Origin of the sequence: Bradyrhizobium sp. (assembly GCF_030654605.1) — a bacterium.
Classification (GTDB): domain Bacteria; phylum Pseudomonadota; class Alphaproteobacteria; order Rhizobiales; family Xanthobacteraceae; genus Bradyrhizobium.
In genome coordinates this window covers 1-56362 of the sequence record NZ_JAURXB010000158.1, presented here as the reverse complement: position 1 = coordinate 56362, position 56362 = coordinate 1, and the positions used below count along the sequence as shown (strand labels likewise).

General features: G+C 64.4%; 51 protein-coding genes and 1 tRNA gene. 21 read left to right on the top strand and 31 right to left on the bottom strand.

Going from position 1 to position 56362, the window contains the following annotated elements; genetic code table 11:
- The first annotated feature begins 171 nt into the window (after positions 1-171).
- The 4 genes from Q7U29_RS15220 (at position 172) to Q7U29_RS15205 (ending at position 5057) form a co-directional block, all read left to right on the top strand.
- A complete protein-coding gene (locus Q7U29_RS15220; protein WP_304742799.1) occupies positions 172-432 on the top strand; it encodes a hypothetical protein in 261 nt (86 codons plus the stop codon).
- Between the two features lie 91 nt (positions 433-523).
- Positions 524-1411 (top strand): dihydrodipicolinate synthase family protein, encoded by an 888-nt coding sequence (locus tag Q7U29_RS15215; protein WP_304742797.1) that lies wholly within the window; start codon positions 524-526, stop codon positions 1409-1411.
- A 124-nt stretch (positions 1412-1535) separates the two neighbouring features.
- Positions 1536-2642: a S1C family serine protease gene (locus tag Q7U29_RS15210; protein ID WP_304742795.1), complete on the top strand. Its 1107-nt coding sequence runs from the start codon at positions 1536-1538 to the stop codon at positions 2640-2642.
- Between the two features lie 90 nt (positions 2643-2732).
- Complete coding sequence (locus Q7U29_RS15205; RefSeq protein ID WP_304742793.1) at positions 2733-5057, top strand: xanthine dehydrogenase family protein molybdopterin-binding subunit; 2325 nt, start codon at positions 2733-2735, stop codon at positions 5055-5057.
- Positions 5058-5245: 188 nt separating this feature from the next.
- On the opposite strand, the gene Q7U29_RS15200 is transcribed toward Q7U29_RS15205, so the two are convergent.
- The 3 genes from Q7U29_RS15200 to Q7U29_RS15190 are packed head-to-tail and all read right to left on the bottom strand — an operon-like array spanning position 5246 to position 8464.
- Complete coding sequence (locus Q7U29_RS15200) at positions 5246-6442, bottom strand: acyl-CoA dehydrogenase family protein (RefSeq protein ID WP_304742791.1); 1197 nt, start codon at positions 6440-6442, stop codon at positions 5246-5248.
- Between the two features lie 16 nt (positions 6443-6458).
- Positions 6459-7610, bottom strand: coding sequence for an acyl-CoA dehydrogenase family protein (locus tag Q7U29_RS15195; RefSeq protein ID WP_304742789.1), 1152 nt, complete (start codon positions 7608-7610; stop codon positions 6459-6461).
- 5 nt (positions 7611-7615) lie between these two features.
- On the bottom strand, positions 7616-8464 hold the full coding sequence (locus Q7U29_RS15190) for an enoyl-CoA hydratase (protein WP_304742787.1): 849 nt from the start codon (positions 8462-8464) through the stop codon (positions 7616-7618).
- Positions 8465-8682: 218 nt separating this feature from the next.
- Between Q7U29_RS15190 and Q7U29_RS15185 the strand changes: the two genes are divergently transcribed.
- The 3 genes from Q7U29_RS15185 to Q7U29_RS15175 are packed head-to-tail and all read left to right on the top strand — an operon-like array spanning position 8683 to position 10720.
- On the top strand, positions 8683-9300 hold the full coding sequence (locus tag Q7U29_RS15185; RefSeq protein WP_304742786.1) for a LemA family protein: 618 nt from the start codon (positions 8683-8685) through the stop codon (positions 9298-9300).
- A gap of 49 nt (positions 9301-9349) precedes the next feature.
- Complete coding sequence (locus Q7U29_RS15180) at positions 9350-10207, top strand: YgcG family protein (protein WP_304742784.1); 858 nt, start codon at positions 9350-9352, stop codon at positions 10205-10207.
- A 15-nt stretch (positions 10208-10222) separates the two neighbouring features.
- The gene (locus Q7U29_RS15175; RefSeq protein ID WP_304742783.1) at positions 10223-10720 is read left to right on the top strand and encodes a TPM domain-containing protein; all 498 of its coding nucleotides are present in this window, start codon (positions 10223-10225) and stop codon (positions 10718-10720) included.
- Positions 10721-10937: 217 nt separating this feature from the next.
- Here Q7U29_RS15175 and Q7U29_RS15170 read toward each other — a convergent pair whose 3' ends face one another.
- Positions 10938-11549 (bottom strand): glutathione S-transferase family protein, encoded by a 612-nt coding sequence (locus Q7U29_RS15170; RefSeq protein ID WP_304742781.1) that lies wholly within the window; start codon positions 11547-11549, stop codon positions 10938-10940.
- Between the two features lie 198 nt (positions 11550-11747).
- On the opposite strand from Q7U29_RS15170, the gene Q7U29_RS15165 reads away from it, so the two are divergent.
- The 4 genes from Q7U29_RS15165 (at position 11748) to Q7U29_RS15150 (ending at position 16698) form a co-directional block, all read left to right on the top strand.
- The gene (locus tag Q7U29_RS15165) at positions 11748-12779 is read left to right on the top strand and encodes a hypothetical protein (RefSeq protein ID WP_304742779.1); all 1032 of its coding nucleotides are present in this window, start codon (positions 11748-11750) and stop codon (positions 12777-12779) included.
- A 227-nt stretch (positions 12780-13006) separates the two neighbouring features.
- Complete coding sequence (locus Q7U29_RS15160; RefSeq protein ID WP_304742777.1) at positions 13007-14578, top strand: hypothetical protein; 1572 nt, start codon at positions 13007-13009, stop codon at positions 14576-14578.
- Positions 14579-15429: 851 nt separating this feature from the next.
- Complete coding sequence (locus Q7U29_RS15155; protein ID WP_304742775.1) at positions 15430-16299, top strand: phosphate ABC transporter ATP-binding protein; 870 nt, start codon at positions 15430-15432, stop codon at positions 16297-16299.
- Between the two features lie 213 nt (positions 16300-16512).
- Complete coding sequence (locus tag Q7U29_RS15150; RefSeq protein WP_304742773.1) at positions 16513-16698, top strand: hypothetical protein; 186 nt, start codon at positions 16513-16515, stop codon at positions 16696-16698.
- Between the two features lie 406 nt (positions 16699-17104).
- On the opposite strand, the gene Q7U29_RS15145 is transcribed toward Q7U29_RS15150, so the two are convergent.
- From Q7U29_RS15145 to putA, 4 genes are all read right to left on the bottom strand, one after another.
- A complete protein-coding gene (locus Q7U29_RS15145; protein WP_304742771.1) occupies positions 17105-17314 on the bottom strand; it encodes a hypothetical protein in 210 nt (69 codons plus the stop codon).
- A 157-nt stretch (positions 17315-17471) separates the two neighbouring features.
- On the bottom strand, positions 17472-18116 hold the full coding sequence (locus tag Q7U29_RS15140) for a glutathione S-transferase family protein (protein ID WP_304742769.1): 645 nt from the start codon (positions 18114-18116) through the stop codon (positions 17472-17474).
- Positions 18117-18122: 6 nt separating this feature from the next.
- Positions 18123-19328 carry a CaiB/BaiF CoA-transferase family protein gene (locus tag Q7U29_RS15135; protein ID WP_304742767.1) on the bottom strand — a complete coding sequence of 402 codons (1206 nt, stop codon included), beginning with the start codon at positions 19326-19328 and terminating at the stop codon, positions 18123-18125.
- 204 nt (positions 19329-19532) lie between these two features.
- Positions 19533-22538, bottom strand: coding sequence for a bifunctional proline dehydrogenase/L-glutamate gamma-semialdehyde dehydrogenase PutA (gene putA / locus Q7U29_RS15130; protein WP_304742765.1), 3006 nt, complete (start codon positions 22536-22538; stop codon positions 19533-19535).
- Between the two features lie 107 nt (positions 22539-22645).
- Between putA and Q7U29_RS15125 the strand changes: the two genes are divergently transcribed.
- Entirely contained in the window at positions 22646-23314 is a 669-nt protein-coding gene (locus Q7U29_RS15125; protein WP_304742763.1) for a hypothetical protein, read from the top strand.
- A 149-nt stretch (positions 23315-23463) separates the two neighbouring features.
- On the opposite strand, the gene Q7U29_RS15120 is transcribed toward Q7U29_RS15125, so the two are convergent.
- The 3 genes from Q7U29_RS15120 to Q7U29_RS15110 all read right to left on the bottom strand — a co-directional run bounded on the left by Q7U29_RS15120 (position 23464) and on the right by Q7U29_RS15110 (position 26112).
- Complete coding sequence (locus Q7U29_RS15120) at positions 23464-23664, bottom strand: cold-shock protein (RefSeq protein ID WP_029584170.1); 201 nt, start codon at positions 23662-23664, stop codon at positions 23464-23466.
- A 306-nt stretch (positions 23665-23970) separates the two neighbouring features.
- Positions 23971-24210 carry a hypothetical protein gene (locus tag Q7U29_RS15115; protein ID WP_304742762.1) on the bottom strand — a complete coding sequence of 80 codons (240 nt, stop codon included), beginning with the start codon at positions 24208-24210 and terminating at the stop codon, positions 23971-23973.
- Between the two features lie 141 nt (positions 24211-24351).
- Complete coding sequence (locus Q7U29_RS15110) at positions 24352-26112, bottom strand: adenylate/guanylate cyclase domain-containing protein (protein ID WP_304742760.1); 1761 nt, start codon at positions 26110-26112, stop codon at positions 24352-24354.
- A gap of 368 nt (positions 26113-26480) precedes the next feature.
- Between Q7U29_RS15110 and Q7U29_RS15105 the strand changes: the two genes are divergently transcribed.
- Entirely contained in the window at positions 26481-27986 is a 1506-nt protein-coding gene (locus Q7U29_RS15105; protein ID WP_304742813.1) for a glycosyltransferase family 39 protein, read from the top strand.
- A gap of 31 nt (positions 27987-28017) precedes the next feature.
- Here the strand turns inward: Q7U29_RS15105 and Q7U29_RS15100 are convergent, their stop codons facing one another.
- Both Q7U29_RS15100 and Q7U29_RS15095 read right to left on the bottom strand, forming a co-directional pair.
- Positions 28018-29049: a YcjF family protein gene (locus tag Q7U29_RS15100; RefSeq protein ID WP_304742758.1), complete on the bottom strand. Its 1032-nt coding sequence runs from the start codon at positions 29047-29049 to the stop codon at positions 28018-28020.
- On the bottom strand, positions 29046-30515 hold the full coding sequence (locus Q7U29_RS15095) for a YcjX family protein (RefSeq protein WP_304742756.1): 1470 nt from the start codon (positions 30513-30515) through the stop codon (positions 29046-29048). Before Q7U29_RS15095 ends, Q7U29_RS15100 begins: the two co-directional genes overlap by 4 nt.
- A 180-nt stretch (positions 30516-30695) precedes the next feature.
- Between Q7U29_RS15095 and Q7U29_RS15090 the strand changes: the two genes are divergently transcribed.
- Positions 30696-31388, top strand: a complete 693-nt coding sequence (locus Q7U29_RS15090; RefSeq protein ID WP_304742754.1) for a hemolysin III family protein — start codon at positions 30696-30698, stop codon at positions 31386-31388.
- Positions 31389-31416: 28 nt separating this feature from the next.
- Positions 31417-32214: an SDR family oxidoreductase gene (locus Q7U29_RS15085; protein ID WP_304742753.1), complete on the top strand. Its 798-nt coding sequence runs from the start codon at positions 31417-31419 to the stop codon at positions 32212-32214.
- A gap of 50 nt (positions 32215-32264) precedes the next feature.
- Here Q7U29_RS15085 and Q7U29_RS15080 read toward each other — a convergent pair whose 3' ends face one another.
- The 9 genes from Q7U29_RS15080 to Q7U29_RS15040 form a co-directional block, all read right to left on the bottom strand.
- On the bottom strand, positions 32265-34214 hold the full coding sequence (locus Q7U29_RS15080; RefSeq protein WP_304742751.1) for a hypothetical protein: 1950 nt from the start codon (positions 34212-34214) through the stop codon (positions 32265-32267).
- 41 nt (positions 34215-34255) lie between these two features.
- Positions 34256-36190 carry a hypothetical protein gene (locus Q7U29_RS15075; protein WP_304742749.1) on the bottom strand — a complete coding sequence of 645 codons (1935 nt, stop codon included), beginning with the start codon at positions 36188-36190 and terminating at the stop codon, positions 34256-34258.
- Between the two features lie 239 nt (positions 36191-36429).
- Positions 36430-38049 carry a benzoylformate decarboxylase gene (gene mdlC / locus Q7U29_RS15070; protein ID WP_304742748.1) on the bottom strand — a complete coding sequence of 540 codons (1620 nt, stop codon included), beginning with the start codon at positions 38047-38049 and terminating at the stop codon, positions 36430-36432.
- Positions 38050-38189: 140 nt separating this feature from the next.
- Entirely contained in the window at positions 38190-39044 is an 855-nt protein-coding gene (locus Q7U29_RS15065) for a MaoC family dehydratase N-terminal domain-containing protein (RefSeq protein WP_304742746.1), read from the bottom strand.
- Complete coding sequence (locus Q7U29_RS15060; RefSeq protein ID WP_304742745.1) at positions 39041-40171, bottom strand: CaiB/BaiF CoA-transferase family protein; 1131 nt, start codon at positions 40169-40171, stop codon at positions 39041-39043. Before Q7U29_RS15060 ends, Q7U29_RS15065 begins: the two co-directional genes overlap by 4 nt.
- Before the next feature lie 11 nt (positions 40172-40182).
- A complete protein-coding gene (locus Q7U29_RS15055) occupies positions 40183-41349 on the bottom strand; it encodes an acyl-CoA dehydrogenase family protein (protein WP_304742743.1) in 1167 nt (388 codons plus the stop codon).
- A complete protein-coding gene (locus Q7U29_RS15050; RefSeq protein WP_304742741.1) occupies positions 41346-41798 on the bottom strand; it encodes a PaaI family thioesterase in 453 nt (150 codons plus the stop codon). Before Q7U29_RS15050 ends, Q7U29_RS15055 begins: the two co-directional genes overlap by 4 nt.
- Before the next feature lie 29 nt (positions 41799-41827).
- Positions 41828-43102, bottom strand: coding sequence for a cytochrome P450 (locus Q7U29_RS15045; protein WP_304742739.1), 1275 nt, complete (start codon positions 43100-43102; stop codon positions 41828-41830).
- 30 nt (positions 43103-43132) lie between these two features.
- Positions 43133-44404: a cytochrome P450 gene (locus Q7U29_RS15040; protein ID WP_304742737.1), complete on the bottom strand. Its 1272-nt coding sequence runs from the start codon at positions 44402-44404 to the stop codon at positions 43133-43135.
- Positions 44405-44635: 231 nt separating this feature from the next.
- Between Q7U29_RS15040 and Q7U29_RS15035 the strand changes: the two genes are divergently transcribed.
- Positions 44636-45808, top strand: coding sequence for an isovaleryl-CoA dehydrogenase (locus Q7U29_RS15035; protein ID WP_304742735.1), 1173 nt, complete (start codon positions 44636-44638; stop codon positions 45806-45808).
- A 111-nt stretch (positions 45809-45919) separates the two neighbouring features.
- Here the strand turns inward: Q7U29_RS15035 and Q7U29_RS15030 are convergent, their stop codons facing one another.
- Together Q7U29_RS15030 and Q7U29_RS15025 are read right to left on the bottom strand one after the other, a co-directional pair.
- Positions 45920-46723, bottom strand: coding sequence for a DUF2927 domain-containing protein (locus tag Q7U29_RS15030; RefSeq protein ID WP_370691765.1), 804 nt, complete (start codon positions 46721-46723; stop codon positions 45920-45922).
- Positions 46724-46815: 92 nt separating this feature from the next.
- Entirely contained in the window at positions 46816-47391 is a 576-nt protein-coding gene (locus Q7U29_RS15025) for a L,D-transpeptidase (RefSeq protein WP_304742733.1), read from the bottom strand.
- 226 nt (positions 47392-47617) lie between these two features.
- Here Q7U29_RS15025 and Q7U29_RS15020 point away from each other — a divergent pair, with 226 nt between their 5' ends.
- A complete protein-coding gene (locus tag Q7U29_RS15020) occupies positions 47618-49171 on the top strand; it encodes an acetolactate synthase large subunit (protein WP_304742731.1) in 1554 nt (517 codons plus the stop codon).
- A 223-nt stretch (positions 49172-49394) separates the two neighbouring features.
- A complete protein-coding gene (locus Q7U29_RS15015) occupies positions 49395-49901 on the top strand; it encodes a hypothetical protein (protein WP_304742729.1) in 507 nt (168 codons plus the stop codon).
- A 154-nt stretch (positions 49902-50055) separates the two neighbouring features.
- Here the strand turns inward: Q7U29_RS15015 and Q7U29_RS15010 are convergent, their stop codons facing one another.
- Positions 50056-50238, bottom strand: coding sequence for a hypothetical protein (locus Q7U29_RS15010; RefSeq protein ID WP_304742727.1), 183 nt, complete (start codon positions 50236-50238; stop codon positions 50056-50058).
- 110 nt (positions 50239-50348) lie between these two features.
- Here Q7U29_RS15010 and Q7U29_RS15005 point away from each other — a divergent pair, with 110 nt between their 5' ends.
- The gene (locus tag Q7U29_RS15005; RefSeq protein ID WP_304742725.1) at positions 50349-51071 is read left to right on the top strand and encodes an HAD family hydrolase; all 723 of its coding nucleotides are present in this window, start codon (positions 50349-50351) and stop codon (positions 51069-51071) included.
- Between the two features lie 12 nt (positions 51072-51083).
- Here Q7U29_RS15005 and Q7U29_RS15000 read toward each other — a convergent pair whose 3' ends face one another.
- Positions 51084-51857: an endonuclease/exonuclease/phosphatase family protein gene (locus Q7U29_RS15000; RefSeq protein WP_304742723.1), complete on the bottom strand. Its 774-nt coding sequence runs from the start codon at positions 51855-51857 to the stop codon at positions 51084-51086.
- 355 nt (positions 51858-52212) lie between these two features.
- Between Q7U29_RS15000 and Q7U29_RS14995 the strand changes: the two genes are divergently transcribed.
- A complete protein-coding gene (locus Q7U29_RS14995; RefSeq protein ID WP_304742721.1) occupies positions 52213-52341 on the top strand; it encodes a hypothetical protein in 129 nt (42 codons plus the stop codon).
- A gap of 58 nt (positions 52342-52399) precedes the next feature.
- On the opposite strand, the gene Q7U29_RS14990 is transcribed toward Q7U29_RS14995, so the two are convergent.
- The 4 genes from Q7U29_RS14990 to Q7U29_RS14975 form a co-directional block, all read right to left on the bottom strand.
- A complete protein-coding gene (locus tag Q7U29_RS14990) occupies positions 52400-52630 on the bottom strand; it encodes a hypothetical protein (protein ID WP_304742720.1) in 231 nt (76 codons plus the stop codon).
- A gap of 63 nt (positions 52631-52693) precedes the next feature.
- Positions 52694-52768 (bottom strand) — tRNA-Val (locus Q7U29_RS14985).
- Positions 52769-52898: 130 nt separating this feature from the next.
- On the bottom strand, positions 52899-54176 hold the full coding sequence (locus Q7U29_RS14980) for a hypothetical protein (RefSeq protein WP_304742719.1): 1278 nt from the start codon (positions 54174-54176) through the stop codon (positions 52899-52901).
- A 144-nt stretch (positions 54177-54320) separates the two neighbouring features.
- On the bottom strand, positions 54321-54944 hold the full coding sequence (locus Q7U29_RS14975; RefSeq protein WP_304742717.1) for a DUF1134 domain-containing protein: 624 nt from the start codon (positions 54942-54944) through the stop codon (positions 54321-54323).
- Between the two features lie 110 nt (positions 54945-55054).
- Here Q7U29_RS14975 and Q7U29_RS14970 point away from each other — a divergent pair, with 110 nt between their 5' ends.
- On the top strand, positions 55055-55570 hold the full coding sequence (locus tag Q7U29_RS14970; protein WP_304742715.1) for a YHS domain-containing (seleno)protein: 516 nt from the start codon (positions 55055-55057) through the stop codon (positions 55568-55570).
- A 47-nt stretch (positions 55571-55617) separates the two neighbouring features.
- Here the strand turns inward: Q7U29_RS14970 and Q7U29_RS14965 are convergent.
- The coding region (locus tag Q7U29_RS14965) for a 3'(2'),5'-bisphosphate nucleotidase CysQ (RefSeq protein ID WP_304742714.1) at positions 55618-56362 on the bottom strand (745 nt) is incomplete at its 5' end.

Genomic DNA, 56362 nt, shown 5'->3' with positions numbered 1-56362 from the left:
AACGCCGATGTCGCACATTTGGCCCGCGATTGGCGCTCCGCCGAAGCGCGTGTGACGCCGCGCACATAAGTCGCCGCCGGTCCGGCCTAGGGTCTCGTTCAGGCGGACACAAAATCACGGATTTGCCAACCACACCCGTCTGTGGGGCATGATTGAAAAAGGGGATTTCGGATGAAAAAGTTTGCTTTGACCATTGCCACGGTTGCCGCCCTCGCTGCGGTCGCGACCGCGCCGGCGGAAGCACGTGGCGGACGCGTGGGTGCCGGCCTGGCCGCATTGGCGGCAGTGGCCACCGTCGCCATTGTGGCGGACACCGTCGTCAACAATCACGGCTATGGTTATGGTTATGGCCATGGCCATTACTACGGCGGACCGGCCTACTACAGCTACGGCACGCCGGTGTATGTCAGCCGCCACCGCGGTTGGCGCTGATGGTTTCGGCAACGGCCCGGAGGAAGCTCCGGGCCGTCAGCGTTTCTGCAGACATTTGACCCGGACGCTGCGCGGGCTCTAAAGTCGGTCCATGACCGATTTCCACGGCGTCTTCCCCTATCTCGTCTCCCCGATCGATCCCGCAGGCCAGATCCGCACCGATGTGCTCGGCCGTCTTTGCGACGATCTCATCAAGTCCGGCGTGCACGGACTGACGCCGCTCGGCTCGACCGGCGAGTTTGCCTATCTCGACAACGCGCAGCGTCAGGCCGTGGTGCAGACCACGATCGAGGTGGCAAGAGGCCGCGTGCCTGTGGTCGCCGGCGTCGCTTCGACCTCGACGGCGGATGCGGTGGCCCAGGCCAAAGCCTGCCAGAAGCTCGGCGCCGACGGCATTCTGGCGATCCTGGAAGCGTATTTTCCGCTCAGCGATCGCCAGGTCGAATCCTATTTTCGCGCCATCGCGGACGCGGTCGACATTCCCGTGGTGATCTACACCAATCCGCAATTCCAGCGCTCGGATCTCACGCTCGACGTCATCGCGCGGCTCGCGGCGCATCCCCGCATCGGCTACATCAAGGACGCCTCGACCAATACCGGGCGGCTGCTGTCGATCATGAATCGCTGCGGCGACAACATAAAGGTATTCTCGGCGTCGGCGCATATCCCGGCCGCGGTGATGCTGATCGGCGGGGTCGGCTGGATGGCGGGGCCGGCCTGCATCATCCCCGAGCAAAGCGTCGAACTCTACAACCTCTGCAAGGCCGCGCGCTGGGACGATGCGCTGAAGCTGCAGCGCCGGCTGTGGCGCATCAACGAGGCCTTCGCGCGCTACAACCTCGCCGCCTGCATCAAGGCCGGGCTGGCGATCCAGGGCTACGAGGTCGGCGACCCCGTGCCGCCGCAGGCCGCGCTGACGGCGGAGGAGCGCAAGGCCGTCGAGGCGGTGTTGCGGGAGGTGGCGGGCGCGGTTTCCTGACCGTTTGCCGCCGGGACTGCCAGAAACTTCTGGCCCGTTGAGACGTTCTTGCACCTGGCGCGGCTGGGTCCGGCAGCCAGCATATTACCCCGCAATGGGCTGAATTTGCTAACGAGGTGAAAGGATGGACCGTCGCACCACTCTGGCTCTGGCAGCCGTCGCGGCGCTGGTACTGGCGCTCATCGGCGGGAAATTCTGGCTCACCCCGTCGACAACCTCGGTGGCGCGAGCAGTCGAACAGCGCGGCGCGTTTTCAGAGGCCGAAAGGGGAGCGATTGAAATCTTCGAGCGGGTATCCCCGTCGGTGGTGCAGGTCGCGGCACGGTCCGGCGCCGACCTGATTTCCGAGGACGAAATGCCATCGTCGCCAGGCGGAGGCCCATCGTCATCCCGCACCGGCTTCATCTGGGATCACCAGGGCCATGTCGTCACCAACGACCACGTCGTCCAGGGTGCAAAGACCGTCGCGCTTCGCTTTGCCTCGGGTGAAGTGGCCGAGGCCGAGGTGATCGGCGTTGCGCCGAATTATGACCTTGCCGTGCTGCGGATCCGGAATGCGCGGCAGCCGCCGCCGCCCTTTGCGCTCGGAAGTTCGGCCGACCTGAAAGTCGGGCAAGCCGCCTTTGCGATCGGCAATCCGTTCGGGCTTGATCAATCGATGACCAGCGGCATCATCAGCGCGCTGAAGCGGCGGCTGCCGACCAGCAGCGGCCGCGAAATCGCCAACGTCATCCAGACCGATGCCGCGATCAATCCCGGCAACTCGGGTGGGCCGCTGCTGGACTCCGCGGGTCGGCTGATCGGCGTCACCACCGCGATCATTTCACCGTCGGGAACCAGCGCCGGAATCGGCTTCGCGGTACCGGTCGATATCGTCAACCGCGTCGTGCCCGAACTCATTCGAACCGGCCGCGTGCCCACCCCGGGGATCGGTATCGTGGCGGCGAACGAGGCGCTTGCGACCCGGCTCGGGATCGAAGGATTGATCGTCGTTCGCACGGTGCCCGCAGGTCCGGCGGAACGCGCGGGGATCCGTGGTGTCGACTTCCCCACCGGGGCGCTCGGGGATGTCATCACCGAGGTCAACGGCAAGGCCGTTCGGCGGCTTTCGGACCTCACCGACGAGATCGAGCAGATCGGCGCCGGCCGATCGGTGAAATTGACCGTGAAACGGGGCTCGCAGTCGCGCAGTCTTGACGTCGACGTCGTGGACATCGGCCGACCGTCATAGTGCTCAAATGTGAGGCTGGTTCGGTCAGTTGTTTCCATCGCAAAATCCGTTAAAACCCGCCTGCGAACAAGAGACTCGAAGGACCAACTGATGAACATTCTTCCCGGCAATCTGCGTTTCGGTGCGGGCAAGCCCGTCAAGCGTCTTGAAGACCAGCGACTGCTCACCGGGAAGGGGCAGTTCATCGACGACAAGCCGGAAGACGGCGCGCTGTGGTTGCACGTGCTGCGCTCGCCGCACGCCCATGCCAAAATTACCTCGATCGACAGCAAGACGGCCGCCGCGATGCCCGGCGTCGAGGCGGTCTACACCGGCGCCGACCTCGTCGCCGACGACATCGGCACCATCCCGACGCTGGCGGTGTTCATGCGGCCGGACGGCAAGCCGATGACGGTGCCGCCGCGCCGGCTGCTGGCCCATGAAATCGTGCGCTATGCCGGCGAGGCCGTGGCCGCCGTGGTGGCAACATCGCGGGTGGCGGCGCAGACCGCGGCGGAGGCGATCGCGATCGACTATGAAGTGTTGCCGTCGGTGGTCGATCCGGTTGAAGCGACAAAGCCCGGCGCGCCGGTGGTGTGGGCCGAGGCGCCGGACAACATCGTCGCCGCCATGAGCTATGGCGACGCCGCCAAGGTGGAAGCCGCGTTCGCCAGCGCTGCGCATAAGGTTTCGCTCGAGCTGGTCAGCCAGCGCCTCGTTCCGTCCGCGATGGAGCCGCGCTCGACCATTGCCGAGATCGAGAAGAAAACCGGACGACTGATCCTGCATGTGCAGTCGCAGACGCCGGGTTCGACCCGCGACCTCCTGGCGGATGCGGTCTTGAAGCGGCCGAAGGAGAGCATCCGCGTGCTGGTCGGCGATATCGGCGGTGGTTTTGGCCAGAAGACCAGCCTCTATCCGGAAGACGGCATCGTCGCCTATGCCGCGACCAAGCTGAACCGCAAGGTGCGCTGGCGCGGCGACCGCACCGATGAATTCGTCGGCGGCACCCATGGCCGCGATCTCACCTCGACCGGCGAGTTCGCGCTCGACGCCAGGGGCCGCGTGCTGGCCTATCGGGTGCGCTCGGTCGGCGGCACCGGCGCCTATAGCTCCGGCGCCGGCAATATCATCCCGCTGGTGCTCGGGCCGTTCGTGCAGTCTGGCGTCTACGACCTGCCGCTGGTGCATTATGAGGTCAAGTCCGTGATGACCCACACCGCACCGGTCGGCGCCTATCGTGGCGCGGGCCGCCCCGAAGGCGTCTTCATCGTCGAGCGGCTGATGGATGCCGCAGCAAGGCAGATCGGGATGGACCCGCGCGCCATCCGCAAGGTCAACTACATCAAGCCGGCGCAACTGCCCTACACCAACCCGGTCGGACAGGTCTATGATTCCGGCGCGTTCGCCCACATGCTGGAGCGCGCCTCGAAGCTTGCCGACTGGGACGGTTTTGCCGCGCGCAAAAAGGCGGCGAAGAAGAAGGGCCTGCTCTACGGCCGCGGCCTCACCAGCTATATCGAATGGACCGGCGGCCGCGCCCACACCGAAAAGGTCAGCCTGCACGCCACCGCGGAAGGCCGCATCATCCTGCATTCCGGCACCATGGCGATGGGGCAGGGCCTGCAGACCACCTTCACGCAGATGGCGTCGAACGCGCTCGGCATCTCCATGGACAAGATCGACATCGTGCAAGGCGATACGGATCTCGCCACCGGCTTCGGCAGCGTCGGCTCGCGCTCGCTGTTCGTCGGCGGCACTGCGCTGGCGGTATCCGCCGCCGACATGATCGCGAAGGCTCGCGAGAAGGCCTCGAATATTCTGGAGGCTTCCGTCGAGGACATCGAATACCGCGAGGGCATGCTGACCGTGGTCGGCACCGACAAGCGGATCGGCCTGTTCGAGATCGCGAAGAAGGAAAGCGGCGCGCGGCTCAGCGTCGACAGCGAGGGCGAGGTCGACGGCCCGAGCTGGCCGAACGGCACCCATATCTGCGAAGTCGAGATCGATCCCGAGACCGGCGTGACGAAAATCGTGCGCTACACCACGGTCGACGACGTCGGCGTGGCCGTCAATCCGATGCTGGTAACCGGCCAGATTCACGGCGGCGTCGCCCAGGGCATCGGCCAGGCGCTGTACGAGGGCGTCAGCTACGACCCCGAAGGCCAGTTGCTGACCGCGAGCTACCAGGACTATTGCCTGCCGCGCGCCGACGACATCCCGCCGATCGCGGTCGCGCTCGACGACTCAGCACCCTGCAAGACCAACCCGCTCGGCGCCAAGGGCTGCGGCGAATCCGGCACGATCGGCGGCACCCCCTGCCTCGTCAACGGCGTCATCGACGCGCTCAGCGAACTCGGCATCAAGAACCTCGCCACGCCGCTGACGCCGATGAAGGTCTGGCAGGCGATCCGGGACGCGAAAGCGGGGGTGTGATCTTCACCCTCCCCTGAAGGGGGAGGGTCGACGCGCCTCGGCGATGCGCAGCATCGTCCGAAGCGCGGCGGGGTGGGGTGACAGTCTTTCGTTTCGGGCGGTGCGCGAGTGGTGGGACCTTCACCCCACCCCGTCTCGCATCTTCGATGCGAGCCGACCCTCCCCCTCCAGGGGAGGGTAAGCGAGAACTACAGCCCCAGCACCATCTTCGCGACGATATCGCGCTGGATCTCCGAGGAGCCGCCGAAGATCGTGTAGGCGCGGCCGTTGAGATATTCCGGGACTATCGGCAGCATTTCTTCCGGGATTCCCGGCGCCTCGTTCAGCCGGTACAGCGGACGCATCGGCTCGACGTAGAGGCCGTCATTGCCGATCACCTCGACGCCCAGCCGCGTCACCGCCTGGCGGATTTCGCTGACTCTGAGCTTCAGCAGCGACGACACCGCGCCCGGGTTCTGCCCGGTCTGCAGCGCCGACAGCACCCGCAGCTCGGTCATCTCGAGCGTGTCGATGTCGACCTCGATCTCGGACATCCGAACCGCGATATCGGAATCGTCGATGGCGCGGCCGGTGGCGTCGGACTCCGCGAGGTCCGAAACGGTCTTCAGCGCGTCGCGCAATTTGGCCGAGGCGATGCCGGCGCCGCGTTCGAACTCGAGCAGGTACTTGCCATAGGTCCAGCCCTTGCCTTCCTCGCCGACGCGGTTGACGACGGGGACGCGAACGTCGTCGAAGAACACCTGGTTGACCTCGTGGTCGCCGCCGATGGTCAGGATCGGCCGCGTCGTGATGCCGGGGCTCTTCATGTCGATCAGGATGAAACTGATGCCGTCCTGCTTGCGCTCGGTGTCATTGGTGCGCACCAGCGCGAACATGCGGTTGGCGTGATGCGCATGGGTGGTCCAGATCTTGGTGCCGTTGATCACGTAGTCGTCGCCGTCGCGCACCGCGCGGGTCTTCAGCGAGGCGAGATCGGAGCCGGAGCCCGGCTCGGAATAGCCCTGGCACCAGTAATCCTCGCCCGAGAGGATTCGCGGCAGATAAAAATTCTTCTGCTCCGGCGAGCCGAACCCGATGATGACGGGGCCGACCATCTTGACGCCCATCACGTTGACGTTGGGCGTGCCGGCGCGGGCGCATTCGGCCTCGAAAATCCAGCGCTGCGCCGGCGTCCAGTCGGGTCCGCCAGCGTCCACCGGCCAGCCCGGCGCGCCCCAGCCCTTCCTGTGCAGCGCGCGCTGCCAGGCCATGCCGATATCGGGATCGGAAAATACCGATGGCGTCAACGCGGTGGCGCGCTTCATTTCCGGCGTGAGATTCTGCGCAATGAAGTCGCGGACTTCCTGCTCGAAGATGCGTTCTTCCGCGCTGAAGGTGAGGTCCATGCTGGCGCTCCGATGCTCAGGCGTGAGGGGGTGTTCGTCCGCCCAACGCGGCGTGACGGCGGTAATGATGGGCGCTGCCGCCGAACAGCGTGTCGAAGGCGAGCAGCCGCTTGAAGTAGGAGCCGATGTCGAGCTCTTCGGTGACGCCCATGGCGCCGTGCAGCTGCACCGACTGTTCGGCGACGAAGCGCGCGGATTTGCCGATTTTGGCCTTGGCGCCCGACGCGGCACGCCCGCGCGCGACGGGTTCGGCATCGGCCATCACGGCAGCACGCAGCGCGATCGACCGCGCCTCGTCGCAATGCATCGCCATGTCGGCGAGGCGGTGACGAATGACCTGGTTGGCGGACAGCGGCCGGCCGAACTGCTGGCGCACTTTGGTGTATTCCAGCGTCATGTCGAACATGATCTGCATGATGCCGACCGCCTCGGCGCCGAGTGCTGCCAGCGCGCGATCGACCACGGCCTCGATCTGCGGCAGCGCATCGCTGCCGTCGCCGAGCAGGGCGTCGGCGGCAAGGCTCACATTGGCGAGATCGAGGTTGCAGGCCCGGCCGCCGCCGAGCCGCGCGTAATCGCGCAAGGTGAGGCCGGGCGTGCCGGCGGGAACAAGGAACAGGGACAGTTTTCCGGCAGTGCCGTCGTCGCTGGCAACGCGGGCCGAAACGATGATCTGCCCCGCCGCATGGCCATCGATCACGGCGATCTTGTGCCCGTCGAGCCGCCAGCCGTCGGCCACCTTCATCGCCGCGGTCTCGACTTTTGCGAGATCGAAGCGCGCGGCTCGCTCCGAATGCGCGAAGGAAAGGCGCAGCGATCCGTCGGCGACCTTTGGCAGCATCGCCTGCTTCTGCGCCTCGCTGCCGCATTCGGCGATCAGGCCGGCGCCGATCACCACCGTCGACAGATAGGGCTCGGAAACCAGCCCGCGCCCAAAGGCCTCCATCACGATGCCGGTCTCGACCGCGCCCGCACCCAAGCCGCCATATTCCTCCGCAATCGGCAGCGCCAGCCAGCCGAGATCGGCGAATTGTTTCCAGATCGCCGGGCTGAAGCCCAGCGGATCGCCCGCGCTGCGGCGGCGGTGATCGGCATCATAGGTTTCCGCGATAAAGCGGTCGACACTTTCGCGCAGCAGGCGCTGTTCGTCGCTGAGGTTGAGGTCCATCTGATTTACTTCACCGCCGCCGTTTTTTTGACCGAGGGATGCAGTCCCGCCGGGTCCACCACCATGCCGAATTCCTGCAGATTATGCGCGTGACAGAGCTGATGCAGCGCGAAGGCCTGATCGATCGCCGCGGGCTGGCCCATGACATCGACCGAGCGGTTGACCGCCTCCTTTGTCATTTTAAGTGCGAACGACGGTTTGGCGGCGATCCGCTCGGCCAGCTTCATCACGAAGGAGGACAGCTCCGGCCGCGGCACCACATGATTGACCATGCCGAGCCGGTGCGCTTCGTCGGCGCTCCAGACGTCGGCGGTGAACAGCAATTCCTTGGCCTTGCGCGGGCCGAGTTCCCAGGGATGCACGAACCATTCGACGCCGCAGACGCCCATGGTCACCACGGGATCGCAGAACTCGGCGTCCTGGCTGGCGACGATCAGGTCACAGGCCCAGGCCAGCATCAGCCCGCCGGCGATGCACTTGCCATGGACTTCCGCGATCGTCGGTTTTGCCAGATTGCGCCAGCGCCGGGTGATCTGGAGATATATTTCCTGTTCGCGGGCGAAGCGGCCATGGGCGTTGGGTTCGGCAAACCCGCCCCAATTTCCGACCGGCGGAAAATCCACCCCGGCGGCGTTTTTGGCCCCGGGCCGCAGATCGTGCCCGGCCGAGAAATGCGGCCCGCTGCCCGCCAGGATGATGACCTTGACCGCATCGTCCTGTACCGCGGCGTCGAACGCGGCGTTGAGATCGTAGGTCATCTGCAGGTTCTGGGCGTTGCGCGCCTCGGGCCGGTTCATCACGATCCGCGCGATCCGCGGTTCCGGCCGTTCCACGATGATCGTCTCGTACTCCATGGCCTTCCCGATCCCTTTTATTATTATCCGGCCATGTTGCCTGTTTAGGCAAATGATAGGCAAGGGGCATCTCGCCGTTCCGGTCATTCCGGGGCGATGCAAAGCATCGAACCCGGAATCTCGAGATTCCGGGTTCGCGCCGGCGCGCGCCCCGGAATGACTGTGTGAACATGAGAGATTCTGCTACCCTGCGGAAAATTCCAACTGGAGAAATTACGATGCGCAGATTATGGACCGTGCTGGCGGCACTGGCGACGCTGAGCCTCACCAATTGCGGCTATAATGCGATCCAGACCACCGACGAGCAGGTCAAGGCCGGCTGGTCGGAGGTCGTCAACCAGTATCAGCGCCGCGCCGACCTCGTGCCCAATCTGGTCAATTCGGTGAAAGGCTTCGCGCAGCAGGAAAAGGACGTGCTGCTCGGCGTCACCAACGCCCGCGCCAAGGTCGGCAGCATCCAGGCCACGCCCGAGGTGCTCAACGACCCCGCCGCGTTCCAGAAATTCACCGCAGCCCAGGGTGAACTCTCCAGCGCGCTGTCGCGACTGCTGGTCGTGACCGAGAACTACCCGCAGCTCAAATCCGACGCGCTGTTCAAGGACCTGATGTCGCAGCTCGAAGGCACCGAGAACCGCATCGCGGTGGCGCGCAACCGCTACATCAAGGCGGTGCAGGAGTACAATGTCGGCATCCGCACCTTCCCGAACAATCTGACCGCGATGGTGTTCGGCTACAAGGAGAAGCCGAACTTCACCGTCGAGAACGAGAAGGCGATCTCGACCGCGCCGAAGGTGGATTTCAATCCGGCGCCGGCGCCGGCGGCACCTGCCAAGTAACCTGCCAAGTAACCTGACAGGTGATGCGACCATCAAGGGCCTGCCTGCGATGAACGCTGCAAGAGCCGCCTTCCTTGCGCTGCTGCTGTGCTTTTCCTGCGCAGCCGCGGCCGACGTCGCGGTGCCGCCGCTGTCGGGACGCGTGGTCGATCAGACCGGGACGTTGTCCAGCGGCGACGTCGCCGCACTGACGCAGACGCTGAAGGATCTGCAGACACGCAAGGGTAGCCAGATCGCGGTCCTGATCGTGCCGACCACCGATCAGGAATCCATCGAGCAGTTCTCGATCCGGGTCGCGGAGGCCTGGAAGATCGGCCGCAAGAAAATCGACGACGGCGCGCTGCTGGTCGTCGCCAAGAACGACCGGCGGCTTCGCATCGAGGTCGGCTACGGCCTCGAGGGCGCGCTCACCGACGCCACCGCCAGGCGCATCATCGACGAAGACATCACCCCGAAATTCAAGTCCGGCGATTTCGCCGGCGGCATTTCCGCGGGCGTCGACCGCATGATCCGGGTGATCGACGGCGAAAAGCTGCCGGCGCCGGAGCCGGAGCACTGGCGTGGCACGGGTCTCGAGAACTATATCGATCCCTTCAATCCCTTTGTCCTCGTCGCGGCATTCCTCATCAGCGGTCTGCTGCGGACCACGCTGGGTCGTCTGGTCGGCTCGGTTGCGACCGGCGGCCTTATCGGATTCGTGGCATGGCTGTTCGTCGGCTCCATTGTCGCCTCGGTCATTGTCGGGATCGCCGCCTTCATCTTCGCCATGTTCAGCGACATGGTCTCGACCGGTGGCGGACGAGGCGGCGGCGCTGGCTCCTGGTCGGGGGGCAGCAGTTCGGGCAGTTCGAGCAGCAGCGGCGGTGGCGGCAGTTTCGGCGGCGGCGGCGCGTCTGGAAGCTGGTAGAATCTGGAGCCGGTAATGGGCATCAAACGCATCGGCAGGCATCTCATCGCCCATCGCTGGCGGGTCCGGCGGATTTTTCCGCCTGACGTGATGGCGGTGATCGAACGCGCCATCAAGGCGGGCGAGGCGACGCATTCCGGCCAGCTCCGCTTCGTGGTGGAAGGCGCGCTCGACGGCGCGCCGCTGTTCCGCGACCAGCCGGCGCGCGAGCGCGCGCTGGATGTGTTCTCGCAACTGCGGATCTGGGACACCGCCGACAATAACGGCGTGCTGATCTACCTGCTGCTGGCCGACCGCGACGTCGAGATCGTCGCCGACCGCGGCATCGACGCAAAAGTCGGCGCCGCCGGCTGGGAAGAAATCTGCAAGGCGATGGAGACCGAGTTCCGGGCGGGGGATTTCGCGCGCGGCGCGATCAGGGGCATCGACGCGGTGTCGCGGCTGCTGGCTGCGCATTTTCCGAGACAGGGTGGCGGCAAGAACGAACTGCCGGATGCGCCGGTGGTGATGTAGATATTCGCTCTCTCAACGTCATTGCGAGCGAACGGACGGTGATCAACACAACCAACACTGTCGTCGCCCGGCGCAGACCGGGCGATCCAGTACGCCGCGGCTTCTCGGTGCTTGTGCTGCCGTCTCTGGAATACTGGGTCGCCCGGTCTGCGCCGGGCGATGACAGCGGATTCGGTGCGAGAGATGCACGTCATTCCCAAAGCCAGAAGTCCTACGCCTACGCCTTCGCCGAAGGCCGTTCACCGACCCGCGCGAACCATGCCGCGATGTTGGCGTTGGTGGTATCGAGCGGCTGGCCGACCTGGTTGCCGAAGTTGAGCCAGCCGTAGAGCAGGATGTCGGCGAGGGTAAAACGCTTGCCGCACAAATAGTCCTTGCCGGCGATCTGCCCGTCGAGCCATTTCAGGCGGTCTTGCGCGATCATCTTGAGGCCGGGGGAGGCTTCCGGCACGACGGGAATCCGCTTCTCGAAAAATTTCAGCGCCTCGCCGAAACGATAGCCGTTGGCGAGCGGCTCGCAAATGTTGAGGTCGACGCGGCGGGTCCACATCCGGCACTCGGCGCGCTCTTCCGGCGTCGAGCCGATCAGCGCGGGCGCGGGATGCTTCTCTTCGAGGTATTCGCAGATCGCGGTGATCTCCGACAGATAGCTGCCGTCGTCGAGCTCGAGCGTCGGCATCTGGCCGTGCGGGTTGCGCTTCAGATGCTCGGCTTCGCGATTTTCACCCTTGCGCAGGTCGACGGTCTGCCGGGGTATGTCGATGCCCTTTTCCGCCATGAACATGCGGACGATGTGCGGGTTCGGTCCGATCGAGTCGTAGAGTTTCATAGTTGTTTCCCCCATTGCGGCCTTGTTACCGCTTTTGAGCAGGCCGCCGGGGCATTTGTCAAACCGGCCGGTATCCGCGAGCGGCGTCAAGAACCGGCCGGAGCGAGTTGCTAAAATTTTGGTAAGGGCTCCGCCGGGTAACGATTTCGCAACGAATGAAAGTTACCAAATGGTGAACCTTTACTGGAGAATTCGAACGTGAGCGAACAGCAGGCCGAGCCGACCAGCAGCGAATCCGGATCCGTCAGCGCCGGGCCGGCCGTTTCCAACTCATCCGGCGCGGCAAGCCAGCCGGTGTCGGCACAGGAAGCCCCGAAAACCGTGGCCGAGGTCGAATCTCCCGATCTGGCCCCTGCACAGGGCGACGCTCCCAAGGATGCTCCCAAGGACGCAATCAAGGCGGACGCAACCAAGGTTGACGCTCCCAGGGTTGACGCCCCCAAAGCTGAAGCGGCCGATGCCGCCAGGGCCGACGCGCCGCGCGCGCCGGGCAAGATCCTGATCATGTCGTCCGGCGACCGCGGCTGGGACCACCAGGGTGTCGAGCCGGACGTGGAATCCGAGCAGGCGCAGGGCATGTTCGGCAAGCGGCGGTTGTCCGCGCTGGCGGCCGTGGTGGCGCTGGCGGCGATAACGGGCGCGCTCGGCGGCGCCCTGGCGACCGCGGGCGTGATGCATTTTGCCGGCGGAGCCTCGGCCACATCGAACAATCTCGTTCTCGAAGCCTCCGTGGCCCGGATCGACGCCGACATCCTGGCGCTGAAGGCCAGCGTCGAGCAAACCTCCAAGGTCGGTATCGTCAGGGACAACAAGGCCAGCGACCGTCTCGACAAGATCGAGAAGGCGCAAGCCGAGCCCGCCGCCAAACTCGCCAGGCTGAGCGAAGCCGTCGAGAAGCTCAAGGCCGCACAGGCAGCGCCCGTGCCGGTCGCGGCTGCTGCTGCGGCGGCGAAGGATGTCACCGGTTCGATCTCGCCTCCGGCAACGGCGGCGGTCACCGCACCGGTTCCACTGCCTGCACCAAAACCCGAAATGGCGCGGCTGCCGACGGTCGAGGGCTGGGTGCTGCGCGAGGTCGCCCATGGCGGTGCGCTGATCGAGGGACGCCAGGGAATCTATGAAGTCTATGCCGGCGATCCCGTCCCGGGCCTCGGCCGCGTCGACGCCATCCGCAAGCAGGACGGCCGCTGGGTGGTCGTGACCAGCAAGGGCCTGGTGGTGGCGCGCTAGGGATTTGGCAAGGCGCTTGCTGCCCATGCTTCGAGACGCTCGCGCCGCTCGCTCCTCAGCATGAGGTTGTTGTGTTTCAACACGTTCAACCTCATGCTGAGGAGCCGCGCCCTTGCGCGGCGTCTCGAAGGATGGACAGCAATTCCGCCCTTCGGTAATTTCCTGACCACTAGACCTTACCCGCAGAATGCCTGGAATGAGGGCTCCGGTGCGGTGTTTGTCAGGATATGGACCGCGCGTTGCCATTTATTTTCACCATCCTTGTTTTGCTGTGCGGCGCCATACCCGCGCGCGCCGCTGAAGGCCCGGCGCTGGAGCGTGGTGCGGCGATCACCGATCCCCTGGCGTTGCGCGAACTCGATCGCGGCCGGTTTGCCGTGGCGCGGGTCATGGCGCCGGAGAGATCCGTCGATATTCCCCTGACCAGCGGCCAGCTGTTCACCCTGCCGTCGATGGCGATGGTTCGCGCGGCACTCGATGCCGAGTTCGAACGGTACGTCGTCAGGCACAAGGCCGGTGTGCCGAACGAGACCATCGGCGTCGGAACCGGGCATGACTTTCAATTGTTCGATCGCGCCGTGTTGTATTCGGACGACGCGCGCTTCGTGCTGGCCGGCATCGTCAACCGGATGGACCGCGCCTTTGCCTCGCCGGAGAGCTGCGGCGAAGTCAGGTTGATCTACCGTCTGACGCGGACGCGGCCAGCCGGCGAGGACGGCGCGCCGCGGCGTCTGCCGATGACGCTGAATGTCGTGCTGAAGGCGAGGGGTGGCGGCATGACCGACGCCAGGGGCGCCGGGATCACTTGCGCCGGGATCGCCCGGCGTTGGCTCGATGCCGGCGAATCGACGCTCGCCGGTGCCGATCTCGCAGCCCGGCTGCTCGCGCCGGACGGCCCGCTCGACCTGATCCGGCCTGAAAACATCGATCGTATCGAAACCAACCTGCAGATCGTGCATGTGCCGAAATCGGCGGTACGCGAATTTCGCACCGATTATCTCTTGAAGGTGTTTCGCTTCGATTCCAGGGCGCGCGCGTTCGAGGAAGCGCCGATGGAAAACCAGATCGATCGCGAGCGAATTCTGGCGGACGCTGATCTTGGACGCGACTTCAAGGCCTGGCTGCTCGATCCCAGGCATCTCAATGAATTCGATCGCGGCACGGTCCTGATCCCCGAGCGGTTCCTGGCGAGAGCGGCGATCGCCGCGACGCCGGTCGGTTTCGATCCCTCCGGACTGCAGCCGGAATTCGGCCTGGTGCAGGGCGAGGGTGCGAACCCCGTGTTCAGCGAGAGCGACATCGTGACTGCACTCAGGAAGGCCGCCGACGTCGGCGTGACGCCCGCCAACATCCGCTCGGTCGCCGGCTTCAGGCGCCGGCTGAACGATGTCACCTGTTCGGGCTGTCATCAGACGCGCGGTATCGGCGGTTTCCATTTCCCGGGGGTGGACTGGATGGCGGCCAGGCCGTCCAATTCGACCGTCGTTCCGGCGTCGCCGCATTTCTTCGGCGACCAGATCCGGCGCCGCGATATTCTTGCCTCGATGAAATGGGGCAGCAGCCCGGATTATTCGCGCGGATTTTCCGAGCGTCCGCAATTGCGCACCAGGTCGGAATTTTTGGCGGAACTCAAGGGCACCGGCCACTATGACGGCTGGGGCGCGCATTGCTACCAGCCAAGCGCGAAGGCCGCCGACAACGACCCGAGTTTTCGTGACTGGACCTGCGCCGCGGGACTCGCCTGCGAGGCCGCCGGCAAGACCTCGCGGATCGGCATGTGTTTCGTCAAGAGCCGCTGATTTCAGTCGAAGCCGGTTGCGTGGCGACCCGACGGGCAAATCACTTCTGGTTATCGGAAACGATGTCAAGCCTCTCGCGAAAAAATATTTCTGTTTTACAGAAATAAAAACCGGGCTATATCGATAGCCATCCCGTCCCATTCAGAGGGGCGTTGCGCAAGGTCACCGATGCGGGACGGGGATGCGGTGGACGTGGATGGCGCTCCCGACCAGAGCGTCTGAAACGGACGGCGAAATCGTGTGGTCCTGACACCCCAAAGGCTGGTGTCAAGTTCGCAGCTCGAGGTGCTGCGGATGACGGTGGCAAAAGCGCAGGGCTCGCCGAGGAGATCACGTATAAGCCGTAAACCATTGCGCGGGGAGTGCCGGGTGATTCCGGTGTGACCTGACTAACGCGTGTGCCTTCTACCACTACCCATTGCACACGCGGCTATCGGGCGCATCGGGCGCCCGGCCTCCCCGCGCCCTCTGACTGGAGGGCAAGGAGATCTGATGGCAAAGCTCGGGCGCATGGCGCCGCGAGATCGCGAAAGCGTATTTGCTGTTTTTTAAATTTCAATCAAACTCCCGCAACGACGACTTCGCTGTTTGAAATCATCCGCAATCCGGGGCCGGCCTCACCGTCTGGACCTGCGCCGCGGGCCTCGCCTGCGAGGCCGCCGACAAGGCCTCGCGGATCGGCATGTGCTTCGTCAAGAGCCGTTGAAAATTTCTGGATGACAATGGAATGACTGTTTCGTGACGGGATGCCGGCGCTGGCTGGTGTTTCCAATCGGATCCATTGAGCTTGATCAAAGCGCCAATAGCTCGATCGGTTCTATTCTAAAAATGATCTTCTTAACGAGTTGAGCATGACGATGTCCGTAAGCGAGGCTTCTGGGAAAATCCGCACCGCCGCACCTTCCGCTGGGGCATTCGATCAACTAGCCAAAGTCATCCGGTCAAAGCCGGACCATGAACGTGTCAAAGAGAAAATCTCCGTTCGACACCTCAATTTCTACTATCAGGACGGCAATCACGCACTCAAGGACGTGTCGGTGCCGATCTATGCCAACCGGGTGACCGCATTCATCGGCCCCTCCGGTTGCGGCAAGTCGACCCTGCTGCGTGTCTTCAATCGCATCTACAGCCTCTATCCCGGTCAGCACGCTGACGGCGAAGTATTGTTGGATGGCGAGGACATTCTGTCCGGGAATCAGGACCTGGCCATCCTGCGAACCCGAATTGGCATGGTCTTTCAGAAGCCAACGCCGTTTCCGATGTCCATCTACGACAACATCGCCTTTGGCATTGGGCTCAATCGAGGTCTTGCCAGGGCGCAAATGGATACCGAAGTTGAAGTTGCATTGCGGCGCGTGGCGCTTTGGGATGAGGTGAAGGATAGCCTCTTGAAAAGTGGATTGGAGCTGTCAGGCGGTCAGCAGCAGCGCCTCAGCATTGCCCGCGCGATCGCAATCCGGCCAGAAGTCCTTCTTCTCGACGAGCCTTGCGCTTCCATCGATCCGATTTCTTCGGCAAAAATCGAGCAGACAATTGATGAGCTCAAGAACGACCACACGATCATCATCGTAACTCACAACCTTCAGCAAGCCGCGCGGGTTTCAGATTATGCGGGCTTCATGTATCTGGGCGAAATGGGTGAATTCGGTACCGTGCGCCAGATTTTCGTGACGCCAGGCGATCCGCGCACGCAGCGGTTCATCACCGGCCGGTTTGGCTGATGGATGCCGCTTTGTCCGGCATGCAGGGAAGAACAGTGACACGGAACTGCAACATACTTCATGCAACAATGAGCGCAGGCACCGTTCATTGACTATGGCGTACCGAGTGAGATAACGGCGCGAAACATGACCATAGAAGAACAAATAAGATACCTTACGAGCAGGCTGGTCGCTCACAGTGACGCCGAAATAGTGCCCGAGGTGTGCGGGCTGTTGAACGTCTTCGATGATGGCAACTATCGGGAGAGAATAAGTGACGCCGTAAGATGGGTCGAAATCTATGTCGATCCGCAAAAGGCGGAAGCCTATGGCGGACAAACCGTCGTGCTGGAGTTCCTGGTTCAGGAGCTCGCCACGGCGGCTGATTTGGCCGGAGCGTTGCAGGGCAATCCGCCATAGGCGCTTGCTGTCATATTGGGCTGTACGATCGCATTGATTTGGCTCAATGCGCCGTCCCCGAAGTTGAGCAGAATATCCTCATGAAAATATCGAACCTGATATGCACATCCTGCAAGGCTTCATACGAAATGGCCGAGGCCACGACGGTGAGCGGAAGGCCAGGCAGCGTTGAATGTATTGGTTGCGGCGCGACCCTGGCATCCTGGCGGGAACCGAAGGCAATCGTTTTTCGACTCGTATTGCCACCGGAACAGAAGTATCTTCACGTTCCAGTCCCGCCATCTCCGGCTATTCCCCCCGCCTGACCCCGGCAGCATCTGGCGGAACTGTGCCGTTGATGGCTCGTCGGTACTCACGCGATGCACCATCGCGTATCACGTGGGCTGCGACCGCACGATGGTCGGCGCTATTTTTCCTCGGCCAGATCGCGATCGAGATCGGCACCTGGTGAGCCGGTTGTTGCATCCTCTTGAGGCTGATCGATGTGCATACCGATCATTCCTGTCAGATTCGGCTTGACCGCTTCAAGGCCGTCCCGTTCCTGTGTGGCATCTTGATCAACTGGCGCGTCGGTATCGCTGTGTGCCGGCTTCTTTCCGCTCTGGTTGCTCGACATTCCGTCTTCCTTTGCTCTCGAACATTGTTCAGGCAAACTGCACCGCGAAGTAACAGGGCTCATCAACTGTAGTCCAGTTTGCGCCTGCCGGATTTGACCGGAATCAAACGCCCGGCTCGCCGCCATCGGCTGGATGCTGCCGCAGAACGAGTAGCCCTCACGCGTAATGCGGCAGGCGCTTGCCGGGCAGCAGATCATACGCCGAGCGCCAGCCCGGCAGGTCTGCGATACGATCGAGCCAGGCTTTTATGGCGGGGTGGCTCGCCGCGAAATCATATCCGGTCTCATCGGCGGGATAGTGCAGATAGGCCATCATGGAAAAATCGGCCACGGTGACGCGCTTGCCGATGGCGAAGTCGTTGTGCTGCAGATGGGTCTCGAGGATGCCGAGGAAATCGTCGAGCCGCTTGCGGAAATATTTAAGAACCTGCGGATCGGCCGATGGCGTGAAGGTCCGCATGAACCGGTAGCTCGCCATGTAGCCGGTGAGTTTGTGATTGTCCCAGAACAGCCAGCGCAGCAGTTCGAATTTCTCGTCCTCGGTCGCGGCGCCGAACCGGCCATATTGTTCGGCGAGTTGCAGCAGCAGCGGCGCGGTCTGGGTCAGCCGCTCGCCGTCGACTTCCAGCACCGGAATCTCGCCCATCGGATTGACGTCGCGCCGCCACTCCGGCGTGCGCGTGACGCCGCCGCCGAAATCGGTCCAGATCGGCTCGAAACTCTGGCCGCACAGCGTGAGCATCAGCGCCAGCTTGTAGCTGTTTCCGGATTCCGGAAAATAATGCAGGCGATAGGCGGGCATCGGCGATCACGCCACCGCGCCGGACGCCCGCAGCTTCTGGATCGCTGCTTCGTCATAGCCCGCGTTGCGCAAGATCTCGTCGCTGTGCTCGCCGATCCCGGGCGGCTTGCGCGGCCGGACTTTCTTGGCGCCGTCGACCCAGATCGGGCTGTTGATGGTCAGCATGGTGTCGTTCTCGAACGGCACCAGCACCTCGTTCACCAGCATCTGCTTGTCGTTGGGAATGTCGTCGAGGATGCCGACCACGCCGAACACCAGGCCGTTGCCGTCGAGGATCTGGCGCCATTCGGCGAGGGGTTTGGCGGCAAAGGTCTCATCGAAAATCCTGATCAGCTCGATCGACCGTGCATGGCGTCCGGCCTTGGTGGCGAAGCGCTCATCGGTGACGAGATCCTCGCGGCCGATGCAGCGCGCCAGCGCCGGCCACTGCTTCTCCTCGTTGAGCAGCGACAGGATGATCCAGCGTCCATCCTTGCACTTGTAATGGTTGGTGACGGCGTTCAGCGCATGCTCGCGCGTCCGTCGCTCCTGGAATTTGGCGCCGCACAGCTTGGCCTGCGCCAGCACCGAGGCGGCCCAGATGCCGTTGGCCATCAGGTTGGAGGAGACATGTGAGCCCTTGCCGGTGCGCTCGCGCTTGTACAGCGCGGTGACGATCGCACCGTAAAACGCCATCGCGCAGGGGTGGTCGCCCATCCCGGCGATCGAGCGGGCCGGCGTGGTGTTCTCGTCGGCGCGCACCAAGTCCATCAGGCCGGAGCGGGCCCAATAGGCGTTGCTGTCGAAGCCGGGCTTGTTGGCTTCCTCGCCCTTTTCGCCGTAGCCGGTGAACGAGGCATAGATCAGGCGCTCGTTGAGCGGAGCCAACTGAGCGAAGGTCAATGCAAGGCGCTCGCGCACTGCCGGCGGGAAATTGGTGATGAAGACGTCGGCCTCGGTCACCAGGCGATGCAGCACCGCTTGGCCTTCCGGCCTGGAGAGGTCGAGCGCCAGGCTCTTCTTGTTGCGGGCCTCCAGCATCCACGAATAATTGTGCTGGCTGGCGGGATATCCCGGCAGGTTCGGCAGGTTCCGGTAGGGATCGCCGAGGCCCGGCGGCTCGATCTTGATCACGTCGGCGCCGAAATCCGACAGCACGGTGGCAGCCGCAGGCGCCGCGATGAAACTCGCGCAGTCCAGAACCTTGAGGCCGTCAAAAATGCCTTTTTCCATAGTGCCGCCGCTCCCGTGATTCTTGTTGGTTTTGTCCGTGTGCTGGAATTATGCGTGAGAACCAGCGGGCATTTGACCCATCTTGGGTCGATGATGCAACGAAAGTTTCAACGTCATTGCGAGCGAAGCGAAGCAATCCATGGCGCGGCAGATACAAATAAGAGTGGATTGCTTCGTCGCTTCGCTCCTCGCAATGACGGCGCCCTATTCTTGCTCCGACAGCAGCGCGGCATTGCCACCCGCCGCCGCCGTATTGATCGTCACGGTCTGTTCGGTCGCGAATCGGGCCAGATAATGCGGCCCGCCGGCCTTGGGGCCGGTGCCGGACAGGCCGTGGCCGCCGAACGGCTGCACCCCGACCACGGCGCCGATCATGTTGCGGTTGACGTAGATGTTGCCGACGGAGAGCTGCTCGATCACGGCCTCGACCGTATCGTCGATGCGAGAGTGAATGCCCAGCGTCAGCCCGTAGCCGGAGCATTCGATCGACTGCAGCACGCGATCGAGTCGGTCCGCGGGATAGCGCACCACGTGCAGGACCGGCCCGAATATCTCCTCGGTCAATTGATCCGCGCTCGCGAGTTCGAAAATATGCGGCGCAACGTAATTGCCGTCGGGAGCATTTCCCGCGAAATGCACGCGCGCCTCTTTCTTCATGCGCGCGATATGCGTGTCCAGCCGCTGCTTCGCTTCGGCGTCGATCACCGGCCCGACATGGGTGGAAAGGTCGCAGGGATCGCCGATCCGGAGTTCGCGGGCGGCGCCCGCGATCATCTCGATCATGCGGTCGGCGACATCGTCCTGTATGAACAGCAGGCGCAGCGCCGAGCAGCGCTGGCCGGCCGAGCGGAACGCCGAGGTCACGACGTCGTCGGCAACCTGTTCGGGCAGCGCGGTGGCGTCCACGATCATGGCGTTGATGCCGCCGGTCTCCGCGATCAGCGGAACGATCGGGCCGTCGCTGGCGGCCAGCGTCCGGTTGATCGACCGCGCCACCTCGGTCGAGCCGGTGAAGACCACGCCGGCGACATCGGCATGCGCGACCAGGGCTGCGCCGATGCTGCCGTCGCCGGGTACCAGCCGCAGCGCCGAGGCGAGGACGCCGGCCTGATGCAGCAATCGCACGGCCGCCGCCGCGATCAGCTGCGTCTGTTCAGCCGGTTTTGCCACCACCGCATTGCCGGCCATCAGCGCCGCCGAAACCTGTCCCAGAAAGATCGCCAGCGGAAAATTCCATGGCGAGATCGCGATGAAGACGCCGCGGCCACGCAGCTGCAGCACATTGCTCTCGCCGGTCGGCCCGGGCAGCGGCGCGCTTTCGCCAAACAGCTTGCGGCCTTCCGCGGCATAGTAGCGGCAGAAATCGACGGCCTCGCGCACCTCGGACAGTGCATCGTCGAGGGTCTTGCCGCCCTCGCGTTGCAGCAGCGCGATGAAATGCGCGCGCCGCTGCTCCAGCGCGTCGGCGGCGTGTTCGAGAATGGTCGCGCGCCGCTGCGCCGGCATCCGGCTCCAGGCCTTGAACCCGTCACGCGCCGCCGATATCGCCGCATTGGCGTCTTCAGGCGTCGCATCGGCGATGCTTCCCGCCGTCGGCGTGGTCTCTGCGGCGATCGCTGAAACCAGCTCACCCAGCGCCGCACGATCGCCGAATTCGATGCCATGAGAATTCTGGCGTTGCGGCTGATAGAGGTCGGCTGGCAGGCGAATGTTCGGATGCCGCGCGTTGGCGGCAGCGCCGACGATATCGGCCGGGCGTCGCAGCAGCGTGGCCACCGGCACGGTATCGTCGGCGGCAACCGCCACGAACGAGGAATTGGCGCCGTTCTCCAGCAGGCGCCGCACCAGATAGGCCAGCAGATCGCGGTGGCTGCCGACCGGGGCGTAGGTACGACAGCCAATGTCGGGACGATCCTCGCTCAACTGCGCGTACAGCGCCTCGCCCATGCCATGCAGGCGCTGAAACTCGAATCCGCGTGTCCCATCCGCAAGCTCGAGCACGGTTGCGACCGTCAGCGCATTATGGGTGGCGAATTGCGGAAAAATGCGCCGCCGCAGCGCCAGCAGCTGGTGCGCGCAGGCGACGTAGTTCAGGTCGGTCATCGCCTTGCGGGTAAACACCGGATAGTCGTCGAGGCCGCGTTCCTGCGCGCGCTTGATCTCGGTGTCCCAGTAGGCGCCCTTCACCAGACGCAGCATCATCCGCCGGTTCAGCGCGCCTGCCAGTTCGTCGCTGTAGAAGATCACGGCCTCCGCGCGCTTCTGATAGGCCTGGATCGCCAGGCCGAATCCGTCCCAGCCCTTGAACGATGCGTCGCTGAACACCGCCGCGATCACCTCCAGCGACAATTCGAGCCGGTCGGCTTCCTCGGCGTCGACGGTGAAATTCAGGTCATGGTTGCTGGCGCGGCGCGCCAGCTCGATCAGCCGCGGCACCAGTTCGCCCATCACCCGCTGCCGGCTCACCGCTTCGAAGCGCGGATGCAGCGCCGAGAGTTTGACGGAGATGCCCGGCCGCCCGGGCAGGGGCCGGTCATCCGCGGCGCGGCCGATCGCCTCGATCGCGCTGGCATAGGAATTGAAATAGCGCTCGGCGTCGGCAGCGGTGCGCGCGCCTTCGCCGAGCATGTCGAAGGAATAGCGGGTGGCGTCAGCCGAATCCGCCCGCTCGAGGGCTGCCTCGATGGTCTCGCCCAGAACAAAATGGCTGCCCATCAGCCGCATCGCCTGCCGTGTGGCGGCGCGCACCGCGGGCACGCCGAGACGCTTTGTCAGCCGGCCGATGGTGCCCTGCGGGGTTTCGCCGGGCTGGATCACGCGCGCCGACATCCCGAGCGCCCAGGCGGAGGCATTGACGAGGAAGGCGCTGGACCTGGTTTCGTGATGGAGGAAATCGCCCTGGCCGAGCTTGTCCTCGATGAACTGGTCGGCCGTGCGGGCGTCCGGCACGCGCAGCAGGGCTTCCGCCAGCACCATCAGCGCCAGGCCCTCCCTGGTGGAGAGCGCGAATTCGCGCAGCATGTCCTCGACGCCGCCGAGCCGGTCGTCATGGGTTCTGATGGCGCCGATCAGGCGCGTTGCGGTGCGGTCGATCCGGGCGTCCTGTTCCGCGCGCAGTCCCGCGGTGGCGAGAAGCCGGGCCGCGATGGCGCCGTCGTCGGCGGCATAAGGCGCTTCGAAGCGCGGGAAAAGTCGTGATTCGGATGCCATGACGTACCCTTGGGGAGCCCGCATCTTCTATCATGCCGCCGAGCTTGGCACCGCGAAACCGGTGCGATAGGTTCCACGCGATTTATCGGTTTGAGTTGTGGCGGCCGATGGCACTGACGGGCAGGCGGCAACGATCTGGGGGGCGGAGCAGAACCCTGTGGTTTTGCGGCTTTGCTGCGCTTCTGGCAGGCTCAGCGATTGCTGCTCCGCTGCCGGCGCTCGCTGCCGAACTCAGCGCACCGGTCGCCGAACTCTACAGCACGGTGTCGATCTTTCCCCCGACCGCGAGATCCATGACGGTCTGCTACGGCTTTGTGTGCCGCCGCCGCGCGATTCTGGATTTCACGCCGGGCGACCGCAACGCGCTGACGGCGATCATGGCGGCGGGCCGCGCCTCGGCCGCGGCGGAACGGGCGGCGGTGCAGAAGGCGGTGATCTGGTTCGATCGCCGCATGGGGCCGGTCATCGGCACCAGCAGGCGCGTCGCCAAGGCGGATTTCCGCCACCGCGACGACGGGTATAATTACGATTGCTGGGATACCACCCGCAACACCACCAGCCTGCTGCTGGTGCTGCAGCAATGGGGCCTGCTGAAATTTCACGGGGTGGGCGACCCGCATTACCGGGGCAATGCGCTGGTGCTGCAGACGCCGCACAACACCGCGGTGCTGCTCGAGCGCGCCACCAGGGTCGAATGGGTCGTGGACATGTGGACGCGCGGCTACGCGCAGCCACCGGATGTCATGACGGTTCAAAAATGGGTAAAGGAAGATTGAGGATCAAACCAGCGCGTTCTGCGCCGGTTCATTGCGCGCAAGAGCGCCGCCGCTCCTGCCCATTGCACTCTGTTTTTTTGAGATGTTCTTGGAAGTCCCACTCCCGGATCAGATCCGAGAGTGCGCTGTTGCGGACCGCGCGCCCAGCCTTAAACCTTGAGGTTCTCGGCCGAGGTCTTGCCGCGATTGGCAACCTCTTCGTATTCGACCGTCTGTCCTTCGTTGAGCGAGGAAAGGCCAGCTTTCTCGACCGCCGAAATATGAACGAAAACGTCCTTGCCGCCACTCGAAGGCTGGATGAAACCAAAACCCTTGGTCGCGTTGAACCACTTCACAGTACCTTTAGCCATCACGTCGTCTCCGCGGGATCAAAACAATTAACGAGCCGCCGGTCCCCGCACACCGGCCTGCCCGAAAACACAGGATACGCCGGATAACGCAAGCTTGATAGCGCAAAGGACAGCTCGATTTCGGCGGAAAACGATCGATATCGTGGCGCATTGGCGTTTTTTGCCGATTTTGGCGATCATTTGATCCGGAGAGATGCCGAGCGTTTCAAATCCTACCGGCCTGACGGCGTTGCGCTGAAACCCGCCAAAGCAGAAACCCCGGCCGCTGGAGGCGACCGGGGTTCCGGATCGAAACCGAAGTTCCGATTACCATGCGCAGACGTTCACGACGCGAAAGCGAAAGCCGTACGGGGTCCACACGCGGCGGGTCTGGTAGCAGCCATCGCCGCCATAGCCGCCGCCGATCACGAAGCCAAGGCCAAGGCCGTGGTGGTGGTGATGATGATGCGGATGCCAGTATGGGCTGGCCGAGGCCGCGGTGGGAGCCAGCGCCGCCGCGCCGAGGGAAGCCGAGGCAACAAGTGCGAGAGTCAATTTGCGAAGCATGGTCGTTCTCCTTGATGTGCGCCGTAGCGCGGGGTTGATTGTCTCATCGCACATCAGTCGCGCCCCTCAGGAGCGCGGTTCGAGAAAACAGCCTGTGGTTCGGCGACAATTTCCTGAATGATTATTCAGGTGTGAAAAACATCACACAGCGACGTCGTGCGGCAATTGCACGGCGACGGGGTTCAAATCATTAACCAGCGCGGGCAACGCGCTGGCGTGCTCGACGGAGCGAACGATCATCGTCTCGGCGCGCCCGCGGATCGTGACTTCCTGTGGCGGCAAACTGTCTTCTGCAAGGCCGGCGGTGATGCGAACTTCTTCCGACACCACAACTTCGCAGGCGAGGTTCTTGGTCATGTCCTGCAGACGTGCTGCGACATTGACGGCGTCGCCGAGCGCGGTGAACACCATGTGATCGCGATAACCGATATCGCCGATGATCACCTCGCCGCCGTGAATGCCGACGCCGAAGCGGATCGGCTCGCGCAAATCATGGCTGAGGAATTGATTCAATTCGTCGATATTGGTCGATATCATGCCGGCGGCTCGCAGCGCCTGACGGCAGGCGGTTTGCGGGTCCGAGTCGAGCCCGAACAACGCCAGCTGTCCGTCACCGACGAACTGGTTGGGCTGGCCGCCGCATTCGAGCACGGCCTGCGACACCGCGCCGAGGAAACGGTTGACGATGAAGACGGTGTCGAACGGCAGCCGCTTCTCCGCGAGCTTGGTCGAGCCGCGCATGTCGACGAACAGGCTGACGAGATAGCGTTCCTCGCCGATGCGGGAAGGATTGGCGGCGTGCCCATCGGCGGACACCGCGTGCGGCAGGAAGAGCTGGAAGAAAGTGAGGTCTGTGGCCGGCCGCAACTGGCAGGCGAGGCGAATCGAGGGATCGTTCGCGCCGACCCGGTGCAGCACGAACGCTTCGCGCTGCGAAGGCTCGGGCAGGGCGGCGTGATCGCCGATCACGCGGATCCGGCAGGTCGAGCAGCGGGCGCGGCCGCCGCAGACCGATGCATGCGGCACGTTGCTGCGCAGGCTCGCTTCCAGCACGGTCAATCCCTTCGGCACCCGCACCGTACGGCCATTGCCATAGGACAGGTTGATCATACCGCCGCGCCGCTCATACAGTGTGCGTGCGCCCCTTGCCAGCAACGCGAGTGCGATGAGCCCGAGATAGAAGACAAGCGCGTAGTCGACCGCGCGGTCGATCGTGGCCTTCTGCTCGCGTGTGCCGAGCTTGCTTGGAGAAAGGTTTTCGGCCCGCCATTCGACGCTGTCATTGTCAACGACGCTCCGCCCGCCCTGATAGACCCCGAGGATGGCGAGCGCGGGCAGCAACACGGCCACCGCAAGCAGGAGCGGGGCCACGCGCTTGTAGAACGGCTTCATCCGCAGCCAGAGGTGCAGTCCGATGCAGCCATGGATCCACGACGCCAGGATGGCGGCAACCAGGCCCCATATGCGCCATGCGGGCCATGAAACGAAGTAGGCGAACAGCACCTGCGGGTAGAGGATTTCGTGACCATGAAGCGTCAGCGCAAGCCGGACGCCCAGCACATGGGTCATGACCAGTATCGGAATCGTCAGGCCGAGGAGGAGCTGCAGCAGCTCCATCGCCTTCCAGCGAAATTGCCGGCGCTGATACAGCGCCCAGACGCCAAGCGCGGCATGCACGAGACACGCGGTGTAGAACACGATTGCCACGGGGAGAAATTGCCAGAACCCGGTATGCAGCTGCACCCCATCCGCCATCGCGTCCAGAGAGAAATTGCCGAGCGCATGATTGAGGAAATGGCTGAGCACATAGGCGAACAGGATCATCCCGCTGACGAGCCGGATTTGACGAACGCCGATGCCGCGGAACAGCCTGGTCAGCTGTTCCTGGGAAAGTCGGGCCATGCGGGCTATAGAATCCATGATGGCCGACTGTAATGATAAATTGCGCCGGGGACCATCTCTCTACACGTCCTCTCTACACGTCGTCCCGGCGAAAGCACGGACCCCAGGCGTGAGCGCATCTGCGCTCATCGCGGCGCCCGGCGTCCTTGGGCACCCCAGCAGATATCTTTTCAGGCTGGAAATGCCGGTGGCTATGGGGCCCGGCATTCGCCGGGACGACGGTTGGGGATGACGTTGACACCCCCGGCGGAGTCGGGAAGAAAGCACCGGTGACGATTATCCCGCCCGACAGAACCAGCGCGCACCCGGACCATTTGGCCTCGCGGCAATGGCTCGCGGTCGCCGCCCTGATCGCGGCGCTGACCGCCATGCGGATGATCTACGCCGGCGCGATCGATCTGCGCACCGACGAGGCCTATTACTGGACCTGGTCGAAGGAGAGCGCGCTCTCCTTCCTCGATCATCCGCCGATGATCGCCTGGTTCATCCGGTTCGGTACCGCAATCTTCGGCGACACCAATCTGGGCGTAAGGTTTGCCGGCATCGTGGCGATGCTGGTCACGCAACTATTGCTCGCCGATATCGTGCGGCGCGTGACGCATGATGTCCGCGCGGTCGCGATTGCGGTGCTGATGCCGGAGGCAGCGCTGTACTACGGGCTGCTGATGGCAAAAGTCTCGCCCGACGTGGCGCTGATCCCGTTTGCGGTCGCGATGGTGTGGGCGCTGGTGCGGCTTCACGAGAGCGACGACGCGCGCTGGTGGCTGGCCGCCGGCGCCTTCGCCGGGTTGGCGCTGCTGTCGAAATTCACCGCGATCATGCTGCTTCCGGCGGTCGCAGCCTTCATGCTGGTGCCGAAGTGGCGTGGCCGCTGGCTGGCCAGTCCGTACCCGTGGGCAGCGGCGCTGATCGCGGTCGTCGTGTTCCTGCCGGTCCTGATCTGGAATTCGCAGCACGACTGGGCGTCGTTCCGCTTCCAGCTGGTGCGCGCCACCGCGACGCATGAATTGTCGCTTCGTACCGTCGGCGACTATATCGGACTGCAGTTCGGGCTGGTCGGCTTCATCCTGCTGCCGGTGGTTCTGTCGGGCGTGGCGCTGACGGCGTGGCGAGGCTACCGCCGCGGCGACGCGGTGGCCATTCTGCTGTCGACCGCCGTAATCGTTCCCTTCGGCTATTTCTTCTGGAAATCGCTGTCCTTGAGGGTCGGCGATACCTGGCCGATGTTCATCTGGCCGGCCGGATTCGCCGCCACGGCCATCAACATCGCGATGCTGTCGCGCGAAGGGTGGCCGGCATGGATCATACAATCGACGATACGTTGGGCCAGGATCGCGGTCGCTTCCGGGATCGTCTTCGTCGTTGCGGTTTTTCTCTATTACGTCGTCGCTCCCTGGAATTTTATCGGCCGCGCCGATCCGATCGGCGGCGAGGCCGGCTATCAGCAGGTGGTGGCGCGGGCGGAGGCCCAGCTGCAAGCGACCGGCGCGAGCTGGATCGCCACAACGGATTATCGCACCTACGCCATGCTGCGCTGGTTCTTTGGCGATCGCGTGCCGGTCATCCAGATCAACGAGCGCGGCAGGTTCGAAGGTTTTCGCGATCCCGGCATGGATGCGATCCGGGGCCGCACCGGCCTCTATGTCGGGCGCGAGCCCGACCATATCAGCCCGGTGTGGAGGTCGATCACCGCGATCAGGCAGCCGCTCGAACGGGTCGAGCGCAGCTGGCGCGGAATTGTGATGGATACCTATGCGCTGGAAAAACTGACCGGCTGGACACCGGAGCTCTCGCCGCAGAAGGATTCGCCGCTCTATCGTCCGCGCACGCTGGCGTTTCATCCCTCCCCACCGCAAGCGCGGGGGAAGGGATAAGAGCTCGCCGACAGCCCTTGTCAAAACGCAGTCACTCCTCGCCGTCGCGCTTGCGCAGCAGGTCCCTGGCGAGGTCAGCGAGGGCAGGGCGCGGCAGGGCGTTGAACGGCAATGGGCGGGTGAGGTCGATTGCGGCAAGCCCGAGCCGCGCGGTGAGCAGCCCGTTCAGGACGCCTTCGCCGAGCCGCTGCGACAGCTTTGCCGCGATGCCATGGCCGAGCACCTGCTGGATCAGGCTGTCGCCCACCGCCATGCCGCCGGTGATGGCGAGGTGGGCGATGACCTGGCGCATCAGCCTGAACATGCCGAGCGCGCCCGGCCGCGCGCCATAGAGCCGCGCCAGCTGCCGGATCAGCCGCAACGCCGCCACGAACACGAACAACACGTCGATCACGGCGCGCGGGCTGACGGCGGTGACGACCGAGACGCGCTGCGCCGCCTGCGAGACCAGCCGGCGCGCTTCCTGATCGAGCGGCGTCATCAATTCGCGCTCGGCGAGGCGAATCATGTCGGCGCCGTCGATGATGTCGTCGGCATGGCCCTGCAATGCGGCGCGCGCCCGCGCCAGATGCGGGTTCTGGTGCGCGAGGCCGAGCAGATCCCGCACGACGGCGCGGCTCTCGGTGCGATCGTCGCTGGCGAGTACGGCGCTGGCGCGCAGGTGCAGTTTTTCGATGGTCGCAAGCCGTGCCAGACCCAACGCCTCGCGGGTGACAATGACAACGAGTGCCACTGCAGCGACGGCCGCAAAAGCCAGTCCAATATAGCCAAAACTCTCGCTGCGAGCGAACAGGTCCTCGATCAGGCGGGTGACGCCAAGGCCGAGGCCGAGCGTGACCAACCCACCCAGCGCGCTCCAGAACATCGTGCCCCAGCGGAAGCCGCGTTGCACGGGGATGAGCGGCGCCTCGACCAGGACCGGCAGCAGCGCGGCATCGGCTTCAGGCCTGACGTGAATCGTGCCCTTCGACGGGCGGCTCGAATCGTCCGGGTCCATCACGATGACGCCGGGGTCGTCGAGCTTGAAGGTCGCCGGCCGCCGGTGAGGAGGGCGCTCGCTCATTGCAGTCTGTCTCCGATCAGGAACTGGAGGGCGCGGTCAAGGCGGATATGAGGCAGCGCGGGCGCGTCGCTGCCGTCGCGTTCGAGCAAGGGCGGGCGGAAGCGCAGGAACCGGAAATCGCTCTTCTCGGCCGAGGCGCTGGAGAGGCCGCGAAACGCGGCCTCTCCCTTGAACAGCTCTTCCGGATCGGCCGGCAGGTCGCCCGGAAAGGTCGCGACCTCGGTATTGCCGTCGAAGGCCTCGCCGTTCGCCATCTCGCCGGCGGCGGGCGTCCCCAGGATCGAGGGTAGCTTGTCGCGGCCGCGCGCGACCTGTGCCTCACGGGTGGCGCGGACCGCGGCCAGCGCCACGACGTCGATCTCGGCGCCAGTGTCCTCGGCCCGTGCGGCCGCCCTGCCGACGATACGCCGCAGCACGGCCTCGAGGCGATCATGGCTGGAATGGTGCAGATGATCGGCCTTGGTCGCGGCAAACAAAATGCGGTCGATCCGCGGCCGGAACAGGGTGCTCAGGAACGTGCTGCGCCCGATCCTGAAGCAATCCAGGATTCCCGCCAGTGCGGCTTCGAGGTCGACCAGCGCTTCCGGCCCGGCATTGAATGCCGAGAGCGCATCGACCAGCACGATCTGGCGATCGAGCCGCGAGAAGTGATCGCGGAAGAACGGGCGGACCACCACGTCCTTGTAGGCCTCGTAGCGCCGTACCATCATCGCCCACAGCGAACCCTCGGGCGCCGTGCCGTCGATCGGCACGTCGAGCGGTGCAAAGGTCAGCGCCGGGGTATCCGCGAGATTGCCGGGCATCAGGAAGCGGCCGGGCGGCAGCAGGCTCATGGCGAATCGTTCGTCGCGGCAGGCGCGCAAATAGTCGGTGAATAACCGGGCTGCCGTCAGCGCGGCCTGTTCGTCAGCCGGGGCTTCCGCGACTAGTGTGCCTAGATGAGCGTGCCATGGCGCCGCGAGACTGGCGCGCAGCGGCTCGCGCGACAGCGCGAGGCTCTCGGCCGACCATTGCTCGAAACCCTTGTTGAGCAGCGGCAGGTCGAGCAGCCATTCGCCGGGATAGTCGACGATATCCAGCGTCAGGGTGCGGTCCGCGCCGTTCTGGCGCTGGTAGTCGATCACCAGCCGGAGCTCGCTGATATCGACCGTCGAATTCGGCCAGTGCCGCTCCTCGATCAGGGTGCGCACATGATTTTCATAGGCAAAGCGCGGCACCGCATCGTCGGGCTGCGGCTCCAGCCTGGCGCGGGCGATCCGCCCGGTGGCGAACGGCTCGAAGATCGGAAAGCGGCCGCCGCGGGTGAGGCCGTGAATCAACGCCGTGATGAACACGGTCTTGCCGGCGCGCGACAGCCCGGTGACCCCAAGCCGGACCGTCGGATTGAAAAACTGGTCGCCATAGTCCATCAGGGCCCGCGCCGACAGCCGCGCTTCCTCGACGATATCTTGAAAACTGGGGGCCATGCGGGAGGGGACAACTCGGTTTGGCGGAGGCTATTGGCGGGAAAGCTATCCGAAAAGTGGCGATTGGCGGGGCAAAATCAAGTTTCATACTAAAGACGCGATCCGGGTGGAGAAGGCCCCTTCGTTGACCTCCCCGGAGGTATGTCTTAACGCTTCGCTATCGAAGCCTGCCGGGCCGTCATGACCATCTTCAGACTGAAACAACTCGCCTCGACCTCCGTTCATGCGGCCGGCGCCATGCTCTGGAACTACGACCGGGCCGAACTGATCGCCGACGGCGTGGTGCACGGCATCGGCGTGTTCTGCGGCCTGGTCGCGGCCATCGTGCTGATCGTGCTGGCGGCGGTCTATGCCACGGGTTTCGAAGTAGCCGCGGTGTCGATCTACGCCGCCGGGCTGCTGGCCATGCTGGTGCTGTCGGCGACCTACAATCTGTGGCCGGTCTCGCGCGCCAAATGGGTGCTGCGCCGCTTCGATCATTCGGCGATCTATCTGCTGATCGCGGCGACCTACACGCCGATCTTCCTGCAGCTGAAGGACAACATCTTCGCCGTCGCGCTGCTGATCGGCGTCTGGTGCGTGGCGATTGCCGGGATCGTGATCAAGCTGGTGCTGCCGGGCCGCTTCGACCGGCTCTCCGTCGGCCTTTACCTGGCGATGGGCTGGAGCGGCTTCATGGTCTGGGACACCGTGGTGGCGTCGTTGCCGACGATGGCCCTGTGGTTCATCGCGCTCGGCGGCGCGTTCTATAGTTTCGGCGTCATCTTTCATGCCTGGCAGCGGCTGCGTTTCCAGAACGCGATCTGGCATTGTTTCGTTCTGCTCGGCGCGGCCTGCCATTACACCGCTGTGCTCGATCTGGTCTTGACCTGAACTTTCAACAACTAATCGGAGCGTGGCGATGCAGGTGGCGGGTAAGGTCGTGGTTGTCACCGGAGGCGCCAACGGCATCGGCCGCGCGCTGTGCGAAGCCTTCCACCGCGCGGGGGCTGCCAAGGTCGTGGTCGCCGATCTCGATCTGGCCAATGCAGAGGCCGTCGCGGCCTCGGTCGGCGGCGCGGCGTTCAAATGCGATGTCGGGCAGGAGCAGGACATCCGCCGCCTCATCGAGGAGACCGAGCAGAAGTTTGGACCGATCGCGCTGTTCTGCTCCAACGCCGGAATCGGCGGCGGTTTCGACCCGATGTCGGTCAATGCGGGCGGCAGCTCGGACGAGCCGTGGGCGCGAAGCTGGGCGATTCACGTCATGGCGCATGTCTATGCGGCGCGGCACCTGATCCCGCGCATGAAGGCGCGCGGTGGCGGCTATTTCCTCAACACGATTTCCGCCGCGGGGCTTTTGTCCCAGGTCGGCAGCCCGGCCTATTCCACGACCAAACATGCGGCCGTGGGGTTCGCGGAAAACCTCGCCATCTCGCACAAGGCCGACGGCATCAAGGTGTCGATCCTGTGCCCGCAGGGCGTCGACACCAATATGCTGCGGTCGATCCCGAAAGGTCCGCAATCCGGTGACGGCGATCTGACGCCGGAACAGGTCGCGCTGGACGTGCTGGCCGGCCTCGGGCAGGAAACCTTTGTCATCCTGCCGCACCCGCAGGTGCTCGGCTACATGCGCAAGAAGACCGAAAATTACGATCGCTGGATCGCGGGCATGGCGAAGATCCAGGCGAAGATGCGGGAAGCTTACGGGAAGTCGTAAGGCGATGTGTGCCGCATCGCTGCGGCACACATCAATTGATCCGAAAACCCCTAGCGCTTTCCCGGAAAATCAGCCGGACCCTGACCGCCGCCGCGCGGACTGTCGGTGTCACGACCGCGAGGGTTGTCACGGCCGCCTCCGGGAATAGTGCGGATGAAGTCGCCGGGGGAAACCTGCGGTCTCGGGCGCTCGCGCTCGACGCAGCTGTTTCCTCTCGCCACCATATCCGTCGGGCATTCGCAGGCGCCGCGGCGATTGAGTTTCGCCGGCGGTTTGCAGGTGGGCTGCTCCACGCATGTTCGTCCCTTCGGCACCAGCCCGGGCTTGCAGACGCAGACGGTGCCGGCGGCATTCGGAACGAGCGGCGCGCGGCATTGCAGCGCCGGCACGCATCGCTTGCCCTGCTGCACCAGCCCTTGTGGACAGACGCACACGCCGGCAACCGGGCCCGGAATCATCGGGAGCGCGCAGGCTTCCTGCTTCACGCATTCCCTGCCCTTCAGCACGGTGCCTTGCGGGCAGATGCACTGACCGGGGAAGGCGCCGGGCACCATCGGCGGCAGACAGTCGGCGGGCGGCGGCTTGGTCACCGTCACGCAGGATTTGTCGTTCGGCGGATTGCCGTCGCTCAATCCCGAACCGGGCTTGAGTCCGACCATCGCGCAATTCGTGAACGGCGGGAATGGCGCCGAGCCCATGGCGGTTGCGACGATGTCGATGGTGCCGAGCGACTGGTTGGGAGCGGTTGGACCGGCACCGGTATAGGTGCAGGTTATCGTGCTCCCCGCGGCAGCCGGCAAGGTCGCGCAAGTCCAGTTCGTGCCCGTCGCGCTGTTGAATGTCATGCCGGCGGGAACGACATCCGTCACGGTGATCGCGTTGGCGCCACTGAACGGCGTACCTACGCTGGTCACCGCCAGGTGGAAGGCATAGCCATTGACCTGCGGAACCGGACTCGTACCCCCGGTCTTGACGACCGCAAGATCGATTTTCTGGTCGTCCGGCTTCTTGCATTCCGGCATCACGAGCTTGATTTCGCCGGAACAGCACTGATCGATCCCCGGCGCGCCGCCGCCGCCGACCTTGGTTTCGTTGGTTGCCAGCACGACGGCTTGACCCGGCGTTGCGCCGGATATCGTCCAGGTGGTTGTGGCAGCCCACGGCTGCTGCGGCGGTGCCACGGTGACGCCTGGTGTCAGCGAGGTCAGCGTGATGTCGCTTGCGGAGAAACCCGCGCCGCTCAGCGTCACCGTATAGCTGCCGTCCGGATTGCACTTCACGTCCACCTTCATGTCCTTGAGGCAGCCGGTGACTTCCGGAGGCTTCGGCTGTTCCGGACATGCGGCCGGGTTCATGCACATATTGTCATAGCCGACTTCCTCCGACGGACTTTTGGTGAAGTCGACCGGAAGCATGACCATGGTGACGTTCTGGATGATGGTGTTCCAGTTTGCGTTGTATCCGCCACCAGTCGGGGCGATCTGCCATCCTCCTGAACCGCCGGCCGGCAAATTCTCGCCGTTCTGAATCAATTGGATCGGCGCGCATATCTGCCGTCGCCACGGATCGGCTGACGTGACCGTGAAATTGGCGACGAAGACGGCCCGCAGCCCTCCGCTCCAGATCGAGAAGCTCGGCGTGATCGGCCCGGGCGGGCTCCCGGATACGAAGACTTTGAAGTCGAAGCAGAACTGGCCGCAGCCACCCATCTTCTTGACCCAATCGCCGAGATATTTCTCGTTGGTGGAGCAGGCCGCCGATGCACCCGAGGTGTCGCGCAGGTGCAGATGGTAATCCCCGGCGCCTCCGATGCTTCCGACGTCGGTGGTTGTAATGACGATGTTCGGCGCGCCTGCGCACGCACCCCAGCCTTCGGTGGAGCTGGCTTCAAAGCGGGTGCAGAGCGGTCCCGATTGCGCGTAGGCCGAGCCGGCGTCGCCAAGGACACCGAGTGCCATGCCGATCGACAGCGCTGCGCCGACGATGATCCTGCGCAGCATGACATGCTCCATCAAAGAGGCTCCTGGCTGGCGGGGATTCGTCATTTGCGGATCCCGCAAGCCTGGCGCGGGATCGTCACCGTTACCTTGGTGCGGCAGCAATCGTAGGGCTTGCCAGAGGCCGCCGCCGTCGCGTCGAACGCGCAGATCTCAATCACCGCGGTCGTTCCCGGCGCTCCGGTCAACGGGATATTCGCGGGGTTCAACGGGATCGGTCCGCCGGGAACGCTGACGCCCGGTGTCAGCGAGGTGGCGCTGACGGTATTGATCCAGCCCGGACCGCTGACCGTTAATTTGTAGACCCATTGGCCGGTCTTGGGATCGCACTCGAACGTACCGTTGGTGGCGAAGCAGGCCTTCGGCGGGGGAGGCGGAGGAGGAGGAGGCGGAGGGGGCGGACCACCACCGCCGCCACCGCTGACGTAGGGCGGACTGGAGGTGTTGCCGGCAACCATCCCGGCGCAGGGTCGCGCGAGAATCCGCACGCTGCCGATGTGACCGCTGGCGCGCGCATCGTCGAACTTGTCGTCATAGTCGACGAAGTAGCTGATTGCCGGCGGCTCGTCGGCGCGACGCATCATGTCCGGCGGAATGCCTTGCAGCCCGTTCACCAGCAGCGGCCCGCCGGGTTCGAGCTGGCTGCGCAGCGCCGGGTTGTTGCGGAGATTCTGCCCGGTGGTCCACAGCGAGGCTTCGCACGACGCGGTGTCGATCGTGCCGTCCTGGCGGTAGCCGTAACCGAGCGCGACGCCGCCATTGGTGTTGCGATAAGTACCGGCGAAGCCGACCGGGTATTCCTCCGGCGTCGGCTTCCAGAGCCCCGGCGACGGCGGATCGCTGGCATCCTTCAGCCAGTAGCGCAGCAGGCGTGGCTCACCCGGTTTGGCGAATGCGGAGTAATCATAGCTGGCGGCGATCGGCGCGCGCTGGGCCAGGATCATGGCGCCCCGTTGCGAGAACGCGATGTCGGACACCGGATACGGGCCGGGCTGCGCAGCAACTTCAACCTCGAGACGCGCATCGGACGCCAGACTGCCGTCCTGTGCGATGCCAACCGACCAGATTTGCGGTCCTTCAGTCGCGCCATTCCGCGCGGAGTAGAACAGCCGTCCGGCCTGGACTGCGAGACCCCATACCCGGCGTTCGGGCGGGGCGAATCCCCAACTGTCCGGATTCTCTGCGTTGAATTTGTTGCTGGCGATGTTGGGCCGGTTGGCGGGATTGAACGGCATCGGCGGCAGCCTGACCGCGCCGCGGCCGGTCACGCCGTGGTCGTAGGGCGCGCCGGGTTCGCTGCCGTCGGCGACGGCGAAGCGATGAATCATTCCGGTATAGAGATCAGACACCAACAGCTGCTTGTGCGCGGCATCGTAGGTTAGGTTGCCCAGCGCCGGTCCGGGATTGGGCACGCCGTCGAGCATGACCTTGGCAAACAAGGTCACTGCGCCGGTGCTGCCGTCGACCTTGTAGATGCTGCCGGGATCGCCCTGCAGGTCGAGGCCGAATTGTCCCTTCATCCATCCCGTGCCGGGACCGCCGGCTTTCCTGCGTTCCGGCAATCCGTCCGCGCCGCGGCCAACCAGATTGAGGCCGAACGCCGAGGTGGCGGCGAGATAGATGTTGGGCGCGGACGCATCGTCGAGCGCTACGCCGAACAGCTGACCCGTCTCCTTCGCGAACACGTCGAACGTCTTGGGCGCCTGGAATAACCGCCCGTCCCAGTCATATCCGGGCCGGCCGAGGTTCACGACGCGGGCGGAAGGGGCGTCGGGATTGATGAATGTGAGATCAATGGCGGACTTGTTCGCCGGCCGCTGCTTGCCCGGGTCGGGAGCGATGGACTCGGAAAATCCGGTGACCACCGCATCACCCAGGCCCAGGATCGGCGGGCGGCTGGGTTGTTGGGCGTCCAATTGGCCTGGAAGCAGTTGGCAAAACAGCAGCAGCGGCAAAAGCCGCGAAATGGATCTAGACAAGATTCGCCTCCCGTCGCTCGGCGGATGCCGGGCGCGACAACACTCATTCGAGTTCTTGAGAGGCCAGCCGGCGAGGAGTTATGCGAACTCGCGCGATTGCACGGTCATTATGCTTCTAAGTAGTGCCAAAAGAACGGTCTTGTTGCCGTTTAGACGGACGCTAGCGGAGTTTAGTTCAATCGAACAGCTTTAATAATTCGCGACAGGTCGACTGACCTGCCGCAATACGAGTCGCGTTGTCAGCCCTTCTTCGCATAAAGCAGCGGCACCGCCGAATCCACCATCACCTCGATCAGGCTGACGCCGTCATGCGCGAGACCGCGCGCAAGCGCGGGCGCCAGGTCTGCCGAGGCGCTGACGCGCACCGCATCGCAGCCCATGCCTTCAGCGATCTTGACAAAGTCGATGCCGGGCAGATCGAGGCCGGGCACGTTGCGCACCTGCATCACCTGGCTGAACGAGCGCATCGCGCCGTAGCCCAGATTGTTGATGACCACGACGGTCAGCGGCAGCTTGCGCTGTGCCGCGGTCCACAGCGCCTGGATCGAATACATTGCCGAGCCGTCGCCGATCAGGCAGACGGTCCGGATGCCGGGGCGGGCGAGCGCCATGCCGACCGCGGCGGGCAGCCCAAAGCCGAGACCGCCGCTCGCCATGGTGCAGAAACTGTCCTGGCCGCGCATCGGCATGAATTTTTGCATCGCCGGACGGTGTGACGGGGCTTCCTCCACCAGCACGGCGTCAGCGGGCATCGCCGACGACAGCGCGTGCAGCAGATATTCGACAGGAATCGGATCGTCCGCTTGGGGCGCGGGGGACAGAACACGACCGGCCGGCATCGTGCGCCTGGTCTCGGGCAGCAGTTCCAGCAGCATTCTCAGCGCGGGCTCTATGGTCGCGACGATGCTGGTGCCGAACGGCGTTACCGCTGCCGCAGTGGAATCGTCGGTGATCTGGAAGATCGTGGTGGTGCCGTCGAAGATCGAGGCGTGGCCCTCGACGTGGAAGGTGAAGACCGGCGCGCCGATCACCACCACCAGATCGTTCAGGCCCAAGGCATCCGAGAGCTGTGACGGCGAGGCGTGCAGGAAGCCTGCGAATTGCGGATGCTGCTCCGGGAAACTGCAGCGCGCCGAAAATGGGCTGACCCACACGGACGCTCTCGCCTTTTCCGCCACGCGCACCATCAGATCGACGGCTCCGGCGCGATCGACCCCGGGACCGACGACGAGGGCAGGGCGCTTGCTGGCGGAGAGCGCGGCGGCGAGTGCCTGCATCGCATTGGCGTCGGGGCCAAGCTCGCGGCTGACGCTGCGGGCCTCGATGGGCTGGGTTGGATGGGCCCAGTCGTCGATCGGCACGGATACGAACGTCGGGCCGCAGGGCGGCTGCATCGCCACGTAATAGGCGCGCGCGATCGCGGCAGGCACGTCTTCGGCCCGCGCCGGTTCGACCGAGTATTTGACATAGGGACGCGGAAATTCCGACGCGCGCTCGGCATACAGGAAAGGCTGCAACGGCAGGATCGAGCGCGCCTGCTGGCCCGCCGTGATCACCAGCGGCGTCTGGTTGCGATGGGCGGTGAAGATGTTGCCGAGCGCATGGCCGACGCCGGCGCCCGAATGCAGATTGACAAAACCGGCGTTGCGGGTGGCCTGCGCATAGCCGTCGGCCATGCCGATGACGGAGGCTTCCTGCAAGCCCAGCACGTAGTCGATATCGTCAGGCCAGTCGGCGAGAAACGGCAATTCGGTCGAGCCGGGATTGCCGAACACCTTCTTGATGCCGAAGGACCGCAACAGGTCGAGCGTGGCCTGCTTGACGGTGACTGCGGTGGTTTTGGTGGGCTTGCGGGACAAAGGTTGAGCCCTCAAAGGATCAATTCGTCATTCCGGGGCGATGCGAAGCATCGAACCCGGAATCTCGAGATTCCCCGATGCGCAATTTCGCATCTGCGGTCTGGTGCTAACGCACCATCCCGGAATGACGTCCCCGAGCTTCACCACGTCGCCGTCCCCTTCATGGTCGGCTGTCCCTGCGAATTCGCGGTCCACAAATCCATGCCGGCGCCGGTCTCGTTGGCGTTGACCGAGAACTCGCTGCCTTCGAACAGCGGCTGCACCCCGCGATAGCTGAATTTTCTTGGTGCCATGCCGCCATGAAGTTTGGCGGCGAGTTCGACGATGAAGGCCGCCTGCATCGGGCCGTGGAACACGAGGCCGGGATAGCCCTCGACCTTCGTGACGTAATCGCGGTCGTAGTGAATGCGGTGGCCGTTGAACGTCAGCGCCGAATAGCGGAACAGCAGCACGGGATCGGCCATGTGGCTTTCGCGGTGCTTTGCAACGGATGGCGGCGGGGGCGCCTTGGCGGGCGCTGCCGGCTGCGTGGTCGACATGTCGCGATAGACGATATCCTGCCGCTCGCGGATCGCGGTGCCGCGCGTCGTCGTGATCAGGTGCTCGACGGAGACAAAACACAGCACGCCGGTGCTACCGGTCTTCATCGTCACATCCGAGATCCGCGAGGTCCGCTTCGCTTCGTCGCCGACCCGCAGCGGTTCGAAAAATTCCAGTTCGCCGCCGGCCCACATCCGGCGCGGCAGTGGCACCGGCGGCAGGAAGCCGCCACGGGTGGGATGACCGTCCGGGCCGAGTTCCGACATCGGAAACACCGGCTGCGCCAGGCACCAATGCACGGTCCACGGCGCGGCATCGCCATCTCCAGGCTCGCCGATCTCCTGGAACAGGGTGGCGCGCAGGCCCTTTACGAGTTGCGCGGTGACGATGTCGGAAGCCTCGGTGGTTTTTCCAATCCACCCACGCAGATGATCGAGATCCAGTTTTTCCGTCATGACGATTTTGCCCGGAGGTGAGGAGCTTTGGCGGCCGAGGGAGTGTCGCCGATGCCCGGCACCGCGCCGTAGTGGCGCGGCTCGCCGACGAAGATCGCGGCGGGCGCGGCATAGCTCACCGGGCCATTCGGCGTATCGACCTCGATGCGGCGCAGATGCGGATGCACGGCGAGATCGGCCATGGTGTTGACTTCGGCAAATGCGATGTCGGAATCGGCCAGGCGCTTCAGGAGATCGACGCGTGACATCCTGGCAAAGCTGTCGCCGACCGCCTGGTCCGTGAGCTGCCGGTTGCGAACGCGCTCGACCATGCTGGCGAAGCGGGGATCGTTCGGCAGATCAGGCTGATCCAGCACCTCGGCGCAAAGCTTCTTCCATTCGCGCTCGCTCTGGATCGAGATCAGGATTCCCTTGCCGTCCTTCGACTGGAAAACCCCGTAGGGCGCGATCGAGGGATGCGCCAGCGCCATCCGTTTCGGCGGATTGCCGGCCTCCGAGTTGAGCAGCGGCACCGCCAGCCAGTCGGCCATCACGTCGAACATCGAGATCCGGATGTCGGCGCCCGTGCCGGTGCGTCCGCGCGCGATCAGGGCCTCGAGAATGGCGGCATGTGCGGTGGCGCCGGTGGCGATGTCGACCACGGAAATGCCGACCCGCGACGGTCCCTCCGGTCCGCCGGTGATCGATGCCAGCCCGCTCTCGGCCTGGATCAGCAGATCATAGGCCTTGCGATCGGCGTAGGGGCCATCGTCGCCATAGCCGGAAATGGTGCAGCAGATCAGTTTTGGGTATTCTTTTCGCAGACGTTCCAGCGAGAAGCCGAGTTTGTCCATCGAGCCGGGCTTGAGGTTTTGTAACAGCACATCCGCGCCCGCGATCAGCTTTTCGAGGCTCGCGCGACCTTCTTTGGTGGCGAGGTCGATGACCGCAGAATCCTTGCCGCGGTTGAGCCAGACAAAATAGCTGCTCTGGCCCTTGGCCGCGGCATCGTAGCCGCGGGCAAAGTCGCCTTCCGGCCGTTCCACCTTGATGACATGGGCGCCGGCATCCGCCAGCCGCGAACTGCAGAACGGGGCGGCGACCGCCTGTTCGACGGCAATGACGGTCAGTCCCTCGAGCGGCAGCATGTTCTGGTTTCTCAGTAGGAGCGGGGCATGCCGAGCACGTGTTCGGCGACGTAGGACAGAATGAGATTGGTCGAGATCGGCGCCACCTGGTAAAGGCGGGTTTCGCGGAACTTGCGCTCGACGTCATATTCCTCGGCGAATGCAAAACCGCCGAACGTCTGCACGCAGGCGTTGGCCGCTTCCCAGGAGGCATCGGCCGCCAGCATCTTGGCCATGTTGGCCTCGGCGCCGCAATCGAGCCCGGCCTCGTATTTGCGGGTGGCTTCCTTCACCATCAGCTCGGCGGCGCGCATCGCCGCATAGGATTTGGCGATCGGAAACTGGATGCCCTGGTTCTGGCCGATCGGGCGGCCGAACACGACGCGCTCCCGGGCGTAAGCGGTGGCCTTGGCGATGAACCATTTGGCGTCGCCGACGCATTCCGAGGCGATCAGGATGCGTTCGGCATTCATGCCGGACAGGATGTAGCGGAAGCCCTTGCCTTCCTCGCCGATCAGGTTCTCCGCCGGCACCCGCATGTCGGTGAAGAACACTTCCGTGGTGGCGTGGTTCATCATGGTGCGGATCGGGCTGATGGTGAGCCCGTTGCCCTTCGCCGCTTTCATGTCGACGATGAACACCGACAGGCCGTCGGTGCGCTTCTTGGCCTCGTCCTTCGGCGTGGTGCGCGCCAGCAGGATCATCAGGTCGGAATATTCGGCGCGGCTGGTCCAGATCTTCTGGCCGTTGACGATGTAATCGCCATTGCCGTCGCGTTTGGCAAAGGTCTTCAGCGACGAGGTGTCGGTGCCGCTGGTCGGCTCGGTGACGCCGAAGGCCTGCAGCCGCAGTTCGCCGGTGGCGACCTTCGGCAGGTATCTGGCCTTCTGCTCGTCGCTGCCGTGCCGCAGCAGGGTGCCCATGGTGTACATCTGGGCATGGCAGCCGCCGCCGTTGCAGCCGGCGCGCTGGATTTCCTCGAGGATGGCGGCCGCGGCCGACAGCTTCAGGCCGGCGCCGCCATATTCCTCGGGAATCAGGACCGAGAGATAGCCGGCTTCGGTCAGCGCATCGACGAAGGCGGAGGGGTAGGCCATTTCGCGGTCGAGCTTGCGCCAGTATTCGCCGGGAAACTGCGCGCAGAGTTTTGCAACGGCTTCGCGGATGTCGTGGAATTCGTCGGTATCGTGCTGTGTCATTGGCGGGACGGGTCAACCATTTGAGCGGGAAGATCAACCGCGCGCATGGTCGCGGTGGCGAACGCGCAGATGCGTTCCGCGCCCTTGTCTTTAGAGATCACTTCGACCTTTGCAACGCCTATCGTGCCGCCGACCTGCATGGCTTCGGCGCGGGCTATGATTTCCTCGCCGTCCGCGGGCCCGAGGAAATTGATCTTGATCTCCACCGTCACCGCAATGCGCCCTTCGGGGAGGGCGGTTGTGACGGCGGCGCCGGCGGCCTGGTCGGCGAGGCCGGTGATCACGCCGCCGTGGAAATGGCCGAAGAACTGGGTAAGCTCCGGTCGTCTCGACAAGGCCAGCGACACCTTGCCCGGTTCGGCCGCGACGACGCGCATGCCGGATGCGTGCGGAAAACCGCGCATCGCCATGATGCCTGCGAGCTGCTCAATCCGACTGGTTCCGGTCACGGGATGGTTGCTCGGTCAGGACGGCGTCTTCATGCGGGTATGCGTACCGGCAGCGACTCGATGCCCCTGACGAAGCTGGAATAGACCCGCTTCGGCTCGCCGACCACCTCGATCCTGTCGAAGCGCTTCAGCATCTCCTCCCACACGATCTTGAGTTGCAGCTCGGCGAGCCGCATGCCGACGCAGCGGTGGATGCCGAAGCCGAACGACAGGTGGGTGCGGGGCCGGGCGCGATCGATGATGAATTCGTTGGGGTTGTCGATACCCTCCTCGTCGCGGTTGCCGGAGACGTACCACATCACGACGCGGTCGCCCTTCCTGATGTGCTTGCCGCCGATCTCGGTATCGACCAGCGCGGTACGCCGCATATGCGCCAGCGGGGTCTGCCAGCGGATCACTTCCGGCACCATGCTGTCGATCAGCGCCGGGTTGTCGCGCAGCTTCTGATACTGCTCGGGGTGCTCGCTCAGGGCCAGCACCGAGCCGCTCATGGTGTTGCGGGTGGTGTCGTTGCCGCCGACGATCAACAGGACGATATTGCCCATCAGGTTGTCGGGGTCCATGTGCCTGGTGGCGTCGCTGTGCGCCATCATCGAGAGCAGGTCGTTGCGCGGCTCGGAGTTGACGCGCTCGTTCCAGAGATTGGCGAAGTACGCCCGGCATTCGTCCATTTCCTGGCGGCGCTGCTCCGGCGAATTCACGACGCCGCTCTTGGGCAAGGCAGTCGCGACATCCGACCAGCGCGTCAGCTTGCGGCGTTCCTCGAACGGGAAATCGAACAGCGTCGCCAGCATCTGGGTCGTCAGCTCGATCGAAACCCGCTCGACGAAATTGAAGGTCTCGTTGCGCGGCAGATTGTCCAGCACCTTGATGCTGCGGGCGCGGATCAGCTTTGCGAGTTCGTCCAGATGCGTCGGCGTGAACATCGGCGACACGGTCTTGCGTTGCGCCGAATGCTTGGGCTGGTCCATCGCGATGAAGCTCGGCCAGTCATAGCCAACCGGCGCGTCGCGGATATTGATGCCGCCGAATGCCGCGTCTGACGAGAGAATGCCGTGGTTGGTGTCGACATGCATGATGTCGTTGTACTTGGTGACCGACCAATAGGGTTCGATCGGCGAGTTGGTGCAGTAATGCACCGGCTCTTCCTTGCGCAGCCGCTCGAACCAGGGCCACAGCGTATCGTTCTGGAACAGCCGCGGCGCGCCCGGGTGAAAATCCTTCAGTGGCGTGGAATAGGCTTCTTCGCGCGCCAGGCGTTGAAGCTCGGCCTTGTCGGATCTCACTGCTGTCTGGATGTTCATCGTGACCGATCCCAAATGGATGTCGAAGTGTCAGCCGGCAATGCGCACCGGCAGGGTTTCGTAGCCTTTCACGAAGCTGGAATACACCCGCTTGGGCTCGCCGACCACCTCAATATTGTCGAAGCGCTTGAGGATTTCCTCCCAGATGATCTTCAATTGCAGCTCGGCCAGCCGGATTCCGACGCAGCGGTGAATCCCGAAGCCGAAGGAGATGTGGGTGCGCGGCCGCACCCGGTCGATGATGAAGTCGTAGGGGCGATCGATGATCTCGTCGTCGCGGTTGCCCGAGACGTACCACATCACCACCTTGTCGCCCTTCCTGATCTGCTGGCCGCGGAACCCGAAGTCGTCGAGCGCGGTCCGGCGCATATGCGCCAGCGGCGTCTGCCAGCGGATCACTTCCGGCACGAAGCTGTCGATCAGTTCGGGATTGGCGCGCAGCTTGCTGTACTGGTCCGGATTTTTGCTCAAGGCATAGATGCTGCCCGACAGGGTGTTGCGGGTGGTGTCGTTGCCGCCGACGATCAGGAGGATCAAATTGCCGAGGAAGTTCTTCGGGTCCATGTCGCGCGTGGCGTCGCTGTGCGCCATCATCGACAGCAGGTCGCTCTTCGGCGGCTGGTTGACGCGCTCCTTCCAGAGCCTTGCAAAATAGGTCGCGCACTCCAGTAGTTCGACCTGGCGGTCCTCTTCGGTGGCGACCAGGCCGTCGCGGCCGGGAAGCGTGGTGGCGATGTCGGACCACCGCGTCAGCTTGCGGCGGTCCTCCCAGGGAAAGTCGAACAGCACGGCGAGCATCTGCGTGGTCAGTTCGACCGAGACCCGATCGACCCAGTCGAACACCTCGTTCCTGGGCAGGTTGTCGAGGCATTCGGCCGACCGCTTGCGGATGTTGATCGCGAGCTGGTCGAGATGCGTCGGCGTAAACATCGGCGCCACGGTCTTGCGCTGCGCCGAGTGGCGCGGCTGATCCATGGCGATGAAGCTCTCGCGTCGGAAATCAGGCGGGACGTCGCGGATGGTGATGCCGCCGAGCGAGGCCGCCGACGAGAACACCGAATGATTGGTCTCGATGTCCATGATGTCGTTGTATTTGGTCACCGACCAGTACGGCCCGAACATGCTGTCCTTGCAGTAATGCACCGGGGCTTCCCTGCGCAGCCGGTCGAAATACGGCCAGAAGGAATCGGTCCTGAACAATTCGGGCTGGCTGACGTCGATATCGTCGAGCGGCATGGACCAGGCCTTGTCGGCGGCGGCCTTCCGATGGGAATCCACGCCAGGATCGATGGTGCCGTGCATCGGACGTCTCCTCGTTTTCCCCTCCGTGGTTAACTTCCGGAGGGCGTCATTTGGGACGAATTACAGCCCGTTGCGCGCTGCATGGCAAGGGCGAGTTTGGCGCCCTTTGGCTGCGCGAAAGCACCGATCCGGCCAGGCCCTCTTCCCGGCGCTCTAGGCCCGTGACAAGCTCATCCGCAAAGAATAAGGCTGTGCACCACAAGCCGTCATTGACCTGGAGGCCGCCGGACCATGATTCCCAACGCGCAACGGATGTTCAACTTCGATCTCGGCGAAACCGCGGATGCGATTCGCGAAACCGTTCAGTCCTTCTCCAGCAAGGAGGTCGCGCCGCGCGCCGCCGAGATCGACAGGAGCAACGAATTTCCGCGCGACCTGTGGCCAAAAATCGGCGCGCTCGGCCTCCACGGGATCACGGTCGAGGAGGAATATGGCGGAAGCGGGCTCGGCTATCTCGAACACTGCATCGCGGTCGAGGAAATTTCGCGGGCATCGGCGGCGGTCGGCCTGTCCTACGGCGCGCATTCGAACCTCTGCGTCAACCAGATCCGCCGCAACGGCAATGCGGCGCAGAAGCGGAAATATCTGCCGAAGCTGATTTCGGGCGAGCATGTCGGCTCGCTGGCAATGTCGGAGCCGGGCGCCGGCTCCGACGTGGTGTCGATGGCGACCCGCGCCGAGAAGAAGGGCGACCGCTTCGTCATCAACGGCAGCAAGATGTGGATCACCAACGGTCCGGTCGCCGATACGCTGGTGGTCTATGCCAAGACCGACGCCGCGGCGGGTTCGCGCGGCATCACCGCCTTCATCATCGAAAAGGGCATGAAGGGATTTTCCACCGCGCAGAAGCTCGACAAGCTCGGCATGCGCGGCTCCGACACCTGTGAACTGGTGTTCGACAATTGCGAAGTGCCGGAAGAGAACGTGCTCAGCGAGGTCGGACGCGGCGTCACCGTGCTGATGTCCGGCCTCGACTACGAGCGCACCGTCCTTGCGGCAGGTCCCCTCGGCATCATGCAGGCCTGTCTCGACGTGGTGATGCCCTACGTTCACGAGCGCAAGCAGTTCGGCCAGCCGATCGGCACCTTCCAGCTGGTGCAGGGCAAGATCGCCGACATGTACACCACGATGAACGCCTCGCGCGCCTACGTCTACGCGGTGGCAAAGGCCTGCGACCGTGGCGAGACGACGCGAGAGGACGCCGCCGGCGCGATCCTCTACGCCGCGGAGAAGGCGACGCAATGCGCGCTCGATGCGATCCAGCTGCTCGGCGGCAACGGCTATATCAACGACTATCCGACCGGGCGGCTGTTGCGCGACGCCAAGCTCTACGAGATCGGCGCCGGCACCAGCGAGATCCGCCGCATGCTGATCGGACGGGAGCTGTTCGAGAAGTCGGCCTGAGGTGTAGCGAAGGTCTATCAGTCGTCATTGCGAGCGCAGCGAAGCAATCCATTCTTTCTTTTTGTGGCGCGATGGATTGCTTCGCTGCGCTCGCAATGACGGTGGATGGATCTATTCCGCCAGATTGTTCACCTTCTTCACCCACGTTCGTACGTCCACCAGCACTGCGGGTAGCACTTCCTTGACCTCCGCAACCGTCATGCCGGCCTTGATGCGCGGGTCGTAGAGCAGGTTGAGGATGTACTGGTCGTAGATACCGAAGAATCCCATCGAGACGTTATCGTTGAACATGGTCCACGGCACCGAAGCGGTATCGTTGATCGGCCCCAGCGACTGCAGCAATTCCTCATAGGCGCAGTCCATAAAGATGAAGTCGCTGCTGTCGACGGTAAGAATCACGTCGGAGTGCTCGATCTCGAATTTCTCGTTCTTGCGAAAACCGGACAGGCATTGCGGATCGAGCGAGCCTTGAATCTCGCGAGCCCGCTCTCTGCCGTAGAATTTCGTGATGGTGCGATTGAGGTCGCGGTCGCGCACCAGTTTGACCAGCACGTTGGCGGAGTCGCCGGTCCCGACCATGGCGATGTCCAGGTGCTGAACCCGTTTGGCGATGTCGGTGACGATTTTCGCCACCTGCGCCTTGCGGTCGGAACGGTTGCCGTCGGCGAACACGCGCACCGGCGTCTGGTATTTCCGGATGCGGTCGACCCGTCCGGCGAGATGATGCTCGGCGCCGAACGCTGTCTTGAGAAAACCGTCGATGATCTGGCTATCGGTGAAGGCTCTCTTTTCCGCGCGCTGTCGCGATGCGATCGCCGGAATTTCGGCCACCGCAAACGCCGGCCATACCACGGCATCGTACGCGACCGCAGCCAGGGCGATCGCCAGCATCCGCCGGTGGAGAGGTCGGTTCATGGCAACAACGCTGCCGCAATCGGGACGTGCAGGCAATGCACGATCGCGTTGACGTGGTATTCCCGCGAACAGCTTCCCCGCTGCCGCAGCGTCTAGTTCTTCACGATCACCGGGGTGCCGACGGACACGCGGCTATAGAGGTCGGTGACATCTTCATTGGTCATGCGGAAGCAGCCGGAGGATACCGCCTGGCCGATCGTTTCCGGCTCGTTCGAACCATGGATGCGATAGAGCGTCGAGCCCAGATACATCGCCCGTGCGCCCAGCGGATTGTCGACGCCGCCGACCATGTGGCGCGGCAGATCGGGCCGCCGTCGCAGCATCTGCGCGGGCGGCGTCCAGCTCGGCCATTCCTTCTTCGCGGTGATGCGGTGGGTGCCCGACCAGCGGAAGCCGTCGCGGCCGACGCCGATGCCGTAGGCCAGCGCCTGGCCATTGCCCGTCACGAGGTAAAGCCGCCGCTCGGCGGTGTTGATGTAGATGGTGCCGGGGGCATATTGGCCCGAAAAATTGACCGTCTGTCGCCGGATCGGGCTCGAGCCGCCGCCGCGAAAATTGTCGCCGCCGCCCATGATATCGCGCATGTCGAACAGGCCCTGGGCCCGGGCAGGGCCGACCTCGGCCAGCAAGGTCAGCGCCGCAAACAGCAAAGCAAAAGCCCGGGTCATATTGTTCCTCGTCCAAATCGGTTTCACCGCGAGACAGGCCACAACTGGGGCGAATTCGCAAGCAACGAGCCTGTGAGCGGGCGATTTTCGCCTACTGACGTTACCGAAATAACACCGCGGCGCCAGGTGATGGCAGCAATGTCCGTGGACCCTTTGACGAAACGCGCGTGGAATGATTGATCTTCAAGCAGATATTCCAGAAAAGAAGCGAACGGGAGCAGAACGAATGAATGGTGCGGAAAGCCTGGTGCGGACGCTGGTCGCGGGCGGCGTGGACGTCTGCTTCGCCAATCCCGGCACCTCGGAGATGCATTTTGTCGCGGCCCTCGACCGGGTCGAAGGCATGCGCTGCGTCCTCGGCCTGTTCGAAGGCGTGGTGACGGGCGCGGCCGACGGTTACTTCCGCATGAAAGGCTCGCCGGCATCGACGCTGCTGCATCTCGGGCCCGGCCTCGCCAACGGTCTCGCCAACCTGCACAACGCCAAGAAAGCCAATTCCGGCGTCGTCAACATCGTCGGCCAGCATGCGACCTACCACATCGAATACAATGCGCCGCTGACCTCGGATATCGAGGGCCTGGCGCGGCCGATGTCGTCCTGGGTGCGCACCTCGCCTGACGCGAAATCGGTCGCCCGTGACGGCGCTGCCGCCATTGCCGCCGCCAGGGGCGCGATGGGCGCGCCGCCGCAGATCGCGACCCTGATCCTGCCCGCCGACACCGCGTGGAACGAGGCCGACGGCGTGGCGCAGGTGCCCGTGGAGGAGCAGCGCCAGAGCTATTCCCCTGGGGCCGTCGAGCACGCGGCCAAAGTGCTGCGCGGCGGCGAACAGACCTTGCTGCTGATCACAGGCAGTGCCGTCACCGAGAAGGGGCTGGCGCTGGCGGCCCAGATCGCCGGCAAGACCGGCTGCAAGGTGATGGGCCCGCTGGCCAGTCCGAGGATGGCGCGCGGGCGCGGGCGATTTTCGATCGAGCGGGTGCCTTACGTGATCGAACTGGCGCAGGCGGCGCTGAAGGGTTTTCGCCACATCGTGCTGGTCGAGGCCAACGATCCCGTGGCGTTCTTCGCCTATCCGAACAAGCCGAGCCTGCTGAAGCCCGAGGGCTGCGAGGTCCATCGCATGACCGAAAGCGGCGAGAACTCGGTGGCGGCCCTGGAGGCGCTGGCCTCGGCGCTGGGCGCCAAGCCGGCGGATGTGAAGCCGCAGGCCACGGTCGAATTGATAAAACCGACCGGCGCCTTGAACCATATGTCGATCGCCCAGGCGATCGCGATGGCGGTTCCCGAAAACGCCATCATGGTCGACGAATCCGTCACGACCGGGCGCGGGTTCTTCCCGCTGACGGCGGGCGCCGCCCCGCACGACTGGATCCAGAATCTGGGCGGTTCCATCGGATATTCGACGCCGGTGGCGACCGGGGCCGCGATCGCCTGTCCGGACCGCAAGGTGATCTGCATGGTCGGCGACGGCAGCGCGATGTACACGCTGCAATCGCTGTGGACCCAGGCCCGCGAGGGTCTCAATGTTCTGACCATTGTGTTCGCCAACCGGATCTACCAGATCCTGCGCGGCGAGTTCGACGGCGTCGGCGCCGGCGAGCCGGGCCAGCGCGCTCTGGATATGCTGAAGATCGATCGCCCCGCGCTCGACTGGGTCGCGCTCGCCAGGGGCATGGGCGTTCCCGGCCGTGCCGTCACCACGGCCGACGAGTTCAACAAGGCGTTGGCGGAAGGCATCGCCGAGCGGGGGCCGCGGCTGATCGAAGTGCAGATCTAGAGGAGGGTCGCCGCGCTCCTGCGTCGGCTGCCGAACTCGTCACGCCCGGGCTTTGACCCGGGCCTCCACGCCTTCACATGGCGTTGCTGCGAGAAAGACGTGGATGGCCGGGGCGAAGCCCGGCCATGACCATGCAACCAACTATTTTCATAATGTTTGAGAGAGTCTGAAAAGGCTCGAAGCATTTCCGGTCAGGCGCTAAGCTGTTCCCTTCGGAGGCCACATGCAGACCGAGCTGAACAAGGTTGTAACGGCGCTGCAGGAATTCTACGCCCGCGAGACCTTTTTGTTCGAGAAGGATCTCGGCGAGCGTACGCTGACGCACCGGCTCGCGGTCTATCTCGAAAGGCAGTTTTCGGGATGGGAGGTCGATTGCGATTACAACCGGCTCGGCGAACGCAGGCTGCGGCTGCCGCATGGAACGATCGTCTCGACCGACGACGAACTCGGCAAGTCGGTTTACCCCGACATCGTCGTGCACCAGCGCGAGATTCCCAACAACCTGCTCGCGGTCGAGGTGCGCAAGGCTTCCAATCACCAGCCGCCGGAACACGACCGGCACAAGCTGCAGGCATTGACCGATCCGCATCTTTGGTTCGCCTACGCGATCGGGGTCTATCTCGTGCTGGGCAGGAAGAGCGTCGTCGGCGAAGTCTATGTCGGCGGCGTGATCGATCAGGCGCAGTCGGTGTGGCTGGCCGGGCGATTGAAGGATGCCGGATTGGCATGAGCGCCGCGGCAGTTGCCGGGAAGTGCTGGCGGTGTTTGCCGGGCGCCGTGCTGGTAGATGTTCCCGCGCTTCCGTGGTCGATCAGCGATGCCGGTTGCCGCAACGAACGGATCCCGCCGGCGCGCCGCTCAAGCTGCCTTGGTCCCACGAGGTGTTATTGTCCTCTTTGGGCAGCTTCCTTTTTCATGATCGCAACATATCGGTCGGTCTGGTTGGCAATCATTTTCCAGCTGCGGGTCAGGCTGGTCAGGATGGTGGCTTCGGCCCCGCTCTGCGACAGCAGCATGAGACGATGGCATTCGTCAGCCTGGGCTCGGCAGCGGTCTGCATGGTCCATGGTTACGCCTTTGCTCGCGCTTGAACCGGGAGATGTCTATTTCAACGGCACGCGCCGTCTGCCCGAAAGCAGGCTTACGAGGGAACTTGGATGCAACAGGTCCGCCGCACATGACGTCACTCGCCGACGCCGCGCCGATCCGGGCGATCCTGTTCGACAAGGACGGCACCCTCGTCGACTTCCAGCGCAGCTTCGGTCCGGCGGTCCACGAGGCCATGCTGCATCTCGCGGGCGGCGATCGCGCCGCCTACCATCGTCTCGCGGAGGTCAGCCGTTTTGTCGAAGCCGACCGGCGCTTTATGCCGGATTCTCCGCTGATCGCCGAGCCCACCGGCGTCTATGGCGCGCTTTGGGCTGCGGCGCTCGGGCGGCCCGCGAATGCCGCGTTCTTTGCCGAGATCGACCGGCTGCTGGGCGATGCGACCACCCGGCATCTGGCAGCGATCGGCGATCCCAGGGCGCTGCTGACGATACTCGCCGCCCGGGGCTATCGGCTCGGATTGCTCACCAATGACGCCGAAATGACCGCACGCGCTCACCTGCGCAAGCTCGGGCTGGATGACGTTCTGGAGTTCGTTGCGGGATATGATTCCGGCTTCGGCGCCAAGCCGGACGCCGGGCCGGTTGTCGCCTTCGCGCGGGCGGTCGGCGTGCCTGTTTCGGAAACCGCCGTCGTCGGCGATTCGCTGCTCGACCTCGCCGCCGCCCGCGCCGCGGGCGCTATCGCCATCGGGGTGCTGACCGGCCCCGCGTCATCCGCGGTGCTGGCGCCGCACGCCGATGCGCTGCTCGATTCGCCGGCCGAATTGCCCGCGTGGCTCGACCGTCGTTGAGCATCATTCGAATCACGGCTGCGCAGGGCGAAGCGCGGCTGATGCGCCGCTCGCGACATCGTGGAGGGTCGCGACAACGATGCTGTGGTCCGACAGGCCGTCCGAGGGGAAAACGGAAATCCTGACGTCCAGCGCGATGGACGAGCAGAAAAAATCGATCGGTGGCCGGCCATACTCCTCGGCGAAAGTCCCCCGGTCGCTCGAATGGAAATAGGGCAACGCCTCCTTGATCGCCACGAGATCGCTGCTCGACGGGCCTGCGTTGAAATCACCGCACAGGATCACCGGCCCCTGCTTGGCCAGCGGCCGCAGCATGCCGGCGATCTTTCCGGCCTGCGACCGCCGCATCGCGGACAATTCCCAATCGCCGGCAGTGGCGAGATGGGTATTGCCGATGAACACCGGCCGCTCCAGCGGAAGCGCCGCGACCTGCAGGATGCGCGGCTCATTCTCGACATGGACGACCGAACCGGTACCCGGCGGACCCAGCTGGAACATGGCCGTTCGCGACAACGGAATTCTGGATGCGATCGAGAGTCCGAAATATTGTCCGGTTCCGTGGTACACCTCTGCGGGCATCAGGGCCGGCGCGAAATACCAGCAATAGCCGGATGCGCTTCCTTGCCCGTGACCGAACAACACCGGCAGGCCGACCGCCGGATCGACCGCAACCTCCTGCAACGCACATACATCGACGTCCAGTTCCGCGAGCTTTGCCGCCACCGCATCGTAGTTCCTGTTCGACGCAATATTCCAGGTGGCTATTCGGAGGGTCTTCCTGCTCACGGCGGCTCCAGATCGGCTGACAGGCGAATGGCCTGCTGAGTGCGGGTGAAGTCACGCTGCGCGAGCGGATCCTGTTCCCGACCCCACCACGCCAGCACACGGGCGCAGGGCGCAAGAGCCAGGCGCGGCGCGCCCACGCAAATTTTCGCCGAACGGCTGGGTGCTCGATGATCCGATCCCGCTGCACCTGCCGTGTTGCAGCGCAAGAGACGTCTCGCGGTCGGGCGGGATGCGTCGCTGGCCCGGGGAACCCGCGGCCGACGTCGCCGTTATTTCGCTTGAACGGTTCGTTCCGTTTGAACCTTGGGCCGCTGGCGCAGACGTAACCACCAGAGGCAAACCCCAGGAGGCGTTGATGACCCACTGGCACGATACGATGGTGGACAGGCCGGAGACCGATGGTGCGGTTTACGCGACGGGCTGGACGATTTCCGGTCTGGCTGTGCTCGGCACCGTCATTGCGGTCTGGATTCTCGGAATTTGATAGCGGCGACGTGGTTGCGCCGAGCTCCGCTCCGGGGCCGCGTCCGGTCGAACGCGCGCTATCTCTGCACCATCCGCTTGCCGCCGGTTGCGAGCATCCCCAGCCTGCGGCCGGTCAAGAGGCCGAGAACCACCAGCAGGCACCAGACCGGAATCAGGAACAGGGTCAGGATGCCGGCTTCGTCCGGCTCGGTCTGCAGCAGCCATTTGACCACGCCGACCGGCGCAAACAGCCCGATCGCGCCTCCGGTCAGGCTGATAATCCAGACGATCAGCTTCTGAGGGGTCATCGGCACAATCCGGAGATCTCGGTTCGCGGAAGCTGATCGGCATCCAAGCAAACAGGAGTGTCATGGTGGACGCACAAGGGATCGAACCTTGGACCTCTCCCGTGTGAAGGGAACGCTCTCCCGCTGAGCTATGCGTCCGGGATTGTCGTGTAGAATCAAAGGCCGGCAAACCGGCGTCGGATCGGAACAACCACGCCGTCAGAGCCCGCGATTTACGAAGGGCGGGGTACCGGTGTCAAGCTGTCAGGTCGAATCCGAGCGGGAATGATCAGCCCGGCTGGCGTGCGCGGGAGGCGTGGGACTGCAGCGCCCGGATCCGATCGGCCAGCGTGCCGCCGCCTTCGGAGACGCCTGTATTGGTGCTGGCGCCATTGGCGGGTTTCGCGGCCCTCGGCGGCGGCGCCGGTTCCGCGGCCAGCATGGCCTCGATCGGCGAGTTCGGGCCTTCGAGCTGCATCGCGAGTTTTGCCACTTCGGCGGCGATATCGTTGATGCGCTCGCGCAGCAGCGCATTTTCCATGCGCTCGGTCGCCCATGAACTCTCGGCCTGCTGCTGGATCGCGTTGATGTCGCGCTGCAGCTTGGCGCGTTCGTCGCGCGCGATGCGGAGCTGCTCCTCGACCGCGGCTTTCTCGGCCTTCAGCTTTTCCAGCGCCGGCCCCCTGCCGCTGTTGGCGGCGGCGAGTTCGCCCTGCAGCGCCGTCGCGGTGGCCTCGGCGGTTTCCTTGGCCTGGCGCAGCTGGTTGTTCTCGAAATCGCGCTCGGCCAGCAGCTTGCCCTGGGTGGCGAGCCGCGCTTCCAGATCGTTGACGCGGTTGCCGAGCATTTCGGCTTCCTTGACCTGCAGGATCAGCTGGCGGTCGAGATCGGTGACGCGCTGGCTCAGATTTTCGACCCGGCTGCGCGCCTCGAGGAGTTCGCGCGTCGCCTTCTCGAAATCGCTGCGTTCCTGTTCGAGCCGGATTTGCGTCGCGGAAAAATCCTGTTCGGCTTCGCCGACGCGGCTTCGGAGGGCGTCGACCTGGGCGCGCACCGTCACCAGTTCGATCTGACGGGTGTCGGCCGTCATCGAACGGTCAGACAGTTCGGCGTTGAGTTTCACCAGCTCGAGCTGCTTGTCCTTGAGCGCCTGCTCGGCGTCGCGCAGCGATTCGGTCTTGGCGGTGAATTCCTCTTCGGTCGCCCGCAGCTGCTCCTTGACCGCCTTTTCTCGCGCCTCCAGTGAAAAGATCGTGGCGTTCTTCTCGCCAAGCTCGAGTTTCATGCGGTTGATCGCATCGGATTTCTTGCCGAGTTCGGCAAGCTGGCTGGTGGTCTTGTTCTTGAGCTGGTCGACGCTCATCTCGAGCCGCCGCGCCGACATCGCGAATTCCGCGCGCAGCTGGTCCTTGTCGGCCTGGATCTCGGCCATCGACAGCGGCGTCGCCGCTTCCAGCCGCCGGGTCGTCAGCCGCACCGCGCGGCTATGCACCAGCGGCACGATCATCAGCCCGAACAGCATCGAGACCAGAAAACCGATCGCCAGATACATGATCGGTTCGATCATGAGGGTACCCCTGAGAGAAAAACCGGAAAAAAACGATCTCTCACAATGCCATGGGGCACAGGGTAAACGCCAGCCTAATGCCGCGTTAACGTGAATCCGTAACCAGAACGGCCGACGCAAAGCGAATGTGGGCGGATGTGGGCGTCAGAACGGGTTCCATGTCGCCCGCGGGGTATATTTCAGATACCCGATATTGGCGCCAAGCCGCAGGCCGATACCGGAGCGGATCGGCACCAGCACGATGTTATTGGCGGTCAGCGCGGTCATGCCGAAGCCGCCGATGATGTAGGCGGAGCCGTCGATACCACCAAAGCGCTGATAGATCGCGTTGGTCGCAGGCAGGTTGTAGACCAGCGTCATGGTGCGCGCGCCGTCGCCGCCCCAGTCGAAGCCGACCGACGGTCCCTGCCAGTAGACCTTCAGGTCGCCGGCGTTCTTGGTATAGAGCGTGCCTTCGCCGTATCTCAGGCCCGCGACGAAGGCGCCCGAGCCTTCCTCGCCGAGAACATAGCCGTTCGGCAGGCCCCATTGGCTCACCGCGCGCTCGATCACGGAAGCAAGCCCGCGCGAAACGTTGCCGAAGAACTTGTGGCCGGCGTTGACCAGTTCGTCCGGCCCATAGGTGCTGGGCGTGGGCTGCCGCTGCGGCGCCGGCAATTGCGGCGGCGGCGCCTGCTGTGGCTGTGGCTGCTGCTGCGCGGAAGCGGGCACGGTCCAGCACATCAGCGCGGCGAGCGTCACCGCGGCAAGGCGTGATGCGAAAATCATAAAAGAACCCCTGGGTATCGTATCCCGGCCGCCGCCTTAACCTGATGCCAACAGGCACGGCTTTAGGTTGCGTCCAGTGTCCCCCGACTCGGATGTTATCGGCACCAACTATGACGGCAGAACGGCAGGAAATAAATGGCAGCGGCCCCGGAACGGGCCTTCGCCCCGGAATAGCCTTGATCGGCTTGCTGGCCGTCCTGGCCCTCCTTCCTTCGGCGGCCGTGGCCCAGACCACCGAGCGGGTGATCGTGAACCGGTACAGCGGTCTCGCCATCGAGGGATATGACCCCGTGGCCTATTTCGTCGATGCCCGTGCCGAACCGGGCCGGCCGGAGTTCGAGGCGTCGCAGGCTGGAGCGGTCTGGCGTTTCCGCAACGAGGGCAATCGCGCTTCGTTCGTCGCCCATCCCGAGATCTACGGCCCTCAGTTCGGCGGCTACGATCCGGTCGATCTGGCCCGCGGCATCACCTATGGCGGCACCCCCCGGTTATGGCTGGTGGTGGGGCAGCGGCTTTATCTGTTCGGCCGGGAGCAACACCGGGACGCCTTTGCCGCCGATCCGGCGGGCATCCTGCGCGAGGCCAGGGCGCGCTGGCCGGCGCTGGAACGGGGTCTGGCAAGGTAATTGCGCACCTGAGGTCTGGTCCTTCGGACCATCCCGGAATGACGATCTCAGACCGCCGCCGCGGGGTCGCCCCAGGCGATGAATTCCGGCACGATGAAGCCTTGCCGCCCGCTGCCGAATTGCAGGGCCGCGCCCCGGCTATCGGTGATCTTGCCGCCGGCCGCGGTGACGACGGCGTGGCCCGCGGCGATATCCCATTCGCTGGTCGGGGCGAGGCGGGGATAGATGTCTGCCCCGCCTTCCGCCACCCGGCCCAGTTTCACCGCCGAGCCCAGCATCTGGCGAACCGCGCCGGGCCTCGCCGCAATAAAGCCTTCCGTCCTGCTGTCGCCATGCGAGCGGCTGACGGCAACGATCCAGGGGGCGCCGGGGGCAGGATGCTTGCGGGTTCGGATCGGTTCGGCCGCTCCCGGCGACGTACCGTCGACGGCCAGCCGCTCCGCTCCGCGGCCGACGATGCCACGCCAGATCAATCCGAGCGCCGGCGCACCGATGATGCCGAGTAGCGGCGTACCGTTGGTCACGAGCGCGAGATTGACCGTGAATTCATTGCGGCCGGCGACAAATTCCTTGGTGCCGTCCAGCGGATCGATCAGGAAGAAACTGCCGTCATAGGGCGGTTTTCCCAGATGGACGCGCTCCTCCGACAGCGCCGGTATGTCTGGCGCCAGTCTTGCCAGCCCTTCGCCGATGATTCGGTCGGCGGCGAGATCCGCCTCCGTTACCGGCGATCCGTCGAGCTTGCCGTCGATCTTCATCGCGGAACGGTTGACAGCGAGAATGGCGGCGCCG

What these genes read in the sequence shown, in the direction of transcription:
- Q7U29_RS15055 (WP_304742743.1), bottom strand. Translation starts at nt 41,349, where the DNA reads ATGACACAGCACGATACCGACGAATTCCACGACATCCGCGAAGCCGTT.
- putA (WP_304742765.1), bottom strand. Translation starts at nt 22,538, where the DNA reads ATGGCATCCGAATCACGACTTTTCCCGCGCTTCGAAGCGCCTTATGCC.
- Q7U29_RS15065 (WP_304742746.1), bottom strand. Translation starts at nt 39,044, where the DNA reads ATGACGGAAAAACTGGATCTCGATCATCTGCGTGGGTGGATTGGAAAA.
- Q7U29_RS15020 (WP_304742731.1), top strand. Translation starts at nt 47,618, where the DNA reads ATGAATGGTGCGGAAAGCCTGGTGCGGACGCTGGTCGCGGGCGGCGTG.
- Q7U29_RS14970 (WP_304742715.1), top strand. Translation starts at nt 55,055, where the DNA reads ATGACGGCAGAACGGCAGGAAATAAATGGCAGCGGCCCCGGAACGGGC.
- Q7U29_RS15040 (WP_304742737.1), bottom strand. Translation starts at nt 44,404, where the DNA reads ATGCACGGCACCATCGATCCTGGCGTGGATTCCCATCGGAAGGCCGCC.
- Q7U29_RS15105 (WP_304742813.1), top strand. Translation starts at nt 26,481, where the DNA reads ATGCGGATGATCTACGCCGGCGCGATCGATCTGCGCACCGACGAGGCC.
- Q7U29_RS15180 (WP_304742784.1), top strand. Translation starts at nt 9,350, where the DNA reads ATGAACGCTGCAAGAGCCGCCTTCCTTGCGCTGCTGCTGTGCTTTTCC.
- Q7U29_RS15115 (WP_304742762.1), bottom strand. Translation starts at nt 24,210, where the DNA reads ATGCTTCGCAAATTGACTCTCGCACTTGTTGCCTCGGCTTCCCTCGGC.
- Q7U29_RS15170 (WP_304742781.1), bottom strand. Translation starts at nt 11,549, where the DNA reads ATGAAACTCTACGACTCGATCGGACCGAACCCGCACATCGTCCGCATG.
- Q7U29_RS15005 (WP_304742725.1), top strand. Translation starts at nt 50,349, where the DNA reads ATGACGTCACTCGCCGACGCCGCGCCGATCCGGGCGATCCTGTTCGAC.
- Q7U29_RS15190 (WP_304742787.1), bottom strand. Translation starts at nt 8,464, where the DNA reads ATGGAGTACGAGACGATCATCGTGGAACGGCCGGAACCGCGGATCGCG.
- Q7U29_RS15210 (WP_304742795.1), top strand. Translation starts at nt 1,536, where the DNA reads ATGGACCGTCGCACCACTCTGGCTCTGGCAGCCGTCGCGGCGCTGGTA.
- Q7U29_RS15110 (WP_304742760.1), bottom strand. Translation starts at nt 26,112, where the DNA reads ATGGCCCGACTTTCCCAGGAACAGCTGACCAGGCTGTTCCGCGGCATC.
- Q7U29_RS14980 (WP_304742719.1), bottom strand. Translation starts at nt 54,176, where the DNA reads ATGATCGAACCGATCATGTATCTGGCGATCGGTTTTCTGGTCTCGATG.
- Q7U29_RS15015 (WP_304742729.1), top strand. Translation starts at nt 49,395, where the DNA reads ATGCAGACCGAGCTGAACAAGGTTGTAACGGCGCTGCAGGAATTCTAC.
- Q7U29_RS14990 (WP_304742720.1), bottom strand. Translation starts at nt 52,630, where the DNA reads ATGACCCCTCAGAAGCTGATCGTCTGGATTATCAGCCTGACCGGAGGC.
- Q7U29_RS15205 (WP_304742793.1), top strand. Translation starts at nt 2,733, where the DNA reads ATGAACATTCTTCCCGGCAATCTGCGTTTCGGTGCGGGCAAGCCCGTC.
- Q7U29_RS15155 (WP_304742775.1), top strand. Translation starts at nt 15,430, where the DNA reads ATGACGATGTCCGTAAGCGAGGCTTCTGGGAAAATCCGCACCGCCGCA.
- Q7U29_RS15185 (WP_304742786.1), top strand. Translation starts at nt 8,683, where the DNA reads ATGCGCAGATTATGGACCGTGCTGGCGGCACTGGCGACGCTGAGCCTC.
- Q7U29_RS15095 (WP_304742756.1), bottom strand. Translation starts at nt 30,515, where the DNA reads ATGGCCCCCAGTTTTCAAGATATCGTCGAGGAAGCGCGGCTGTCGGCG.
- Q7U29_RS15080 (WP_304742751.1), bottom strand. Translation starts at nt 34,214, where the DNA reads ATGCTGCGCAGGATCATCGTCGGCGCAGCGCTGTCGATCGGCATGGCA.
- Q7U29_RS14995 (WP_304742721.1), top strand. Translation starts at nt 52,213, where the DNA reads ATGACCCACTGGCACGATACGATGGTGGACAGGCCGGAGACCGATGGT.
- Q7U29_RS15215 (WP_304742797.1), top strand. Translation starts at nt 524, where the DNA reads ATGACCGATTTCCACGGCGTCTTCCCCTATCTCGTCTCCCCGATCGAT.
- Q7U29_RS15200 (WP_304742791.1), bottom strand. Translation starts at nt 6,442, where the DNA reads ATGGACCTCACCTTCAGCGCGGAAGAACGCATCTTCGAGCAGGAAGTC.
- Q7U29_RS15125 (WP_304742763.1), top strand. Translation starts at nt 22,646, where the DNA reads ATGGCACTGACGGGCAGGCGGCAACGATCTGGGGGGCGGAGCAGAACC.
- Q7U29_RS15175 (WP_304742783.1), top strand. Translation starts at nt 10,223, where the DNA reads ATGGGCATCAAACGCATCGGCAGGCATCTCATCGCCCATCGCTGGCGG.
- Q7U29_RS15010 (WP_304742727.1), bottom strand. Translation starts at nt 50,238, where the DNA reads ATGGACCATGCAGACCGCTGCCGAGCCCAGGCTGACGAATGCCATCGT.
- Q7U29_RS15145 (WP_304742771.1), bottom strand. Translation starts at nt 17,314, where the DNA reads ATGTCGAGCAACCAGAGCGGAAAGAAGCCGGCACACAGCGATACCGAC.
- Q7U29_RS15085 (WP_304742753.1), top strand. Translation starts at nt 31,417, where the DNA reads ATGCAGGTGGCGGGTAAGGTCGTGGTTGTCACCGGAGGCGCCAACGGC.
- Q7U29_RS15030 (WP_370691765.1), bottom strand. Translation starts at nt 46,723, where the DNA reads ATGAACCGACCTCTCCACCGGCGGATGCTGGCGATCGCCCTGGCTGCG.
- Q7U29_RS15195 (WP_304742789.1), bottom strand. Translation starts at nt 7,610, where the DNA reads ATGGACCTCAACCTCAGCGACGAACAGCGCCTGCTGCGCGAAAGTGTC.
- Q7U29_RS15025 (WP_304742733.1), bottom strand. Translation starts at nt 47,391, where the DNA reads ATGACCCGGGCTTTTGCTTTGCTGTTTGCGGCGCTGACCTTGCTGGCC.
- Q7U29_RS15090 (WP_304742754.1), top strand. Translation starts at nt 30,696, where the DNA reads ATGACCATCTTCAGACTGAAACAACTCGCCTCGACCTCCGTTCATGCG.
- Q7U29_RS15140 (WP_304742769.1), bottom strand. Translation starts at nt 18,116, where the DNA reads ATGCCCGCCTATCGCCTGCATTATTTTCCGGAATCCGGAAACAGCTAC.
- Q7U29_RS15220 (WP_304742799.1), top strand. Translation starts at nt 172, where the DNA reads ATGAAAAAGTTTGCTTTGACCATTGCCACGGTTGCCGCCCTCGCTGCG.
- Q7U29_RS15100 (WP_304742758.1), bottom strand. Translation starts at nt 29,049, where the DNA reads ATGAGCGAGCGCCCTCCTCACCGGCGGCCGGCGACCTTCAAGCTCGAC.
- Q7U29_RS15135 (WP_304742767.1), bottom strand. Translation starts at nt 19,328, where the DNA reads ATGGAAAAAGGCATTTTTGACGGCCTCAAGGTTCTGGACTGCGCGAGT.
- Q7U29_RS15160 (WP_304742777.1), top strand. Translation starts at nt 13,007, where the DNA reads ATGGACCGCGCGTTGCCATTTATTTTCACCATCCTTGTTTTGCTGTGC.
- Q7U29_RS14975 (WP_304742717.1), bottom strand. Translation starts at nt 54,944, where the DNA reads ATGATTTTCGCATCACGCCTTGCCGCGGTGACGCTCGCCGCGCTGATG.
- Q7U29_RS15045 (WP_304742739.1), bottom strand. Translation starts at nt 43,102, where the DNA reads ATGAACATCCAGACAGCAGTGAGATCCGACAAGGCCGAGCTTCAACGC.
- Q7U29_RS15035 (WP_304742735.1), top strand. Translation starts at nt 44,636, where the DNA reads ATGATTCCCAACGCGCAACGGATGTTCAACTTCGATCTCGGCGAAACC.
- Q7U29_RS15060 (WP_304742745.1), bottom strand. Translation starts at nt 40,171, where the DNA reads ATGCTGCCGCTCGAGGGACTGACCGTCATTGCCGTCGAACAGGCGGTC.
- Q7U29_RS15120 (WP_029584170.1), bottom strand. Translation starts at nt 23,664, where the DNA reads ATGGCTAAAGGTACTGTGAAGTGGTTCAACGCGACCAAGGGTTTTGGT.